The organism is Arthrobacter sp. P1_B11, from assembly GCF_056406715.1.
This window is the reverse complement of the sequence record NZ_JBFTZQ010000023.1, coordinates 1-55,173: the sequence shown is the minus strand read 5'-3', so window position 1 is coordinate 55,173 and position 55,173 is coordinate 1. Positions and strand designations below refer to the sequence as shown.

General features: G+C 64.5%; 55 protein-coding genes and 1 pseudogene (1 of these 56 only partly in view). 21 read left to right on the top strand and 35 right to left on the bottom strand.

Translation table 11 applies throughout. From position 1 onward, the window contains the following. From hpaH to AC1D14_RS16915, 5 genes are all read right to left on the bottom strand, one after another. On the bottom strand, nt 1-511 hold the 5' portion of the coding sequence (gene hpaH / locus AC1D14_RS16935) for a 2-oxo-hept-4-ene-1,7-dioate hydratase (RefSeq protein WP_476968855.1). The gene continues 275 nt to the left of window position 1, outside the view; only the first 511 of its 786 coding nucleotides appear in the window; it begins with the start codon at nt 509-511; its stop codon lies beyond the left edge, outside the window. Nucleotides 512-599: 88 nt separating this feature from the next. Then, entirely contained in the window at nt 600-1,694 is a 1,095-nt protein-coding gene (gene hpaD, locus AC1D14_RS16930; protein WP_476968854.1) for a 3,4-dihydroxyphenylacetate 2,3-dioxygenase, read from the bottom strand. A gap of 49 nt (nt 1,695-1,743) precedes the next feature. Further along, entirely contained in the window at nt 1,744-3,258 is a 1,515-nt protein-coding gene (gene hpaE, locus AC1D14_RS16925) for a 5-carboxymethyl-2-hydroxymuconate semialdehyde dehydrogenase (protein ID WP_230117744.1), read from the bottom strand. Nucleotides 3,259-3,269: 11 nt separating this feature from the next. After that, the gene (locus AC1D14_RS16920) at nt 3,270-3,992 is read right to left on the bottom strand and encodes a GntR family transcriptional regulator (RefSeq protein ID WP_476968853.1); all 723 of its coding nucleotides are present in this window, start codon (nt 3,990-3,992) and stop codon (nt 3,270-3,272) included. Then, nucleotides 3,989-5,473, bottom strand: a complete 1,485-nt coding sequence (locus AC1D14_RS16915; RefSeq protein WP_476968852.1) for a fumarylacetoacetate hydrolase family protein — start codon at nt 5,471-5,473, stop codon at nt 3,989-3,991. Before AC1D14_RS16915 ends, AC1D14_RS16920 begins: the two co-directional genes overlap by 4 nt. A 224-nt stretch (nt 5,474-5,697) precedes the next feature. On the opposite strand from AC1D14_RS16915, the gene AC1D14_RS16910 reads away from it, so the two are divergent. Continuing rightward, nucleotides 5,698-7,608 (top strand): FAD-binding monooxygenase, encoded by a 1,911-nt coding sequence (locus AC1D14_RS16910; protein ID WP_476968851.1) that lies wholly within the window; start codon nt 5,698-5,700, stop codon nt 7,606-7,608. Between the two features lie 117 nt (nt 7,609-7,725). On the opposite strand, the gene AC1D14_RS16905 is transcribed toward AC1D14_RS16910, so the two are convergent. After that, nucleotides 7,726-8,208: a hypothetical protein gene (locus AC1D14_RS16905; protein ID WP_230117740.1), complete on the bottom strand. Its 483-nt coding sequence runs from the start codon at nt 8,206-8,208 to the stop codon at nt 7,726-7,728. Between the two features lie 435 nt (nt 8,209-8,643). On the opposite strand from AC1D14_RS16905, the pseudogene AC1D14_RS16900 reads away from it, so the two are divergent. The 3 genes and pseudogenes from AC1D14_RS16900 (at nt 8,644) to AC1D14_RS16890 (ending at nt 10,024) form a co-directional block, all read left to right on the top strand. Then, nucleotides 8,644-9,107 (top strand): annotated as a pseudogene (locus tag AC1D14_RS16900) (phosphatase PAP2 family protein). A gap of 100 nt (nt 9,108-9,207) precedes the next feature. Then, the gene (locus AC1D14_RS16895; RefSeq protein ID WP_230117738.1) at nt 9,208-9,579 is read left to right on the top strand and encodes an ArsR/SmtB family transcription factor; all 372 of its coding nucleotides are present in this window, start codon (nt 9,208-9,210) and stop codon (nt 9,577-9,579) included. Further along, nucleotides 9,554-10,024, top strand: coding sequence for an SRPBCC family protein (locus AC1D14_RS16890; protein ID WP_476881579.1), 471 nt, complete (start codon nt 9,554-9,556; stop codon nt 10,022-10,024). Before AC1D14_RS16895 ends, AC1D14_RS16890 begins: the two co-directional genes overlap by 26 nt. A 102-nt stretch (nt 10,025-10,126) precedes the next feature. Here the strand turns inward: AC1D14_RS16890 and AC1D14_RS16885 are convergent, their stop codons facing one another. The 6 genes from AC1D14_RS16885 to AC1D14_RS16860 all read right to left on the bottom strand — a co-directional run bounded on the left by AC1D14_RS16885 (nt 10,127) and on the right by AC1D14_RS16860 (nt 17,115). Next, entirely contained in the window at nt 10,127-11,212 is a 1,086-nt protein-coding gene (locus AC1D14_RS16885) for a glycoside hydrolase family 16 protein (protein WP_230117736.1), read from the bottom strand. Between the two features lie 395 nt (nt 11,213-11,607). After that, complete coding sequence (locus tag AC1D14_RS16880) at nt 11,608-13,017, bottom strand: aldehyde dehydrogenase family protein (protein WP_476968850.1); 1,410 nt, start codon at nt 13,015-13,017, stop codon at nt 11,608-11,610. Nucleotides 13,018-13,086: 69 nt separating this feature from the next. Beyond that, nucleotides 13,087-14,406, bottom strand: a complete 1,320-nt coding sequence (locus AC1D14_RS16875; RefSeq protein ID WP_230120085.1) for a flavin monoamine oxidase family protein — start codon at nt 14,404-14,406, stop codon at nt 13,087-13,089. A gap of 13 nt (nt 14,407-14,419) precedes the next feature. Next, nucleotides 14,420-14,752, bottom strand: coding sequence for a cupin domain-containing protein (locus AC1D14_RS16870; protein WP_230120086.1), 333 nt, complete (start codon nt 14,750-14,752; stop codon nt 14,420-14,422). 55 nt (nt 14,753-14,807) lie between these two features. Further along, a complete protein-coding gene (locus AC1D14_RS16865; RefSeq protein WP_230120087.1) occupies nt 14,808-15,599 on the bottom strand; it encodes a MoaF C-terminal domain-containing protein in 792 nt (263 codons plus the stop codon). Nucleotides 15,600-15,660: 61 nt separating this feature from the next. Beyond that, on the bottom strand, nt 15,661-17,115 hold the full coding sequence (locus AC1D14_RS16860) for an APC family permease (RefSeq protein WP_230120088.1): 1,455 nt from the start codon (nt 17,113-17,115) through the stop codon (nt 15,661-15,663). Between the two features lie 211 nt (nt 17,116-17,326). Between AC1D14_RS16860 and AC1D14_RS16855 the strand changes: the two genes are divergently transcribed. Beyond that, nucleotides 17,327-17,941, top strand: a complete 615-nt coding sequence (locus tag AC1D14_RS16855; protein ID WP_230120089.1) for a TetR/AcrR family transcriptional regulator — start codon at nt 17,327-17,329, stop codon at nt 17,939-17,941. 152 nt (nt 17,942-18,093) lie between these two features. Here the strand turns inward: AC1D14_RS16855 and AC1D14_RS16850 are convergent, their stop codons facing one another. Both AC1D14_RS16850 and AC1D14_RS16845 read right to left on the bottom strand, forming a co-directional pair. After that, the gene (locus AC1D14_RS16850; protein WP_476882400.1) at nt 18,094-19,335 is read right to left on the bottom strand and encodes an NAD(P)/FAD-dependent oxidoreductase; all 1,242 of its coding nucleotides are present in this window, start codon (nt 19,333-19,335) and stop codon (nt 18,094-18,096) included. Nucleotides 19,336-19,978: 643 nt separating this feature from the next. Further along, nucleotides 19,979-20,602, bottom strand: a complete 624-nt coding sequence (locus tag AC1D14_RS16845) for a TetR/AcrR family transcriptional regulator (protein ID WP_230120091.1) — start codon at nt 20,600-20,602, stop codon at nt 19,979-19,981. A 183-nt stretch (nt 20,603-20,785) separates the two neighbouring features. Here AC1D14_RS16845 and AC1D14_RS16840 point away from each other — a divergent pair, with 183 nt between their 5' ends. From AC1D14_RS16840 to AC1D14_RS16830, 3 genes are all read left to right on the top strand, one after another. After that, nucleotides 20,786-21,826 carry an aldo/keto reductase gene (locus tag AC1D14_RS16840; RefSeq protein ID WP_230120092.1) on the top strand — a complete coding sequence of 347 codons (1,041 nt, stop codon included), beginning with the start codon at nt 20,786-20,788 and terminating at the stop codon, nt 21,824-21,826. Nucleotides 21,827-21,927: 101 nt separating this feature from the next. Continuing rightward, nucleotides 21,928-22,314: a nuclear transport factor 2 family protein gene (locus AC1D14_RS16835; protein WP_230120093.1), complete on the top strand. Its 387-nt coding sequence runs from the start codon at nt 21,928-21,930 to the stop codon at nt 22,312-22,314. Nucleotides 22,315-22,336: 22 nt separating this feature from the next. Continuing rightward, nucleotides 22,337-23,107: an SDR family NAD(P)-dependent oxidoreductase gene (locus AC1D14_RS16830; protein ID WP_476882398.1), complete on the top strand. Its 771-nt coding sequence runs from the start codon at nt 22,337-22,339 to the stop codon at nt 23,105-23,107. A gap of 657 nt (nt 23,108-23,764) precedes the next feature. On the opposite strand, the gene AC1D14_RS16825 is transcribed toward AC1D14_RS16830, so the two are convergent. Continuing rightward, complete coding sequence (locus AC1D14_RS16825; RefSeq protein ID WP_230120095.1) at nt 23,765-24,037, bottom strand: DNA gyrase subunit A; 273 nt, start codon at nt 24,035-24,037, stop codon at nt 23,765-23,767. A gap of 226 nt (nt 24,038-24,263) precedes the next feature. Between AC1D14_RS16825 and AC1D14_RS16820 the strand changes: the two genes are divergently transcribed. Further along, a complete protein-coding gene (locus AC1D14_RS16820; protein ID WP_230120096.1) occupies nt 24,264-24,827 on the top strand; it encodes a dihydrofolate reductase family protein in 564 nt (187 codons plus the stop codon). Between the two features lie 354 nt (nt 24,828-25,181). On the opposite strand, the gene AC1D14_RS16815 is transcribed toward AC1D14_RS16820, so the two are convergent. Further along, nucleotides 25,182-25,703: a hypothetical protein gene (locus AC1D14_RS16815; RefSeq protein ID WP_476968849.1), complete on the bottom strand. Its 522-nt coding sequence runs from the start codon at nt 25,701-25,703 to the stop codon at nt 25,182-25,184. A 55-nt stretch (nt 25,704-25,758) separates the two neighbouring features. Further along, nucleotides 25,759-26,154 (bottom strand): hypothetical protein, encoded by a 396-nt coding sequence (locus tag AC1D14_RS16810; RefSeq protein WP_230120098.1) that lies wholly within the window; start codon nt 26,152-26,154, stop codon nt 25,759-25,761. Between the two features lie 820 nt (nt 26,155-26,974). Between AC1D14_RS16810 and AC1D14_RS16805 the strand changes: the two genes are divergently transcribed. After that, complete coding sequence (locus tag AC1D14_RS16805; protein WP_230120099.1) at nt 26,975-27,361, top strand: hypothetical protein; 387 nt, start codon at nt 26,975-26,977, stop codon at nt 27,359-27,361. Between the two features lie 169 nt (nt 27,362-27,530). On the opposite strand, the gene AC1D14_RS16800 is transcribed toward AC1D14_RS16805, so the two are convergent. The 3 genes from AC1D14_RS16800 to AC1D14_RS16790 all read right to left on the bottom strand — a co-directional run bounded on the left by AC1D14_RS16800 (nt 27,531) and on the right by AC1D14_RS16790 (nt 29,852). Then, on the bottom strand, nt 27,531-27,752 hold the full coding sequence (locus tag AC1D14_RS16800; RefSeq protein ID WP_230120100.1) for a hypothetical protein: 222 nt from the start codon (nt 27,750-27,752) through the stop codon (nt 27,531-27,533). A gap of 526 nt (nt 27,753-28,278) precedes the next feature. Beyond that, nucleotides 28,279-28,656, bottom strand: coding sequence for a hypothetical protein (locus tag AC1D14_RS16795; RefSeq protein ID WP_028275079.1), 378 nt, complete (start codon nt 28,654-28,656; stop codon nt 28,279-28,281). Between the two features lie 281 nt (nt 28,657-28,937). Continuing rightward, complete coding sequence (locus AC1D14_RS16790) at nt 28,938-29,852, bottom strand: helix-turn-helix domain-containing protein (protein ID WP_476968848.1); 915 nt, start codon at nt 29,850-29,852, stop codon at nt 28,938-28,940. A gap of 243 nt (nt 29,853-30,095) precedes the next feature. On the opposite strand from AC1D14_RS16790, the gene AC1D14_RS16785 reads away from it, so the two are divergent. Beyond that, the gene (locus tag AC1D14_RS16785) at nt 30,096-31,454 is read left to right on the top strand and encodes an MFS transporter (protein ID WP_476968847.1); all 1,359 of its coding nucleotides are present in this window, start codon (nt 30,096-30,098) and stop codon (nt 31,452-31,454) included. Nucleotides 31,455-31,950: 496 nt separating this feature from the next. On the opposite strand, the gene AC1D14_RS16780 is transcribed toward AC1D14_RS16785, so the two are convergent. The 7 genes from AC1D14_RS16780 to AC1D14_RS16750 all read right to left on the bottom strand — a co-directional run bounded on the left by AC1D14_RS16780 (nt 31,951) and on the right by AC1D14_RS16750 (nt 37,784). Further along, nucleotides 31,951-32,679, bottom strand: a complete 729-nt coding sequence (locus tag AC1D14_RS16780; protein ID WP_476968846.1) for an MFS transporter — start codon at nt 32,677-32,679, stop codon at nt 31,951-31,953. Then, the gene (locus AC1D14_RS16775; RefSeq protein WP_476968845.1) at nt 32,622-33,167 is read right to left on the bottom strand and encodes an MFS transporter; all 546 of its coding nucleotides are present in this window, start codon (nt 33,165-33,167) and stop codon (nt 32,622-32,624) included. The genes AC1D14_RS16780 and AC1D14_RS16775 overlap by 58 nt, the downstream gene beginning before the upstream one ends. Before the next feature lie 15 nt (nt 33,168-33,182). Beyond that, nucleotides 33,183-34,169 carry an aldo/keto reductase gene (locus AC1D14_RS16770; RefSeq protein WP_230120104.1) on the bottom strand — a complete coding sequence of 329 codons (987 nt, stop codon included), beginning with the start codon at nt 34,167-34,169 and terminating at the stop codon, nt 33,183-33,185. A gap of 74 nt (nt 34,170-34,243) precedes the next feature. Continuing rightward, a complete protein-coding gene (locus AC1D14_RS16765; RefSeq protein ID WP_230120105.1) occupies nt 34,244-34,651 on the bottom strand; it encodes a (R)-mandelonitrile lyase in 408 nt (135 codons plus the stop codon). Between the two features lie 185 nt (nt 34,652-34,836). After that, nucleotides 34,837-36,753, bottom strand: coding sequence for a glycoside hydrolase family 15 protein (locus AC1D14_RS16760; protein ID WP_476968844.1), 1,917 nt, complete (start codon nt 36,751-36,753; stop codon nt 34,837-34,839). A 32-nt stretch (nt 36,754-36,785) separates the two neighbouring features. Continuing rightward, nucleotides 36,786-37,262 carry a hypothetical protein gene (locus AC1D14_RS16755; RefSeq protein ID WP_230120107.1) on the bottom strand — a complete coding sequence of 159 codons (477 nt, stop codon included), beginning with the start codon at nt 37,260-37,262 and terminating at the stop codon, nt 36,786-36,788. Between the two features lie 135 nt (nt 37,263-37,397). Continuing rightward, a complete protein-coding gene (locus AC1D14_RS16750) occupies nt 37,398-37,784 on the bottom strand; it encodes a TfoX/Sxy family protein (RefSeq protein ID WP_230120123.1) in 387 nt (128 codons plus the stop codon). Nucleotides 37,785-38,127: 343 nt separating this feature from the next. On the opposite strand from AC1D14_RS16750, the gene AC1D14_RS16745 reads away from it, so the two are divergent. Next, nucleotides 38,128-38,331: a cold-shock protein gene (locus tag AC1D14_RS16745; RefSeq protein WP_024365339.1), complete on the top strand. Its 204-nt coding sequence runs from the start codon at nt 38,128-38,130 to the stop codon at nt 38,329-38,331. A 160-nt stretch (nt 38,332-38,491) separates the two neighbouring features. Here the strand turns inward: AC1D14_RS16745 and AC1D14_RS16740 are convergent, their stop codons facing one another. Next, a complete protein-coding gene (locus AC1D14_RS16740) occupies nt 38,492-40,303 on the bottom strand; it encodes an AfsR/SARP family transcriptional regulator (RefSeq protein WP_476968843.1) in 1,812 nt (603 codons plus the stop codon). A 110-nt stretch (nt 40,304-40,413) separates the two neighbouring features. Here AC1D14_RS16740 and AC1D14_RS16735 point away from each other — a divergent pair, with 110 nt between their 5' ends. Continuing rightward, nucleotides 40,414-40,572 (top strand): hypothetical protein, encoded by a 159-nt coding sequence (locus AC1D14_RS16735; RefSeq protein ID WP_230120109.1) that lies wholly within the window; start codon nt 40,414-40,416, stop codon nt 40,570-40,572. A 280-nt stretch (nt 40,573-40,852) separates the two neighbouring features. Continuing rightward, a complete protein-coding gene (locus AC1D14_RS16730; protein WP_476968842.1) occupies nt 40,853-41,617 on the top strand; it encodes a hypothetical protein in 765 nt (254 codons plus the stop codon). Between the two features lie 46 nt (nt 41,618-41,663). Here the strand turns inward: AC1D14_RS16730 and AC1D14_RS16725 are convergent, their stop codons facing one another. Further along, a complete protein-coding gene (locus AC1D14_RS16725; RefSeq protein WP_230120111.1) occupies nt 41,664-43,175 on the bottom strand; it encodes a diguanylate cyclase domain-containing protein in 1,512 nt (503 codons plus the stop codon). Between the two features lie 143 nt (nt 43,176-43,318). On the opposite strand from AC1D14_RS16725, the gene AC1D14_RS16720 reads away from it, so the two are divergent. Continuing rightward, nucleotides 43,319-43,579 carry a hypothetical protein gene (locus tag AC1D14_RS16720; RefSeq protein WP_230120112.1) on the top strand — a complete coding sequence of 87 codons (261 nt, stop codon included), beginning with the start codon at nt 43,319-43,321 and terminating at the stop codon, nt 43,577-43,579. A gap of 288 nt (nt 43,580-43,867) precedes the next feature. Here AC1D14_RS16720 and AC1D14_RS16715 read toward each other — a convergent pair whose 3' ends face one another. Further along, on the bottom strand, nt 43,868-45,151 hold the full coding sequence (locus AC1D14_RS16715; protein ID WP_476968841.1) for a class I SAM-dependent methyltransferase: 1,284 nt from the start codon (nt 45,149-45,151) through the stop codon (nt 43,868-43,870). A gap of 238 nt (nt 45,152-45,389) precedes the next feature. On the opposite strand from AC1D14_RS16715, the gene AC1D14_RS16710 reads away from it, so the two are divergent. Then, entirely contained in the window at nt 45,390-45,857 is a 468-nt protein-coding gene (locus tag AC1D14_RS16710; protein ID WP_230120114.1) for a hypothetical protein, read from the top strand. Between the two features lie 208 nt (nt 45,858-46,065). Then, nucleotides 46,066-46,533 carry a hypothetical protein gene (locus AC1D14_RS16705; protein ID WP_476968840.1) on the top strand — a complete coding sequence of 156 codons (468 nt, stop codon included), beginning with the start codon at nt 46,066-46,068 and terminating at the stop codon, nt 46,531-46,533. Between the two features lie 94 nt (nt 46,534-46,627). On the opposite strand, the gene AC1D14_RS16700 is transcribed toward AC1D14_RS16705, so the two are convergent. After that, on the bottom strand, nt 46,628-47,197 hold the full coding sequence (locus AC1D14_RS16700; protein WP_230120116.1) for a hypothetical protein: 570 nt from the start codon (nt 47,195-47,197) through the stop codon (nt 46,628-46,630). Nucleotides 47,198-47,473: 276 nt separating this feature from the next. Here AC1D14_RS16700 and AC1D14_RS16695 point away from each other — a divergent pair, with 276 nt between their 5' ends. Next, nucleotides 47,474-49,093: an alkaline phosphatase D family protein gene (locus tag AC1D14_RS16695; protein WP_230120117.1), complete on the top strand. Its 1,620-nt coding sequence runs from the start codon at nt 47,474-47,476 to the stop codon at nt 49,091-49,093. Nucleotides 49,094-49,367: 274 nt separating this feature from the next. On the opposite strand, the gene AC1D14_RS16690 is transcribed toward AC1D14_RS16695, so the two are convergent. Beyond that, entirely contained in the window at nt 49,368-49,664 is a 297-nt protein-coding gene (locus AC1D14_RS16690) for a hypothetical protein (RefSeq protein WP_230120118.1), read from the bottom strand. Between the two features lie 243 nt (nt 49,665-49,907). Between AC1D14_RS16690 and AC1D14_RS16685 the strand changes: the two genes are divergently transcribed. From AC1D14_RS16685 to AC1D14_RS16675, 3 genes are all read left to right on the top strand, one after another. Next, the gene (locus AC1D14_RS16685) at nt 49,908-50,339 is read left to right on the top strand and encodes an SRPBCC family protein (protein ID WP_230120119.1); all 432 of its coding nucleotides are present in this window, start codon (nt 49,908-49,910) and stop codon (nt 50,337-50,339) included. 146 nt (nt 50,340-50,485) lie between these two features. Beyond that, the gene (locus tag AC1D14_RS16680) at nt 50,486-51,070 is read left to right on the top strand and encodes a 3'-5' exonuclease family protein (RefSeq protein ID WP_476882386.1); all 585 of its coding nucleotides are present in this window, start codon (nt 50,486-50,488) and stop codon (nt 51,068-51,070) included. 205 nt (nt 51,071-51,275) lie between these two features. Next, complete coding sequence (locus AC1D14_RS16675) at nt 51,276-52,031, top strand: ZIP family metal transporter (protein WP_476968839.1); 756 nt, start codon at nt 51,276-51,278, stop codon at nt 52,029-52,031. 61 nt (nt 52,032-52,092) lie between these two features. On the opposite strand, the gene AC1D14_RS16670 is transcribed toward AC1D14_RS16675, so the two are convergent. The 3 genes from AC1D14_RS16670 to AC1D14_RS16660 form a co-directional block, all read right to left on the bottom strand. After that, complete coding sequence (locus AC1D14_RS16670) at nt 52,093-52,275, bottom strand: PspC domain-containing protein (RefSeq protein WP_476968838.1); 183 nt, start codon at nt 52,273-52,275, stop codon at nt 52,093-52,095. A gap of 556 nt (nt 52,276-52,831) precedes the next feature. Beyond that, entirely contained in the window at nt 52,832-54,202 is a 1,371-nt protein-coding gene (locus AC1D14_RS16665; protein WP_230121524.1) for a GAF domain-containing serine/threonine-protein kinase, read from the bottom strand. A 180-nt stretch (nt 54,203-54,382) separates the two neighbouring features. Continuing rightward, a complete protein-coding gene (locus AC1D14_RS16660; RefSeq protein ID WP_230121523.1) occupies nt 54,383-54,640 on the bottom strand; it encodes a hypothetical protein in 258 nt (85 codons plus the stop codon). Nucleotides 54,641-55,173: the final 533 nt, after the last annotated feature.

Below are 55,173 nucleotides of genomic sequence, written 5' to 3'. Positions count from 1 at the left end.
GATTGCCGCCCACCACCATGGCGCCCATGGCCGCGTTGTCCGCGATGGTGTCCACGATGGTCCGGCCCTCCATCTCGATCCGGGAGTCCAGGATTTCGAGCGCCGGGACCACGTAGTCGGTGGCGTTGAGGACGTCGAAGATGGTGCAGCCGGGGCCGGAGAGGTCCTGCTTGAGCACGAACGCGAGCTCCACCTCGACCCGCGGGTGTGTGTACCTGTCCCACTGAACGGAGCAGCCGGTTTCGAGGACCATGTCGTCGAAAATCGCGCCGTAGTCGGGTTCGGTGATGCCCGTGGCCGCCTGCATCGCCTTGGACGTGAGGCCGATCTTGCGGCCCACGAGCTTCCGGCCGGCTTCCTCGTTCCGCCGCCGCCACAGCTGCTGCACGGCGTAGGAATCCTCCACCGTCATGTCCGGGTAGCGGGCGGTCAGGCGCGGCACCGGCGTCCGGCTGCGGCCGGCCTCCACGAGTTCGTCGGCGATCGCCTCGATTGTTTTCGGGTCAAGCATTCATGCGCTCCTCAATGGTGGGCAGGTCAGTCCGTAGGACGGCTGCCGGCCCCGCACGCCATGGCGCGGGGCCGGCAGCGCTGTCTGGCTAGACCTGCGCCCCGAGTTTGAACCCCTCGGCGTCGGCTCCGTCTTTGCGCGTGTAGGAGAAACCGTCGGCGCCCACGGTGACGGCCATCTCCGAGGCGTCGGTGCGCTCGATGACGGGCTGAGGATTGCCGTCCAGGTCAAGGACCAGGGACGCCTCGGTGTACCAGGACGGGACGACGGGGTTGCCCCACCAGTCGCGGCGCTGGTTGTCGTGGACGTCCCAGGTCACCACGGGGTTGTCGGGGTCGCCGGTGTAGTAGTCCTGGGTGTAGATCTCGATGCGGTGGCCGTCCGGGTCCAGGATGTAGAGGTAGAACGCGTTGGAGACGCCGTGCCGGCCGGGGCCGCGCTCGATCCGGTCGCTGATGCGCAGGGCGCCCATCTTGTCGCAGATCTGGATGATGTTGTGCTTCTCATGCGTGGCGAATGCGACGTGGTGCATGCGCGGGCCGTTGCCGCCCGTCAGTGCGGTGTCGTGCACGGTCTGCTTGCGGTGCATCCACACGGCATAGGTGACGCCGTCTGAGTCCTGGATGTCCTCGGAGACGCGGAAGCCAAGATCCTCGAGGTATTTGCGGCCGCGCGGAACGTCGGGGGTGACCTGGTTGAAGTGGTCCAGCCGGACCAGTTCCCCGGCGGAGTAGAGGTCGTAGCGCTGGGTGAGGCGCTCCACGTGCTCGGTCTCGTAAAAGAACTCATAGGGGAAGCCCAGCGGGTCCTCCACGCGGACGGAGTCGCCGATGCCCTTGGTGAAGCCATCCTTGCGGCGTTCGGTGCGGCAGCCCAGTTCCTTGTAGTAGGCCTCGGCGGCGTCCACCTCGGCGGGGGACTTCACCCGGTAGGCAAAGGCGGCGACGGCGGCGATCGGCCCCTTGCGCAGGACCAGGTTGTGGTGGATGAACTCCTCGAGGGAGCGCAGGTAGATGGTGCTCTCGTCTTCCTCGGTGACGTGCAGGCCGAGGACGTCCACGTAGAACTCGCGGGACTTGGCGAGGTCGGTGACCACGATTTCCATGTAGGCGCAGCGGACGATGTCAGGCGCCGGTACGGAAGGTTTGGGGATGATGTTGTCCTGTGAAATTTGGTGGTTCATGGGATTCTCTCTTCTTTGAAAGGGGTCTGGTTGGGCGCCGACGAAAGACTTAGGCGCCGAATTTCGGGGTGTGAACGGTGCCGAGCGTGATGTGCACGGCCTGCTGGTCGGTGTAGAAGTCGATGGAGCGGTAGCCGCCCTCGTGGCCCAGCCCGGAGGCCTTGACGCCGCCGAACGGGGTGCGCAGGTCGCGGACGTTGTGGCTGTTCAGCCACACCATCCCGGCTTCCACGTTCTGGGAGAAGTTGTGGGCCCGGGTGAGGTTCTGGGTCCAGATGTAGGCCGCCAGGCCGTAACGGGTGTTGTTCGCCAAAGCCAGCGCTTCGTCGTCGTTCTCGAACGGCGTGATGGCGACGACGGGGCCGAAGATCTCCTCCTGGAAGATCCGGGCGTCCGGGGCGACGTCGGCGAACACGGTGGGGGCGATGTAGTTGCCCTCGGGCAGGTGCTCCGGGCGTCCGCCGCCGGCCAGGAGCCGGCCTTCTGACTTGCCGATCTCCACGTAGGAGGCCACTTTGTCGTAGTGCTCGGGATGGACCAGGGCACCGACCTGGGTCTTGGGATCGTGCGGATCGCCGACCACGATTTTCTTTGCGCGGGCCGCGTACTTTTCGCAGAACTCGTCGTAGATGGCTCGTTCGACGAGGATGCGGGAGCCGGCGGTGCAGCGCTCCCCGTTGAGGGAGAACACGCCGAACAGCGCGGAGTCGATCGCGGCGTCGAGGTCGGCGTCGGCGAACACGACGCACGGGGACTTGCCGCCAAGTTCCATGGACAGGCCCTTGAGGTTGGCCGCGGCGTTGCGGAAGATCGTCTGCCCCGTGGTGGTCTCGCCGGTGAAGGAGATCAGCGGGACGTCCGGGTGCTTGACCAGCGCGTCGCCTGCCTCCTCACCGAGGCCGTTGACCAGGTTGAAGACGCCGTCCGGCAGGCCCGCGTCCTTGAAGATCTGTGCCCAGAGCGAGGCCGAGAGCGGGGTGAACTCGGCCGGCTTGAGGACCACGGTGTTGCCGGTCGCCAGTGCAGGGGCGAGCTTCCAGGACTCCAGCATGAACGGCGTGTTCCACGGCGTGATGAGGCCGGCGACGCCGATCGGCTTGCGGTTCACGTAGTTGATCTGCGAGCCGGGGACCTTCATGGCGTCGTCGAACTGGGCCACGATCAGGTCCGCGAAGAAGCGGAAGTTCTCGGCTGCACGGAGGGCCTGGCCCTTCGCCTGGGTGATGGGCAGGCCGGTGTCGAAGGTCTCCAGTTCTGCGAGCCGTTCCTCCTGGGCCTCGACGGCGTCCGCGATCCGGTTCAGGACGCGCGCGCGCTCGCGGGGCTTCATCTTAGGCCACGGGCCGTTGGTGAAGGCTTCGCGGGCGGCGGCAACAGCGAGCTCGATGTCCTCTTTCTGGCCCGCGGCGGCGGTGGCGTAGTTGGTGTTGGAGACCGGGTCCAGGACGTCGAAGGTTTTGCCGCCCACGGAATCGACAAATTCGCCGTTGATGTAGTGCTGGATGTGGGTGGGAAGATCCTGCGGAACGTAGTGGGCCGTGGTTTCTGCGGCAGTGAACGTCATTGTTACTTTCCTTACTGCTGGGAGGTCTGCGGGGTCGGGTGGTCGGCTGCAGCGGCCTGCACTGCTGCCGGGGTTTGGGCCAGGTAGGCGTCCAGTGTGGCGCTGCGGTGCAGGCGGGCCGCCTTTTCTATGTCGTCGGCACTGGCGCCGGTTTCGACGAGCCGGAGCAGGGCTTCGTGTTCGGCCACTGAGTCATGAGCGCGGCCGGGGACGAAGCGGAACGTGGAGGACCGCAGGGACGCGAGCCGGTTCCAGCCCCGGTGGACAAGGTCCAGGATGTGCGGGTTGGGGCAGTGCTCGAACAGGACGCTGTGGAAGTCCTGGTTCAGCCGGGTGAACCGGACGGGGTCGAAGTGTTCCAGGCATTCGCGCATCTCGGCGTTCACTGCCCGGGCACGGGCAATGTCAGCCTCCCCGATCAGCGGGGCGGACAGTGCGGTGGCGGCGCCCTCGACGATGCTCAGGGTCTGCATCGTGTAGAGGTACTCGGTGGGGTCGATCCCGGACACGGTGGCGCCGACGTTCCGTTCGAACTTGACCAGCCCTTCGGCTTCGAGCCGGCGGATGGCTTCGCGGACCGGAACCACGCTGACCCCGAGGTCCTCGGCGATCTTGGCGAGAACCAGCCGGTAGCCGGGGGAGTAGGTCCCGTCCACGATCCGGGCCTTGACGGCCGCGTAGGCCTGTTCTGATTTGCTGCCTGTGCGCATGCCTGCAGTGGCTGTTTCAGTCATTTGGTGCCCGCTTCCCATTCCTCGTAGCGTGCCCGCCATTCGGCGTTGAGCGGGTAGAGGCCGTCCACGCTGTGGCCCTGCTGCACCATTTCGGCGATGAAGACTTCCTCGCGTTCCTGGGCGATCGAATCGTCCGCGAGCTCTACGGCCAGGGCCGGCGGGATGACCAGGATGCCATCAGAGTCAGCCACGATGATGTCTCCGGGCTGCACGGTGGTGCCGCCGCAGGCGATGGTGATGTCCGTGTCCCAGGGAATGTGCCGGCGGCCCAGGACGGCCGGGTGCGGGTTGGAATAGTAGGTGGGCATGTTCATGGCGGCCACCGCGGAGAAGTCACGGACCCCGCCGTCGGTGATGATGGCTGCGGCACCGCGGACCTGGGCGCGGAGGGCTAGGATGTCGCCGATGGTGCCGGTGCCCTTCTCGCCGCGGGCTTCCATGACGAGGATCTCGCCCTCGTTGACCGAATCGATCGCCTTCTTCTGCGCGTTGAAGCCGCCGCCGTGGGTCTTGAAGAGGTCCTCGCGGTTGGGCACGTAGCGCAGGGTCCGGGCGAGGCCCACGATCCGCCTTTCCGGCCGGGTGGAGCTGAGGCCGTCGATGCTGACGTTGTTCAGGCCCCGCTTGCGCAGCTGGGAGGACAGCGTGGCGGTGCAGACGCTCTCTAGCTTGGCCTTCAGCTCCGGCGTCAGTACCGACACCGTCGCCGCCCCGGTTGCCAGACCGGCGGCTTCCCGGGAGCCGTAGGCTTCCTCCCGCTGGAGATCATCCGTCTTGGGCCGTGCACCAAAATCGGCGAACGGCGTCGTACCTTCCTCCACCCGGGTGACCAGACGGCCGGTGGCGAGGCCGGCGCCGCCGGTTCCCGCCGTCGTCGTACTGACTTCAACCTCGACGACGTCGCCTGGCTTGGCAACGGAGGCGCCGGCCGGCGTGCCGGTAAGGATGATGTCGCCCTCTTCGAGCGTGAGCAGCTGCGAAAGATCAGCGACGAGCCGGGCGAAAGGAAACAACAGGTCTTCGGTGGTGTCGTCCTGGACCAGCTCGCCGTTGTGCCAGGTACGGATGCGCAAGCCGGCCGGGTCGACGGCGTCCGCGGCGATGAGTCCGGGGCCGACGGGAGTGAAGCCGTCGCCGCCCTTGGACCGGACGTTGGAGCCCTTATCCGCATAACGGAGGTCGTAGACGCCGAGGTCGTTGCTCGCCGTGACCCATTCGACGTGGCTCCAGGCGTCCTCCACTCCTATACGACGGGCAGGCTTGCCGATAATCAGGGCGATCTCGCCTTCGTAGCCGAGGAGTTCGCAGCCGGCAGGGCGTTCCACCGTTGAGCCGCTGAGGGCCAGGGAGGAGGATGGCTTCAGGAAGTAAGACGGCTGTTCCGGAGTGCGGCCGCGCTGGGCTGCCCGGCTGGGGTAGTTGATGTGCACCGCGATGACCTTGCGGGCCGCGGCCAGGATGTGGTCGGTGACCTGTTCCAAGAGTTACTCCTCATCGAGTACGAAATCGTATACAATCACTATTGCCTAGGAGCCACCGAACGTCAACCCCTGATTTCTCGGGCGTTTTCAAGGGCACTTGTAACGCAGGTCATATCTGCGTACAGTTTTGAATCATCCAAAGATTTCTATTATAGAACGATTAGTTCTGATATCGAACACAATTGACTGCCCTAAACAGCCACACAACGAAGTGAGGAATCCCCGTGCATTTCCACCATCACGGTTACGTATCCGGTGACCCGCGATTCCAGCCGGCCGCCGGTGTCGGCATCAACCGGCCCACGGAGCTTCCCGACGAGGTCGACGTGCTGATCGTGGGCACCGGGCCAGCAGGCATGCTCACGGCCGCGCAGCTGTCCCAGTTCCCCGGCATCACCACCCGCATCGTGGAGCGCCGCGGCGGGAGGCTCGAGATCGGTCAGGCCGACGGCATCCAGGCCCGGAGCGTCGAAACCTTCCAGGCCTTCGGCTTTGCGGAGCGGATCATCGCCGAGGCCTACCGGATCACCGAAATGGCGTTCTGGAAGCCGGACCCCCAGAACCCCTCAAACATCGTCCGGGCCGCCCGCACGCTCGACGACCCGGCCGGGATCAGCGAATTCCCGCATCTCATCGTCAACCAGGCCCGTGTGCTGGACTACTTCGCCGATGTCATGGCGAAAGCCCCAACGCGCATGTCGCCGGACTACGGCTACGAGTTCCGCGGGCTGGAAGTCGGCGAGGGGGAGTACCCGGTCACAGTGACGCTTGCTCACACGTCCGGCCCCGACGAGGGCAAGGAGCGTGTGGTCCGGGCCAAGTACGTTGTGGGCGCGGATGGTGCGCGGAGCAAGGTGCGGGAGTCGATCGGCTGCACCATGGCAGGAGACCAGGCCAACCACGCCTGGGGGGTTATGGACGTGCTCGCCACCACGGACTTCCCCGATATCCGCCTCAAGTGCGCCATCCAGTCCCATGACGGCGGCAGCATCCTGCTGATCCCGCGCGAGGGTGGCCATCTCTTCCGCATGTACGTCGACCTCGGCGAGGTGGCTGCGGACGACCGTGGGGCCGTCCGCAAGACCACCATCGAGCAGATCATCGCCAAGGCCAACGCGATCGTCCATCCCTACACCGTCGACGTCCGCAATGTGGCGTGGCACAGCGTCTATGAGGTGGGTCACCGCCTTACCGACAGGTTCGACGACGTCCTCCCGGACCAGCGCGGCACCCGCACGCCGCGGGTGTTCATTACCGGTGATGCCTGCCACACGCACAGCGCCAAGGCCGGCCAGGGAATGAACGTCTCCATGCAGGATGGCTTCAACCTGGGGTGGAAGCTCGGCCACGTCATCGAGGGCCGCAGTCCGGAGAGCCTGCTGTCCACGTACTCGGCCGAGCGCCAGGTCGTCGCGAAGAACCTTATCGACTTCGACAAGGAGTGGTCCACACTCATGGCGAAGAAGCCGGAGGAATTCGACAACCCCTCCGAGCTCGAGGACTTCTACGTCAGCACCGCCGAATTCCCGGCAGGGTTCATGACCCAGTATTCCCCCTCAATGCTCATCGCCGAGTCCGCACACCAAGACCTGGCCACCGGCTTCACCATCGGGAAGCGCTTCAAGTCCGCGCCCGTCGTGCGTGTCTGCGACACAAACCCGCTGCAGCTCGGGCACCAAGCCACTGCCGACGGCCGGTGGCGCATCTACGTCTTTGCCGACCCGGCCGCGGCCGGCGCCCCGTCGCCCGTGGCCGACTTTGCCGAGTGGATCGCGAACTCACCCGACTCGCCGCTGTCCGCAACGCCGTCGGGAGCCGACCGTGACGCATGGTTCGACGTGAAGGTGATCTACCAGCAGGACCACACGAACATCGACATCGGCACCGTCCCGGCGGTGTTCAAGCCGGAGGTCGGTCCGTTCCAGCTCACCTATCTCGAGAAGGTCTACGCCACCGATCCGGCGGCGGACATCTTCGAACTGCGCGGCATCGACCGCGGCGGGGTCGTCGTGGTGGTGCGCCCGGACCAGTACGTAGCGAACGTCCTGCCCTTGACGGCGACGGCGGAACTCGCCGCTTTCTTCGCGCCCCTCCTGCGAGCAGGCAAGCGCGTCCCCGAATTCCTGGACCACTGAGTAAACCGGCTCCTTATCCACTTATGAACTGCAGGCTGCGCCCATTCGGGTGCAGCCTGCAGTGTCGGTGGCCGGAGCCGGCCGGGGACGCAGGGCGGGACATCCAGCGCCGGGCGTCTAACCTGCTGATGGCTCCGGGTCCAGTGCCCGCAGCGCGGCCGCCGCGGTGATCCCGTAGGCCAGATGCGGGAAGATATCGCTTAGCCAGTCCGTACGGGACCACGTGCGGGGGTCGGTCACTCCGAGCGCGGTCATGGGGCCATTGCCGACGACGAGCGCCCCGGCCGTGGCGGCCAGACAAGTACCGAGAGGACCGGGCCGGTATCCGGCCCCGCGGACCAGCCCGAGAACGGCACCGACGCTGATTCCCGCCATGAGGCCCATCAATGGCCCCAATCCGGCTATGCGGTTCGTGCGTTCGTCCTCGGTGCCCGGGATCGGAATGCCAGTGACGTCCGCAAGCTTCTTCACGGTGGCTTCGGGAGTGCTGCTGGCGGCGCGGGCCCGCCAGACCATGTCCAGGTACGCGACGGTGTTCAGGGCGGTAGTGCCTGCGGCTCCCGCCAGAGCCCCGGCGGCAAGAGCTCCTTTGATGGTCATGATTTCGGCTCGTGGGCCGCGCTGTTGTCCCGGATCATGGATCCTCCCTCGCTGGTCACGGGGACGATGTCTTAGGGGCCGTCCCTGTCGTCATTTGTCATGGTGCTCCCCGAAGCGCTCGGGGGCAAGAGGCGACGGTTCGGCTGGCGCGTCCCGTCCGGCCGCAGCTACGGATTAATCCCGGGCAGGCAACAACCGCTTCGGCGTCAGTGCGCTGACCCCCCCATGTTAGTGGCCTCCGGCAACCTTTTCTTGAGGGCTGCCCCAACTTTTTCCAAGCCGGGGCTGTCATTGTGGCAGTGCCCCGGACGCTGCTGCCTGGCTCGGCGACCGCTTTGGGCCTGATTTGCTTCTTCGTCTGGGTGTCCGGGTCGGTGGACTCCCGCGCTGGATGTCCTGGTCACTGCCTACGCCTTCTTCGGTGACACGGTTGGGATGCCAGTTCTTGTCGTGACTGCCGCAGGGATACTGGCCATCAGGTGGAAGTCCTGGATCCCGGCAACCCACATAGTCACTGCATCGGCCGGTTCGCTGCTGATGACGATCGTCGGCAAGCGGCTCGTGGTCCGCATCCGCCCACCTCTGCTCGAGGCTGTACCGCCCTATGATTTCTCCGCCTCGTTTCCCAGCGGGCATGCGTTGAACTGGGTTGTCATCGCTGGCATGATCGCCTACTTGATCACGCTGCGCGTGGATAGGACGCGGAGCCGTGTGCTCGCCGCCTCCGTTGCGGTCCTGTTCGCCGTGACCATGGGCCTCAGCGGGTCTACCTCGGCCACCACTGGCTCACTGATGTCCTGGCGGGTTGGGCGCTGGGTGGGGCTTGGCTCGTAATCGTCATTACTGCCTACCGTGTGTACAAACGAGGTGGCGGGCAGGCCATCGAGCAGGTTCAGTAGGCAAGGCGTCCTGCGGAACCCTTGACAGCGGGACCCACGGAGCACATATTTAACGTATTAGTTAATTAGCAAAAGCGTTAAGTATAAAAGGCGCCCTCTGATGTCATCCGACCGGCTCAGCCTCATCTTCTCGGCGCTCGCCGACTCCACTCGCAGGGCGATCCTGGCCCGGCTGGCGGAGGGCGAAGCCACCGTCAATCAGCTGGCCGAGCCCTTCGACATCAGCCTTCCGGCGATCTCCCGCCACCTTAAGGTGCTCGAAACCGCCGGTCTGATCACCCGGAGCCGGAATGCGCAATGGCGCTCCTCGAAGCTCGAGGCCGCACCGCTGCGCGAGGCCGCCGAATACATGGACAGGTACAGGCGCTTTTGGGACGACAGCTTCAGCCGTCTCGATGCGCATTTGCGAAAGATCCAACAAGATCCGAAGAATCAGGAGTCAGGCAATGAACACCCAAGAGAACACCACTGAGTCCCACACCCTCACCATGACCAGGGAGTTTGATGCTCCCCGCGAACTGGTCTTCAAAGCCTTCACTGATCCGGACCAGCTCGCCGCATGGTTCGGCCCGGAGGGAGTGGACTCGCCCCGGGAGCGGATCGTCGTCGAACCCCGTGTCGGCGGAGCCTGGCAGCTGGTCATGGCCTGGGACGAGGACGGCGTCGCCAAGGAGGGGCCCATCGACGCCGTGATCTCCGCCTACGACCCGCCGTCGCTGCTGGTGGCCACGCAGAGGGCAGAGCCCGACACCGGCACCACCCGCCAAGTCGAAATGCGACTTGAGTTCGAGGACCTCGGAGGAGGCCGGACCCGGCTGCACCTTACGCAGGGCCCGTTCGACAGTACCGAATGGGTGGACATGACGCGCGAGGGCTGGGGTACCTCGTTTACCAAGCTCGACAAGGTGCTGGCCTAGACCCTGCCACGGCAGGGGCGGCTCGCAGCCGGCCACAAAGAAAGGATGCCGGCACCCTCGCGGGCGCCGGCATCCTGCCTGGCTGATTTTGTCGGTGCTGGCCTACTTGTAGACGCGCACCCAGTCGACCTGCATCTGCGACGGTGACGTGGCGGAGCCGTCAGGGAACCAGTCGAGCTGAAGTGTCTGGTGCATGCCGACGGAGGGCTGGTGCGCCGGGTTCGTGTCGGTGAACGTCTTCACGCCGTCGATGTACCCGGTGATGCCGGCGGGGGTCCACTCCACCGCGTAGTTATGCCACTGCGTGCTATCCACCGGCTTCGCCATCGTGGTCTGGGCGCCGCCGCCGCAGGCATAGTGCAGGAAGAACTTCATCAGAGCGGTGTCCGAGGTGCTCTCGGCGTAATCGATCTCGGCGCAGTTCGGGGAAGCGTTGTTATTGGGCCAAAGGATAAGGACCGGATGGTATTCAGAGTCCCGGACGTTGGTCTTCATGCGCGTTTCCCAACGGCCGTACTTCTGCTGAGCGAACTTGGCTGACATGCCGCCCGTGGTTCCGGCGGAGTTGCCGCTCACGGTGGCCACACCGTTGCCGACCGACCAGGCCTGGGGGCTGCGGACGCCCTTGCCCGCGTGGCCTGAACCGTTGTAGACACCCCACTTCGTGCGGTCCGGAGCGCCGGCGTAGGAGAACTCATCGCCGGTAACAACCGGACCCCACCCGTGGGTGGTGGCAGCTTGGGTGCCGTTGCCCGCGGTGGCGACGGGTGCGGGGGCTGCCGGCGCCGGCTTGGCCGGTGCGACGGGTGCGGGAGCCGCAGGTGCCGGCTTTGACGGCGCGGGTGGAGCTGCCTTGACAGGGGCGGCTGCCTCCGCGGCCTTCGCCGCCACTGCCGTAGCGGGGGCAGCAGCAACGGGCGCTACCTGGCGCGCAGCAGTCTTGGCCACGGGCGCGGGGGCTGCTGCGGCGGGGACCTTCTCTGCCGCGCGCTTAGCGGTTGCCGCGGCGTGGGCGGTTTTTGCCTTGTTCGCGGCGGCGGACGCCGGCGCCTTGGCAGCAGCTGAGACTCCGGCCGTCGGGGCCGTCGCAGCCGCGGCGGAGACAGCCGGGGCCGCGGAACCGGGCGCTGATGCCTGGTGGGTCGTTGCAGCGCCGCATCCGGTCAGGGACACGGCACCAATGGTCATTGCAATGGCTAGTTTTCTATTGAACAAAAGACCCTCCGGGGCATAGACAGGCGCACACGTATGTAACCACAACGAGGTGATGACCGCGTGGGGGAAGCTCTTTTCGGCCCCCCCTTGGCAGGGGGTCGTAGCGGCTGTATCGCCACTCGACGCTCCGGGCCCAGCATTCGGGCATCCGGGGCCCCTCTGGGGCCAGGTCCTCTGGACCAGTCGCCAACGTTACCGGTTCGTGACCATTGACTGCAAACCGAAACTGGTTGTTGTGACTCGGGGAGTAGCGTTAGCCGGCGTTCCCCGGCGGGTCTGGTTCCCGGCTGAAAATGGTTCGCGAGGACGAAGAAGAGCCGCCGTCGCATGGAGCGACGTCGGCTCTTCTGCCGAGGGTAGGTGACCCGTTAGCCGTTGATGACCTGGGGGATGCCGAGGGCTTTGAGGCCTTCGACGCCGAATTCCAGGCCGTACCCGGATTGTTTGGCGCCGCCGAAGGGGACGCGGGGGTCAACTGCGCCGTGCTTGTTGATCCACACGGTGCCGGCCTCGATGCGGGCTGCGACCGCACGTGCGCGGGCCGGATCGGAGGACCAGACCGAGGCGCCAAGCCCGACGTCGAGTCCGTTCGCTTTGGCGACGGCCTCGTCCACGGTGCGGTAGCGGATGATGGGCAGGGCCGGGCCGAACTGTTCCTCGGCCACGAGGGGGTTGTCGTTGTCGATGTCGGCGACCAGCGTSGTGGGGTAGAAGTAGCCCGGCTGRTCCATGGCCGGGTTGCCGCCGAGCAGCACGCGCGCGCCGGAATCCYTGGCKGCTTCMACGAGCCCTGCCACGATGTCGAACTGCTGCTTGTTCTGCAGCGGGCCCAGGACGTTGTTCTCGTCCAGCCCCACGCCCATGGGCATGGCGGCGGCGACGGCAGTGAGGGCCTCGCAGACGGCGTCGTAGATGTCGTCGTGGACGTAGAGGCGCTTGAGGGCCGCGCAGGTCTGGCCGGTGTTGATGAAGGCGCCCCAGAACAGGCCCTCTGCGATGGCCTGGGGGTCGGCATCGGGGAGGACGATGCCGGCGTCGTTGCCGCCAAGTTCCAGGGTGAGGCGCTTGACGGTGTCGGCGGAGGATTTGATGATTGCCTTGCCGGTGGCGGTGGAGCCGGTGAACATGACTTTGCCGATGGCGGGGTGTTCGGCCAGGCGGGCACCGACGTCGCGGCCGCCGGAGACGACCGTGAGGAGGCCTTCGGGGAGTTCCTCGTTGAGGACCTTGGCCAGGGCCAGGACGGACAGCGGGGTGTATTCGGACGGTTTGACCACCACGGCGTTGCCCATCCGCAGGGCGGGGGCGATCTGCCAGATGGTGATCATCATGGGCCAGTTCCACGGGCCGATSGCRCCGACGACGCCGATGGGCCGGTAGTGCAGTTCGGCGCGGGTTTCGCCGTCGTCCACGACGGTTTCCGCCTCCAGCGGCGTTCCGGCGGCGGCGCGCAGCCAGGCGGCGCAGGCGCCGACTTCGAAGCGGGCGTTGGGGCCGTTGAGCGGTTTTCCCTGCTCGCGGGAGAGCAGGCGGGCGAGTTCCTCGGCGGAGCGTTCGACGGCGTCGGCTGCCTTGAGCAGCGCGGAGCTCCGGGCGTCGTGGCCCAGCGCCGCCCACGCCGGCTGGGCGGCCGATGCGGCGGCTATGGCCTGCTCCAGGTCCTGGACGCTGTGGACCGGCGCCTCACCGACTGCTTCTCCGGTGGCGGGGTCAAGGATGGTCCGGGTTTCGCCGGACTCCGGGGTGATCGAGGCCAGCAGGGCATCGTAGGTTTCCATGGGGTACTCCACTAGTAGTCAAGCGATGGTCCTGCTCAGGTGGGCGGGACTGGGATTGGGTAGCGTATTTCAGCTGGCGCCGATGGGGGCGCGGGACTCTACGGCCAGTTGGTCCGCTACGGCTCTGGCTGCGTCGAGGCCGCTTTCGATCGCGCCGTCGATGAATCCTCCCCAGCCGTTGGCGAAGTCGGATCCGGCGAGGCGGACCCGGCCTTCTGGTCTTTGGAGTTCGGCCAGCGAACGGGTGAGGTACCAGGTGTAGTGCATTGGCCAGGTGGATCTGGAGTGTTCGTCGTCGATCCAGTTGTGACCGGCTATTTCGAGGACTTCCAGTCCTGGGACGAGGGAGTCGAGGTGACTTTGGGCAGCTACAGGGTCGTCGACATCGATGGCGGCGGCGTCAGGTCCAAAGCAGACGAGGGTGGTGCTGTCATGGTCAATGTATTCGGCCTGAGCGAAGTTGAGCGCCCCGTTTTCAGGGCCGAGGGCAACGAACCGCTCTTGGCGGCCTTTGACTTTGATCCACAGTTTGGCTCCCTGCCCGGCTTGGCCCTTGGCTGCCGCTGCCAGTTTGGCGGGAGAAAGAGCGGGCTGGATGTCCACGTCGTTCAGCACGCTCAGGGGCAGGGCAAGGACGATTTGCCGGGCCGCGTACTGTTGGCCGTCGGCGGTGTGGACGATGACGCCGGCGTTGTCCTGGGCGATGGAAACAACGTGCTGGTTCAGCCGCAGCTCCGCCGTGGAATCGGCAAGGATGGCCTCAGCGAGGCGGCGGGTGCCGCCGTCGATCTTGAAGCTGGCGCAGGCCTCGAACATGATCTGCCATGAGCCGGTCGCGACCGCGCACCAGCGCAGGGCCTGGGTGTAGGCGGCCTGGTCGAGCTTGCCGTTGAAGTTCAGTGTCCAGAAGGAGCGGAGGAGCTGGCGCTGCTCGTCGGGCAGGTCCAGCCGGTCGATGGCCTCGGAAAGGGTAATGCCGTCGATGTCCGCGACTCCTGGGCTGGACAGTGGCGACCAAGGAAGCGGGAAATAGTGGCGCGAGTCAGCCAGGAGGGCCTGGTTCGGGGCGTCGAGCAGTTCAAGCAGACTGTCCGCGCTGCCTTCGCGTAGCTGGCCGTTGGCGGTCCAGAAGGCCTTGGTGAACTCCGGCCCGGGGACGGGGTTGATCCCGTAGCGTCCCATTTCCGCCCAGACGTAAGGCTGGGTCCAGTGCACCCAGGTGCCGCCAAGTTCGAGGTTGCGGCCCAGCCGTTCGTCGAGGTGGGTGCGGCCTGCGATGCGGTCCCGGGCTTCGAGCAGGGTGGTGGTGTGGCCGCGACGCGAGAGTTCACGGGCGGCGGTGAGGCCGGCAAACCCGGCGCCCACAATGATGACATCGGAGGTTTCCACGGAGATTCTCCCCTTAGCTGTAGACGAAGAATTCGATGGTGGGTTCCAGGACGGTCCAGCGGGTCATCGCACCCTTGGAGAGGGAGGCCATGGACCCGGCTGTGAGGTCGAAGGTGTCGGCGCCCTTGACGTCGATGCGCAGGTGTCCGGAGACGATGTAGATGGTTTCGTCCTGGTCGATGGGCAGGTCGAAGGGTTCGGGCGCCTCCTCGGGCGTGACCTTCCAGATGCCGGAGCTCAGCGCGTCGTTGCCATTGTCGCCGGGGCGGAGAAGCCATTGCACATTCCCGAGTTCGAAGGGTTCGAAGGCTGCGTCGGTGTGCTGGGTGTGGAAGACCTGGGACATGATGTTGCTCCTTGAGTTTGTTGGCCGGACCGGCTGGCCGGGCATCGGTTTGCGGTTAGTGTTTGCGGGTGTCCTGCGGGTACTCGGTGGTGTTTAGCACGCTGAGCCGTGAGTTGAACGGCAGGATGACAGGCTCGGCGGCGGGGTCGTCCCAGCCGAACATCCGCCCGATCGAGCGCTGTTCACGGAGATCCACGAGCAGCACGGCTTCAACTGTCATGACTTTCTCGGTCCAGAAGAAGATGTAAAGGTCTTCGGCGACGGCCCAGGTCATGCAACGGTCCGTATCCGCGAGTCCGGCCTCTCCGCCGCGGACGCAGTTCCAGGTGAACGTTCCCGCATTCAGGTAGATGTGCTCGTAACTCTCCACATCGCTGTAGCGGTAGAAGATCCGCTTCCCGACCAGGCCGGAGGATCGCTCGTGCAGGGATGACGAACCGTCGGCGTTCGAGTGCGTGAATTCTGTGGTGCTCCGGATCCTGCCGTCCACGGTGACGAAGGCGGAGACGCCGCTGGTGACGGCGCCGGTGTTGCGGTCGAAGATGATGGTGACGTTTTCGGCGTCGATGCCTTCACTGCGGACGAAGTCGATGATGAAGACGCCAGGACGGGCTTCGATTGCTTTGTAGGTTGCTGTTCCGCTTCCTGAGGGGCCGGACCAGCCTAGGGAGGACGCGTCCTTGAAGGCGTATTCGGTGATGGAGCCCGCAGGTGCCGGTATGGTCAGGGCCGTGTTGGACAAGGCGGAAGTGGCAGGCAGTGTCTGGTCGCCGAAGCCGTCCAGCATGGCTGACACGGGGGGCCATTCGTCTTCGGGGATGTAGTCCTGGATCTCTGTGGACGTCATTGGATGGTTCCTTTCATCGGGCACGGGGGTGCCCTGGGGATGGGCGTATCGGAAGTGGATGTCAGAGGATTTCTGCGGCGTAATTGATCGCGGGCTTTTGCCTGCCCCGTACCAGTCCGGCTGCGAAGAAGAGCGGGATGCCGATGAGGAGCCAGCGTGCCACGCCGCCAGCGCCGCCAAGCAGGACGTCGTAGTTGTCCAGCGTCAGGTAACCGACAATTACGAAGGCAAGGAAGGACAGTGCGGGAGCGATCACGGTCACCCAGAGGTTGTCGCGGACGCCCGTTCTGGCGAAATAGACGAGGATCGCGGCCGAGGTCACCAACAGGATTGCGATGAACCCGGCCGTACCCAAGGCTACGAACCACGCGAACACGGTGGTAATGGGGTCCGCCCCGGTCAGGAGGAAGGTGCTGATGATGGCCAGAACAACGAGCCCATTCACAAGGCCTGCAAAAGACGGGGCGCCGGTCTTGGAGACCGAGGCGAGCTTGGCGGGGAGTGCGCCGGCCCGTCCGAGCGCAAACAGGTAGCGCGAGAACATGTTGGACAGTCCCAGGAGCATCGCGATGAAGCTGGTGACGACGAGTACTTGCATGGCGACGCTGAGCCATGAACCGGCGCTGGCTTCTGCCAAGTCGAAGATCATTCCCGAGGGGTTTTCCGTGGACGCCGCCTGAATTTTGTCGATTCCGATGGCGCCGCTGATGGCCCAGGTGGAAAGTGCGTAGAAAACGCCGATGAACGCGATGACGAGGTAGGCGGCGCGCGGAATTGTGCGTCGAGGATTCTTCGCCTCCTCGGCGAAGACAACGGTTGCTTCGAAGCTGGTGAAGCATGCGAAGGCGAAAAGCAAGGAAATTCCTAAACCGGGTCCGAAGATGTTCGAGCTGGTGAAGCCTTCGAAGGTGAAGATTCCCAGGCCGTTTTGGGCCACGAGAGATACAACCAACGCAGCTATGACCAGCGTTTCGCCAAGGATGAGAACTCCCAGCACTTTCAGGCTTGCGTCGACGCCCCGCATCGTCAGCCCGGTAGTTACCGCCAGAATGACCACGATCCAGACGTAGACAGGAAGTCCGATGCCGGTGAGGCTTTCAATCAGCTGCTGGGCAAACACGCCGAACTGTGCCCATAGGCCGATCTGAAGGCTGAGATAGGTCAGTATCGCGATTCCCGCGCCACCCGTGGCCCACTTGTTGCCCAGGCCTTTGGCGATGTAGGCCACAAAGCCGCCGGCGTTGGTGATGTGCTGACTCATCCGCAGGTAGCCGACCGAAAAGAGAGCAACCAACAGTGCGGCGATGGCGTAGATCACTGGCGTTCCGGGACCGCTGGCGGAAAAGAGGACGGGGCTGGCACCCACGACCGCAGCCATCGGCGCGGCCGCCGCGATGGCAAAAAAGGCAATGGCGACAACACCGAGCCTGTTCGCTCTCAACCGGACCGAAGTCGCCGTGGAGAGGGGATCTTCTACTTCAAGATGTGCGGTGGTCTGACTGGATTCTTGATTCATGGGTGGGTCCTTCAGGAGTGCATTGTCGACGCCGATGCGGAGGGTAGGAAGCCTGCTGTAGCGCGCCGGTGCGCGGCAGCAAAAGGCCAGAAGCTGTTCCTGGGAGGGGCAGATCGTCGGGTGATCTGAGCCACAATTGAAACTATACGTTTGTATAGTTTGAACTGTCAACGGGCGACTTTGCGACGCGTAACGCGGCTAGACTCGCTGTATGAGCCAGGAAACTCGCAAGTTGCCGTACGGAGATGGCCGCGAGGCGCTGCTAGCGGCCGTCATCGACGTGGTCGCAGAAAAGGGCCTCCGAGGAGTGACGTATCGGTCCGTGGCAGCGCGTGCGGGCGTCAACCACGCCTTGGTGACGCACCACTTCGGGTCCTTGGAAGGGCTGCTGGCCGCCACGATGGAGTGGGCGGTACAGAGGTCCATCCGGGAAACGGGCCTGGCCGGGATCGCGGACTTTGACGATGACTTTGCCGACTCTCTTATTGCATCGGTCTCAGCTGAACCCGAACTGCAACTGTTCCAGTTCGAAATGATCCTAGAGTCGAGGCGCAATCCGCAGATCCGTTCCATGGTGGAGCGTCTCTACGAGAACTACGTAAGCACTGTTGAAGAAGCCTTGAGCAAACGGGGACTGGACACCAGCGGTGAGGCCTCCTTGGCCATTTTCGCCGCACTTGACGGCCTCATGCTGCAATTCCTCACGATCAGCAACCCGACCAAGATCAGGTCAGCAGTGGCCCAAGTAGGCCAGCTGGTGGCCGGACTTCGGGAGTCCAGCAACGGCAATGACGATCCCCGGCACCAGGTGACCGCGACGAGCTAGCGTGCCGCTGCCCTGCCGCTGAGCGCCTCGACCAAGCGACCGGGGCGCTGCAGTTCTCGTTCTCACAGACGAAGGATTTCAAGAACGGGTTGATTCGGGAATCGCGGTGCTGGTGGCGAGCTACCGCATGCGACGCGCCTACCTCATATCGGCTAGTCCGGTTTGCCGACAATCACCTGCGACGGACTGTGCGTGACGTAGCCATTAGCCCAGGAAAAGAGGGCCTGGAGCTTCTGCTGGAAACCGGGCAGCAAGGCGAGGTGAACTCCCAGCCAGGAGACGAACGCCAGCGGGCCTTGCAGTTGGATACGCTTGCGGCCGAGTTCGGCGACTGCGGCTCCGCGGCCGACCATTGCCATGTAGCCCTTGTCCCAATAGACGAACGGCTGGCGCATTTGGCCGGTGAGGTCAGCGTAGATGTTGCGGGCGGCCCATTTGCCGGACTGCTGGGCGACCGAACCGAGCTGGGGAAGTTTGGCGCCCCTGGCATCGGTGATGTTGGCTGCATCGCCCAGCACGTAGACGCCCTCGGCCCCGGCCGCGGTCAGATCGGTCAGCACGTCGATGCGTCCGCCTTTCCCCTGCGGCAGGCCGGACTCGGCGATGATTTTTCCGGCCTGCAGGCCCCCGGCCCACACAACGATCTTGGCTCGAATGACGGTGCCGTCCGCGAGCGTGACGCCGTCGGGACGGACGTCTGTCACGCCTTGGCCCATGTGTAGTTGTACCCCGAGTTTCACCAGACGGTCACGGGTATACGTCTGTGATTTGGCGGAGAACGCCATCAGCACGTTCGGCACCATATCCACGAGATGGACTCGACACCGGCCCGCAAGGCCGGGCGAAAAATACTTCGGCACAATGTACTTGACGTTCTCTGCCAGCGCACCGGCGGTCTCCACTCCGGTGGGGCCACCGCCGACCACAACGACGTCCACGCTGCCCGCATGTTCACGGTCCGCCTCATCCAGGACGCGGGTGAGGGAAGCGCTCAGCCGCGTGGCGTCAGCCACTGAATACAGCGGATAGGCGTGTTCTTCGGCGCCCGGAGTGTTGAAGAAGTTCGGGACGGCACCTGTGGCAATTACGAGGATCCGTGCCTGGTGACGGGAACCGTCGGCCGTGGTGACGGTTCGGGTGACGGAATCGATCGCCGTCACCTCCGCCGTGAGGACGCGCACACCATTTATGCCGCGGAACACGGAACGAAGAGGCCGAGCCACCGCCGACACGCCGATCTGCGACGCCGCCACCTGGTACAGAAGGGGCTGGAACTGATGGTAGTTGTTCACGTCGATCAGGAGTACCCGAATGCCCTTGCGGCCGAGCTCCTCGGCCGCGGTCATGCCGGCAAACCCACCGCCAACCACGATGACCTGATATGTATCGTCCATTCGAGCAACATACCGTGCGGGTCAGCTGCGCAACAGGGCACGTTTGTGGCTCCGGGAAGCTCCGGCTTCCCCGGCCCGCCGGTAAGAGGGTATGGGGTTACTGAGGGCCTCCGCGGGCCGTGAAGATGTCAGATACCTCCACTAAGCCCCGGGGCCTCCTCACTTCAAGGCTTATGTCACCCACGTCATGGCCTGGAAGGCGGCTTCATGCTTACTTCGCGGGCTTTCCGAAATGGCTGTATCTTCAGGTCCGATCAAAGGGTGACGAAAGCTCATCCGGATGCAGCTCGGGTCTGGCTCGGACAAGACGGAGGGGATGGCGGAACGACCGTCCCGACCAGGCTATCCACCGCCATCTCGACCTTCGTGCGGACGTTTACGCGGCCGCTGACCAGCCGTCGGCAGCAGCCGCCACCACTACAACGCCACACACTGCAGAACGAGATCGAAGAACTGCGGGCCAAGATGCAAGACCAGGAGGAAGAACTAGGTGCCGCCCGGGAGGCGAACCGTCAACTCATAGGGCAACTCAACAGGCCGGCGCCAAGTGATGGTTTGGATGGCCGCCGCGGCACGATGCAAGATGCGACCCGCCAGGACTGAAGCCCTTGGATATCCCGGGGAAGCATCGCCTATGTGGTCCTTAGTGCCGGTTACTACGCCAGGCTTCGACCGTTCGGTTGATATAGGTCTCGACGCTGGCGCTGACCTTGGTGGACGGGTCAAGCAGCCATTGCAGCCCGATTCCGTCCAACACGGCGGTGACCAGGCGAACTTCTATCTCGATTTCGGCTGAGGTGAGCGGTGCCACGTCGCCGGCGTCGACCGCTTGCCGGAGATGGAGTGCGAGAGTTTCGAGGTTGTCCGTATAGCGGCGTTGAATGAAGACGTGAGCCGGATGGGCCGGGCTGGATGCCTCGGCCGCGATGGTGGTGAACAACTCGAGCAGCCCCCGGTTGCTCAGATGCGCAGTCATGACCTCAGGTAGTCGGCGGAAATAGTCCAGACCGAGAACACCCGTGAGGCTGGCTTCGACAGTTCGTCGGTCCCACTCCTGCAGCACTGCCGTGAGGAGTCCTTCCTTGCTGCCGAAATGCTGCAGCAGCGTGGCGTGGGAGACCCCGACCCGGTCAGCGATGGTCCGGATCGAGCCACCCGCGTAGCCGTTCTCTCCGAAGACCGCGATGGCGACAGCGACGATCTGTTCACGCCGCCGGATTCCGGTGCGGTAGGGACCCCGTGAGGTAGTCCCTGTGCTATTCGACATAGGTTCCACCTTCTCATGAATCCGTTGACCAAAACCTACCACTCGGTTACAGTTTATCTCCAGATAGGGGCGCCGTCGACAGCAGGCTCGACCACGACTCCCACGACGCAAACATCCTCCCTGACGTCCGGCACCTGCCAAGCCCGGCCGCCCGCCAACCACCATGGAAGACAAGGAACTCTGATGGAATACTCAGTCCTCGGCTCGACCGGCGTAAAAGTGTCCCGGATTTGTCTGGGCACCGCCACATTTGGCGTCGCACCGACCGCGCAGGATGCCGACCAGGTCGTTGGCGCAGCTATCAACCTGGGGATCAACTTCGTCGACACCGCCGACGTATACGGCAACATGCCGGTCTTCGACCGGCCCGGTGCCCCCGTCGCCGCTGATCGTGAACCCTCCGAGCAGATCCTCGGCCGTGCCCTCCGCGGACGTCGCGACGAGGTGGTGATCGCTACCAAGTCCAACGGAATCGTCGGGCACGACATCAACGACCGTGGCCTGTCACGTCGACACATCATCCGTCAGGTCGAGGCGAGCCTACGCCGCCTGGAAACTGACTACATAGACCTCTACTACGCCCACGATCCCGACCCGGACACGCCGTTGGAGCAGACCCTGGCGGCATACGACGATCTCATCCGGCAGGGCAAGATCCGCTACGTTGGCTTGTCCAACCATCCTGCCTGGCAGGTTACACAAGCCCTGTGGATCGCGGATGATCGGCGTCAGCAGGCGCCCGTCGCCGCCCAGGTAAAGTACAACCTCATCGATCGGGCCGCCCAACGTGAGCTGGTGCCCGCCTGCCAGCGGTTCGGGCTGTCGATCGTTCCCTACGCGCCGCTGCACGGCGGCCTGCTTGCCGACCTTCGCGTTCTGGACCGGGACGTCTCGGGTGACCAGCGTTTCGCCGGAGCAGGGTTCAGCGACGCCGAGATTGCCGTTGCTCGGCAGGTCGAGCGTCTCAGCCGTACATGGGGACTGGCGCCGTACCAGGTTTCGCTGGCCTGGCTGTTGTCCCGCCCGGCCGTCGCTTCCGCCATCGTCGGCGCCGAAACCCCCGACGAGCTCCACGCCAACGCCACAGCGGCCGACGTCAAGCTCGAACAGTCGCAGCTGGACACACTCACGGCGTTGGCCAGCGAACCGGCAGCCTTCCATCACCGCGCCGGCACCGGACCGGAACGGCCACCCGTCACGACCGCCATGCCATCAACCGACTGAGTGGCTCAACCTCGCCACTGAGCAGGTCTTGCGCCGGCACCAACCGCAGCCGGTCCCTCGCTCGACTGCGTACCCCAGCCCTTCATCACAAAGGAACAATCATGCCTCAAGCCGACCAGGACACCATCGGCCTCCTGACCGCCTACTTCGACGCCATGGAGGCCAAAGATCACGAACGGCTGGGTTCCTACTACGCCGACAACATCACCCTGACCTTCGCCAACGCACCGACCATCGCCGGGCGCGACGCCATGCTGGGCCAGATGATTACCCTGCTCGGCAAGGTCAAGTCGCTGGCCCACCCGCTGATCAACGTCTGGCAGGAAGACGGTGGGGTGGTCATCGTCGAGGTCACCAGCATCTGGCGCCTCCACGACGACAGCGAAGTGAACATCAACGCCTGTTCGATCTTCACCCTCATCGACGGCAAGTTCACCGACCAACGCATCTACGTCGACAACGCCCCCGTCGAACGCTTCCTCAGTTGACCAGCGTACGAAAGGACCGCTCGTGGCTCGCATCCTGATCACCGGTTCCGCCCAAGGGCTCGGTCGAGCCGCCGCCACCACCCTGCTCGACGAAGGGCACCAGATTGTCGTTCACGCCCGCGACACCAACCGCGCGGCCGCGTTGACCGACTTGGTCGATCGCGGTGCGGCCCTGGTCGTTGGCGATCTTGCCAGCGTTCAGCAGACCCGCCACCTCGCTGACCAGGTCAACCAGCTCGGCCCGATGGACGCCGTCATTCATAACGCGGGAGTCTACGGCGACCGCGATCGTAACCCCAGCCCTGAGGGGCACCCGCGGGTGCTGGCGGTCAATACCCTCGCCCCCTACCTACTGACCGGGCTGATTCAGAAGCCAGACCGGCTGATCTACCTCACCAGCGACATGCACGTCAGCGGCGACGGCAACCTCAGCGACCTCGACTGGAACACCCGCCGGTGGAACGGCACCCAGGCCTACTGCGACAGCAAGCTCTTCGTCACCGCACTCGCTCTCGCCATCGCCCGCCGTTGGCCAGACGTCATGAGCCACGCGGTCGACCCCGGCTGGGTACCCACGCGCATGGGCGGCCCTTCCGCCCCCGACGATCTTGATCAAGGCCACCTCACTCAAGCCTGGCTCGCGGTCAGTGGCAGCCGAGATGCCACCCGCAGCGGCCAAGTCTGGCACCACCGCCGACCAGTCTCCATCGCCGCCGAAGCTCGCGACAGCAGCTTCCAAGACCGACTCCTCAAGCAGTTGGCCGAGATAACGGGGATTGAGCTCGAAGGGTAGTTGCGCGCAAGACACCAAACCGTCTAGAGGCCAGCCCACGGAGAACAAGTGAGCGACACTTATCGCGCACGAACAACTGCACTCTCACGAGGCCAAACGTCAGAATGGCGCCACTGACGCCAATAGAATACCGGGTCAGGTCCTTACCCTGGCGCGACCACGGACTGGCCCGATTCCGATCCCTAAAAATCAGAACACGATAACCACCAAACTTGGGCTCGAAAAGCATCTGGTCAGGCAAGGCAGAAGCCGGCGGGATGCCCTTCACCCCCTTCGCCAGCGCAACCTCCAGCGGCGGGCGAACCCCCGGCGATTCCCCCGGGCGAAGCGCCGGGGGAATCGTGTCACCGAACTGCGACATGCCCTCAGAATAGGCCTCTTTAGGCGGCCGCGATCTGTTCAATGGGTGGCCTGATGAACCGCTGCACGGGTCCTGAGTGCCCTTCCTTCAATCGCCCCTGATGGCCGCATGGCCCTGCCCGTTAAGCTTGCCCTCGAACGAGCCGAATCTACCAAAGCGCAGGCGCGTCTCGGAACCCTAGCAATACGAGACGGGAAGGTTTCTAGACACCGAGTTAGCTGGGCACAACGGTGAGCAGCTGCTTCCTGGTAGCGTCGCGCTGAGGGAACAAGTAGTCGACGGAGAACACGAAGTCCTCAGCGGCCATCAGGCAACTTTGATCTAAGTTCTTCTGCATGGGAAGCGATGGCCTGACGCTGGTCTCGGGTGAATCTTCTAGCCTGCAGGTCGAGGACTGCCCGGCTGCACAGCTCTCCTACACCCAACAGCTGACCCACCCGACGGATTGCTTCGTCCCCGTCCTCTGAATCCTCAATCATCTGGAAGACCTCGTCACGCCGATCCATCGCCTGTACCAGGGCATCGACGACCATCAATTGTTCCCTTGTCTGCCGCTCATCCTCATCCATGCGGCGATTCTTGCACGACGGAAGTCATTGGGGCATTGCGTCCAGTTGGGGATCCTTCACCAGATAGCTCAGTTGAAATGAGGACCGAAGGCTATGGCATCCAGATCATGGGCAGTTACTGTGGCTCCATGAGGGACAGGATGCTGCTGATCATGTGCGGGACGACAGAGGTTCCTGCTCCGTGCTGGTCTATAAGCTGGAGACCGACTGACGGAAGGCTGGCGCCGTGCGGAAACTGATCTACGGCATGAACCTGACCCTGGACGGCTACATCGCCGCGGCCGGCGACGACATCGGCTGGAGCGGGCCGAGCGACGAACTGTTCCAGTGGTGGCTCGACCAGGAGGTGGCTAGCAGCCTGTCGCTGTACGGCCGCAAGCTCTGGGAGACCATGAGCTCCTACTGGCCGACCGGCGACCAGCAGCCCAACGCCACCCCGGCGGAGATCGAGTTCGCGCGGAACTGGCGGGACACGCCGAAGGTGGTGTTCTCCTCGAAGATCGACAAGGTCGATTGGAACACGCGCCTGGTCACCGGCGACGCGATCGCCGAGATCACCCGGCTCAAGGCCGAGGACGGAGGCCCGATGAGCGTCGGCGGCGCAACGCTCGCCGGGGCGGCCATGCGGGCCGGTCTGATCGACGAGTACGCGCTGGCCACCCATCCGGTCCTGGTGGGCGGCGGCACGCCGTTCTTCACTGCGCTGGACAGCTGGGTGAACCTGGACCTGGTCGAGACGCGGACGTTTCCCGGCGGCGTGGTCCTAACCAGGTACGAGACGAGGCGCTGAGCGCGTTCCTCCGAGCGGTGGAGGAATCGATCCACCACCCGCGGCCCCACGTCGGGTGGCCAGCAGATGGAAGTCCGACTCACATCTACCGCTGGGCCACGCCCTGCTGAGGATCGCTTCTTACTCTCAACAGTTAGGTGTTCTTCAACACGATGTTGTCTCCAATGCCGAAGACACAGACACTCCCGGCAGGTTGGGTTGGACCTACGCAGTTTGCCAGTAGGATCCCTGACTGCGGCGCGTTGACCACGCACGGCTGAGCAGCCGTGGATGGTTCTGCTCTGACTGGATTAGTCCTTTAGTTATCCAAAAGGAACCTGTCGATCAGGTATTGGATTCCTGCCAGGGCGGAGACTAGGACGAGCATGCGGCACCCCAATCGCCCAAACGTGTGGCCAATCGAGAATGAAACTGCGATTCAAGGACCAACCCCGAACGAGGCAGTTGGAGAGGACTAATCCACGCGATGAGCCGCCAGCCCTCATCTGAAGAGATTCGTAGATCACGCGTGGCCGCCCGGCGAATGGTTATGAGCTTTGAGGGCGATCCGTCTATCGGCCTGTGACGCCGTCCGTGACGCTGCTTACCGCGAATCTTGCGCAGGACTTTTGGGGATAGTTTGTCGCCCTGCTGCGCAGCCTTCTTCAGTAACGCCCTGCCCTCCCGCACCTGGCCAGAATTCCAAAGCGCAAAGCCCAAGTTATGAAGTGCGCTGGGTTCACCCTCTGCGACGCTGCGTCTGAGGAGTTCAATTTCCGTCTGTGGGTTGCCCACCTTCGAATAAAGATCCGCCAGCACGATCAAAACCTCTACCTTGCCGTTTTCCAGATGTTTTCCCGTAGATTGATCGTCATCTGTGGTGTGGATGAGTTCCACGGCGGCCTCAGGGCTCGTTTCGCATCCTTCGCGTAGGACCTCCACGGCGGACAGTTCATCGCCTACTGCTCTGTACGATCTGGCCAAGCGGAGCGGCACGAGAGGATTTTCGCCAGCGAGGCGCAGCCATTTTATGGCCTGAAGATGTTTGCCCATCTCCAGGGAGGTTTCTCCCAGATAAATAGGCCGCCTGAGGATCCCCTATTTCCAACGTCTTCTGGAATTGAGCTATTGCTTCCTTGGGCCGGTTGATGCCGCGAAGGAACCAGCCATAGTTCAGGTAGGCTTCCTTCACTCCGTGCTCGATGGCAAGAAGGTACGAGACTTCTATCGCTGCATACTTGGGAATCTGAGTGAGGTCGTTTGCAGCGTTGAAGAGCCCGTCCTGATCTTTGAACAGGATCAGTTCTACGGATGAACGAAAGTCCACGGGTTCTGGATTCGAGCTCATATCCTGCCTGTCTTGGAGGCTCCGACGCCAAACGTAGCGCAACCTTATCGTCCGCCAGGCGCGTCTGTTGATATGCCACGTGTGTCGATTACTGTCTTGCCTGGGTTCCATTTGCGGGAACCTCTGCCGGCCCTCCGCTGCAGCATTACATACGCTGACGTTTCCTGGCCCGAACGAAGCCCATAACTCCGACTAGAGCGAGCAGGCCCCCTAATGTTTTGACCACTCCGCCGGCGACCTAAATTGCGAGGGCGATCCCGCACAATCTCTTCAGCTTTCACGGGCTCCTCCAGTCGATTGGGTTCAAAATCCTTGCCCTGTTCGGAGCCTACAATCTTTCGCTCAAGTTGCCGGATACAAAGACAAAGCAAAGGGTCCCTCTGTCGAGTTGACCTTGTACCGCCAAGTCCACGCTAACGTCCCGAAAGCGGGTGGCTCACTTACGTCCCGCAAGCCGGTCGATGGAAGGGCACACCCCTTGATTTCTCGAACGTGTGAGGGGCAGACATCGGGATGCCCCGTATGCCCTGCCCGGTTTACCGCCCCGGTGAACGTCCCCGAAGTGGAGCATGGAAAGTCTTATAACCCTAGGGATACGAGGCACGAGGTTTCAAGACACCGAATCGATTAGGAGAAGGGTGTCGGGCTCCCTCAGAAGGAACGTAAACCGGACGCCCCCTGATCAGTAACCTTTACAGGGGCCTGTGGGCCTCATTTTCCCTAGGACGGGCGCTACTGGAACGCGCCAACCCCGGCGCTAGATATTTCGGTTGGTAGATTGGGATCATCTCCAGAACCAGAGGTAATGAGGTGGCCAGTCATGACGACGGCAGGAAATGGCGACCGAGGAAGCCTGCTGGCGTTGCTTTCCGACAAGGAATTTTGGGAACCAAACGGCCGTGTCGGCGTGATCACCCAGGGTAAGTACACCAACAGGCTGATTCTTTTCCATCCGGAGCCAACGCCTGGTCAATGGGCGGAAGTCGTCAGCTCCTCATTGGAAGAAGGTCCCCTGGATTCCTATATTTTGGCTGATGAGTATGCCGCGAACGTCCTCGAGGAGTACGGAGTTGTGTGGCTAGCCAGAAGCAACGAGGAAGTCGCCTTGGAACAGACGGTTTTCGATTGGCGACAGGTGTTTAGACCGGCACGGCGAAGTCTGAAGCAGTCGATCAGAGAGCTATTGGGGCGAAACCAACCGGAGTGAACGGGAGGAACTTTTTGAGGGCCCCGATGGTGATGGCACAACTTATTTCGGATTCCCAAGCCAACAATTGTCGCTTGTGTGAGTAGTTTCTTGCCCCGGTTGGGAACCCCGTGCGGGATAGTCCGGCTAGCTCGGCCTGGTCTGTCTTTGAAACCTTCAAAACGATGCATTAGGTGGCGGGTAGAAGGGCGGATTCAACGGCGACAATTTTCGAGCCGTAGAGTCGGTCCATATTTTTCTGGATGGTTCCGTCGTCGTAAATGACCCTGACAAAGACATACCCGTTTTCGACCTTTGCATAAAGCAGCGCTGGATCACTGGATTGCGACAGATCGTTTCGGATCTTCCTCAGCTGATCCGGCGTGCCAACGCCTCGATGCGCTGTGTCCATTCGAGGGTCCTTTGGCCATGGCGCGGACTCATTGGGTCCGAGAGGGCGTGGAGGTGTTTGCCCAAGGGTGAAGGTTGTGCCGTCCCACGTCCCCTGCAGCAGGTAAGTTCCCCACGTAACCATCCCTGCGGTTTCCGAGCCCCTGACAGAGTTCCAGTTCCAGCCGTCAATGACTGGTCCCAAGGCTAGAGTGTCGGTGCCTTCCTCGCATAAATGCCACTTGAGGCGGAATAAGCCTCGGGGCTCCTGGTGGGGCCAGATACGTCCGTCCAGCCGGGGCCAAGAAGGATTGACATAGTCAGCGCCAATTCGCGGAACGCCGACACTGACCTTTGCACGAAACACTGCACGTGTGGAGTTGGTCGCTCTGTGGCGGCGTTTTTTGGTCGCTCCGTGTCGCAACAGTTCCCGTAAGGCGAGCACCCATTCCCAATACATCGCAGCCGCACGTGAGCAGAGGCGCATCTCATGACCGCCGACACGAAACGCCGAGGCTAGTCGACGCACCGGATCGCGTCGCAGACGTTCACGGCTGGGCGTGACGCTCCAACGCGTCCAGAGTCGTCTCGGGCGATGTGTTGAAGCAGAAGGTGATTCCGGGCGATTCCGCATTGCACACGTTGATGATCCGTTCGAAGAGCTCGGTGTACTCCGGGATCATCCTGATGCCGCCCCCGATCATCACTAGGCCGAAACGATCACGACCGAACGCCGAGCGAATCTCTGCTTCGGCCTCGTCCGGGGAGGTGCCGATCAGGCAGTTGACGGCGTCGAAGCCGGCGGCCGTAGTGGCCCCGAACCCCGCTTCGATCCGTTCGGTCATCGTGGCCTCGTCGAGGCCAGGAGGCAGCTTGCTATAGTCGAGGGCTCGCGCGTGGATGCCGATCATGAGGATTCGAGTCATGGCCTCATTGTGGCATGCACGCCTCACCAACGAATTAGCCAAACCGCACCACCAATCAGGCGGGCCCGCTGGATCCTTGCTCGACCCGCCCCGCCCCAGATGAGCTGTTCCTGTAGTGCAGAGGACTCCTGACGTTCCGTGCAGACGACTTCGGAAAATGACACCCCTAGGGCAGTCTCACTATCGGTCGTTCGCGAGATGAGGGGTTCAGTCGTTCCGGTGCCGTGTGCGAAGTCGATTCTGTTCGGTGGGGCGGCGAAAGGAGGCAACACCGAAGCGGTCTAGGCGTCGCGGGGTGTGTTGGATTTCGTGGGTGCCGGCGCCGTTTCCTGCTCTTCCTCCTGGGTCGCCGCCCAGCTCGCCAGAAGCCGAAGAGCGTCCGCCGTCGGTGTTCCCGGCTCCGCCRTGTAAATCAGGAGGCTCCATCCCTGATCGGCCATCAGCTCGCTGGCCTCAAACAGAAGGTCCAGGGTGCCGACGATCGGGTGGTGGAAGTGTTTGAGGCCGGTTGCGTGCCGCCGGACGTTGTGGGCGCCCCATTTGGTCCGGAACTCCTCGCTCCGGGTGGAAAGTTCACCGATCAGGTCCTGGAGGTCTTTGTCGTACGGATCGCGGCCGGCTTCGGTCCGGAGGATCGCGACGATCGCGTCGGCAGTGCCATCCCAGTTGGGGTAGAAGAGCTCGGCCTTCCTGCGGTCCAGGAAGGCGTGGCGGGCCAGATTGACCGGCCGTTCGGCTGAGGCGTAGGCGTCAACGTGCAGCGCTCTGCCGAGCGCGTTCGCGGCGACGATGTCCATCCGGCCGTTCCGCACCAGTGCCGGGCCGCCTGTGATCGCGTCGAGGGCGAGCTGAAGGCCGGGGCGGACCACGGGGTCCCGAGGTGAGCGGCGCTGGCGGCGGCCCGGGGAGGCCGAAGTGGCCCGTGCCAGATCGAAAAGGTGCTCGCGTTCGGCTTCGTCAAGCAGAAGTGCACCCGCGATGCTGTGAAGGACCGCGTCAGACGCTCCAGTGAGATCCCCACGCTCCAAACGGGAGTAGTACTCCACGCTCATCCCGGCCAGCAGCGCGACCTCGGTACGGCGAAGCCCGGGGACGCGCCGGTTCGGCCCGGGTGCCAGACCGACCTGGTCCGGCCGCACTTTCGCCCGCCGCGTCGTGAGAAACTCACGAACTTCGTCTCGGTTCCGCTCAGTCATGACACAACACTACGAGCGGTTTCTCTAGCGTGGGGTTCCCCGCCAGGACACCCCTCAGGAGGGAACCCCGCCCGCGCGGATGATGAGGTTCGATAGTGGAAGCGGCCCGACACCGCCTCAGGGCCAATCCCAGCCCCCAGCCATCTCCTCCAGAGGAAAACCTTGTCTCAACGCGAAACAACAAGCCCCTCCCCGGTTCCCGTTCCGGTCACGACGGATGGGCCACAGGCGCGAGTCACACTAGTGCTGGCCTCTCTCGGGTTCTTCCTCATCACTCTCGACATCCTGATCGTGAACCTCGCGCTGACCAGCATCGGCAAGGAACTCGGCGGCGGAACCGCCGGCCAGCAGTGGGTCATCGATACCTACACACTCATGTTCGCAGCGTTGCTGCTGTTCGCGGGAAACCTCTCGGACCGGATCGGCGCGAAAAGGGCCTTCGGAATCGGTATCGCCGTGTTCCTGGTGGCCTCGATCGCCTGCGCCATCGCGCCGACTGCGGGCTTGCTGATCGCCGCGCGCGCCGTCCAGGGTGGTGCAGCGTCGGTCATGCTTCCCGCCTCAATGGCATTGATCCGGCAGGCCTTCCCCGACCCGAGACGTCGCGCACACGCCCTCGGGATCTGGGCCGTCGGCGGCGCCGTCGCCGGGGCCGTGGGTCCACTTGTCGGCGGCCTGCTCACGACCATCAACTGGCGACTCGTGTTCGCGATCAACCTTCCCGTCTGCATCGCGATGCTCGTACTCCTGGCCTCCGTCGCCACCTCGCCGCGCCGGCCGGTTTCCTTCGACTGGGCCGGACAGACCACAGCGATCATCGCCCTGACCGCGTTGATGTACGGCCTCATCACCGGAGGAGCTGAGGGCTTCAGTTCGATGCCAGTCGTGCTGAGCCTGACAACCGCAGCCGCGGGCATCACGGGATTTCTCCTGATCCAGGCGCGCAGCCGGCACCCCATGATGCCCTTGGAGTTGTTCCGCTCTTCCGGAATGCGAGTGTCCCTTGCTGTCGGGTTTTCGTTCATGGCGAGCCATTTCGGTACCGTCTTCGTACTCAGCCTCTTCCTCCAACAACACCTCGGACTGACACCGCTCCAGGCCGGACTCGTCTTCCTGCCCTCCGCGGCGTTCAGCGTCGTTGGAAACATCGTCAGTGGAACTTTCGCAAACCGTTTCGGGCCCCGGACGCCAATCGTTCTCGGATTGACGATTATGATCCTTGGGCTCACCGCCATGATTATCACCGCACCGATGGGGTCCCCGCTCCTGGTGGGAGCCTTCCTGATCCTCACCGGGTCCGGCGGATCAGTTGCGATGCCGCAAGTCACCTCCGTTGTCCTCGCGAGCGCGCCAAGTGAGAAGGCGGGCACCGCAAGTGCCGTGTTCAACACCTTTCGGCAGGTCGGCGGCGCTGTCGCCATCGCTGTCTTCGGCGCCCTTATCGCCGACCGCTCCAACTTCGTCCACGGGATGCAGGTCAGCTTCATCATCGCCGCATCCCTGCTCTCGCTCACCGCCCTCGCAGCCCTTTCCGTCCTCCGGCCGGCCACCGACACTCAAACGTCTCCCTCACACCGCACGCCTCTAAAAAAGGTCCCATAAGAAACCGACCCCGCGAAGAAGGCCCCTCAGCACAGCAGGCTTACCTCGCGGCGTCCCAAATGCTGTTTCCTAACGGGACGGCCGGGGGATGCGAGCACGCCAAATAGTGCCGCGAAAAACGGGCCATATAGTCCTGCGATTCACACCGCGAGGGTGCCTTATCTGCGATCTCGTAGGCGTCTCACAACCCTTGAGATACGACACGTCTCACCGACTGAACGACCGCGGCGACGGCAGTGCCTTAGTTTTCGTGGAATCGTTGGAGTTCGTCCGCGGCTCGTAACTACGTCTCACAGCCTTCTGGTTGAATCGCTGTATCCACCGTTAGTTACGAGACACATCTCTGATTTCGCAGTTCCAAATGGGGGATTGTGGTCATGACTGCCTGCGTAGCATTCGGATCTACGCTGCCGCTTTTGAGCCCCGTCGCTTGCGAAAGAACTGGACTAACTGCCGACGGCGGTTGCCTCAGGACCCGCCGTCGGGCATTCCGGCATCAAAGCCCGGCCGGCGCGGGCGGGTTCCGGGCGGCGATGAGGGTGGTGATCCAGACAATGGCGGCGAGCACGGCGTAGCCGGCGGTGATGGCGGGGAGGCTCAGGACCCGGCTGGCCTGTCCGGCGATGAGGCTGGGGACGGCGGACCCGGTGTACGAGATAGCGTAGATCACGGCAAGCAGGCCGGCGCGCTCCCGGGGGAGCGCCTCGGGCAGGAGAGTGTTCATGCTGCCGGAGGTGGCGATCCCCATCCCGATGCCGCCGACGACGCCCGCACCGATATACAAGCCAAGGATGCCGGCGCTGCTGGCGAACGCGAGGCCGATGCTTGCGGCGGCGACGAGCGTCATCCCCGTGCGCTGCGCGGCCGCGGGTGTGAAACGCCCGGCGATGAACCCGCCGAGAAAGCTCGGCGCCATGTAGGAGGCGAATACGGCGGCCGCGACGAGCGGACTGTGCGAGCCGAGATCCTCGGCCGCGATGGAGGGGCCGAACGAGGTGAAGTAGCCACCGAACGCCCAGGTGGCGACAAAGACGCCGGAGGCGAGGGGCAGGTAGGGGCGGGACGCGTTGGGAACGACGAGCCGTGGGATCAGTGAGGACCAGGCGCCGGCGGTGCGGGTGACGGTCTCGGGGCGGGTGGCGAGGGCGATCGCGCAGCCGAGCAGGATCACGGCGAACACGCAGAAGGTGAGCTCGCGCGGGGCCGGCGCGAACTGGACGAGCACCCGGAGAGGAAGACGCCAAGGGCGAGGCCGACGGTGGCGCCGGCAGTGGTGACGGCCGCGACAAGCCACCTGGAGCGCCGGGGTGCGGTGTCGACGATGTAGGCGCCGATGGCGCTGGAGGCCAGGCCGGCGGCAAGTCCTTGAAGGGCCCGGCCGAGCAGGAGCGGGAGGGAGCTGTGGACCCACAGCAGGGTGAGGCACCCGGCGATGGCGATCAGGAGCGCGGCAATCGAGACCGGACGGCGCCCGTGGTGGTTGGAGAGCCGGCCGAGGACGAGCAGGGCGAACACGGCGCAGACGAAGTAGGTTACGGCGGCCAGCGAGAACTGGTCATTGGTAAGGCCGTCGGCACTCCGGTAGGTGTCGTAGAGGGGAATGGCTGCGGCTCCGGCGGCGAACACCGAGACGAACGAGACGGTGGCCGCGACGAAGCCGCGCCCTTCGGCGGGGGCGGCGACATGGCCTGGGCTGGGATGTGTTTGGGTCATGTGCTTCCTTAGGCGTCAGCGGTTGACGAATCCCAGATGCTGGTCGTTGTAGCGGGCGCCCTGCACACCGATCCGCCGCGCGAGCGCGGCGAGATCTGCGGCCTCGTCCGCGGACAGGGCCACGGCCGTGGCGCCGGCGTTCTCTTCGATTCGGGGGGTGCTGCGCGTGCCCGGAATGGGCACGATCCATGGCTGCTGCGCGAGCAGCCACGCCAACGCGATCTGCGCAGGGGTGGTGCCCTTGCTGCGGGCGAGGCCGGTGACGTGCTCGACGAGCGCGGCGTTCGCGGACCTGTTCTCCTGGGTGAAGCGGGGGATCGTGGCGCGGACGTCGCCCTCAGCGAAGGTGGTGGCCGTGTCGACGGTGCCGGTGAGGAAGCCCTTGCCGAGCGGACTGAACGGCACGAAGCCGATGCCCAGCTCAGCGAGCGCCGGAAGCACCTCCGCCTCGGGGTCGCGGGTCCACAGGGAGTACTCGCTCTGGACCGCCGTCACCGGCTGCACCTCGTGCGCACGACGGATGGTCTGGGCCGATGCTTCCGACAGTCCGAAGTGCCGGACCTTGCCTTCTGCAATCAGCTCGCCGACGGTGCCGGCGACATCCTCGATGGGAACGCTGGGATCGACGCGGTGCTGGTAGAACAGGTCGATTACATCGGTCCGGAGACGCTTCAGTGAGGCGTCAGCGACGCGGCGGATCTGCTCGGGCCGGCTGTCCAGGCCGATGCTCTTACCGCCCTCGATGCGCCACCCGAACTTGGTGGCGACCTGTACCTGGTGGCGGATCGGCTCCAAAGCCTCACCGACCAGCTCCTCGTTCAGATACGGTCCATACACCTCGGCGGTGTCGAAGAAGGTCACCCCGAGGTCGTATGCGGAGCGGATCACAGCGATCATGTCCTCGCGGCTGCCAGGGTTGGGCCCGTAGCTTTGCGACATGCCCATGCAGCCCAAGCCGACCGCAGAGACGGTCAGGCCTTGTCCGAGAGTACGTGTGTGCATGGTTTAGTCTCCGTTGTGGTCGGTGGTCTGTTCGTGGTGCTTCCCGCGTCGATGGGACTCGAGCGAGGGGTCAGTCAGGACTGGGTGCCGTTGTACTCGTTGTCGGTGATGTGTTCGAGCCAGGTGGTGGTCGTGGCCGGGTCATCACCGTTCTCCAGCATGGCGATGTGCTCCATGAAGCAGCCGGGTGCGGCGGCGTGCCAGTGTTCTTCGCCGGGCGGGGTGTACAGGGTCTGGCCGGGGTGGACCTCGATGATGCTGCCGTCGCGGCCGCCGAACCGGGCGACGCCCTGGGTAACCCGGAGGTACTGTCCGCGGGCGTGGGAGTGCCAGGCGGTGCGGGCGCCGGGGGCGAATCGCACGGTCGCGACGATCATGCGCTGATCGCTTTCGTGGGGAAGCGCGATGGGGTCCAGCCACACATCGCCGACAAACTGCTCGGGCGGATTCTTGCCGGTGGGGTTGGTGGGTTCGACGTTCATGCGTGCTCCTTGCTGGCGGTGGAAGTCGATTCGGTCGCCGCCCAGCTGAGCTTCGCACGCCGGGCGGCGGGGAACTCACAAATCGCGGTGCGGTTGTCCATGCCGACCACGCTACAAACTCATCCGGTCCTGAGGGAGTCCCTGTCAGTACCACGCTTCGCCAGCCCACCTATCGGCAGGGTCTCCTACACCGCGGAGCCCGGGTCCACGTCCGAAGAGGCCTTGTGCCTGCTGGCATCCTGGGCGGCCACCGAGTTCCCCCGCACGCCCAAGCCCCGGTCGCCCGAGCTCCAGCCAAAAGCCGAAGCCTGACCAGCGTCACGGAGGGCCAGGGCCGCCTGAATCAGCGCGGCGTGCGTCAGTGCCTGGGGGTAGTTGCCGAGATAAGCCCCTGTGGCAGGGTCGATTTCCTCACTGAAAAGGCCCTGCGGATTGGCGATCGCCAGAAGAGCCTCGAACAACTCCGTGGCCTCAGCTGCCCTTCCCGTCAGGGCAAGGGCCTGCACGAGCCAGAACGAGCAGGGCAGGAAGGCGCCCTCATCCCCGGGCAGTCCGTCCTGGCCTGGCGGGTAGCGGTAGAGGAACGGGTAGCCGGCCGACAGCTCCGTCCACACAGCGTCCACCGTGCCCCGCAGGCCTTCAGAGTCCGGCGACTCGAAGCCGGTCACAGGCAGGATCAGCAGAGCCGAGTCGAGATCGCCGGACCCGTACGAGCGGGTGTACGAGTTCCGGGCAGTGTCGAATCCGCGGGTCCTGATCTCGGCGGCCAGATCGTTTCTCGCTGTTTCCCACCGGCCCCGCCGCCTGGCGCTGACTTGATGCGAGCGGGCAATTCGCAGTGCCCGGTCCAGGGCGAGCCAGCCCATCACCTTGGAGTGCACGTGCTGTGCCGCATCGCCTCGGATTTCCCAGATGCCGGCATCCGGTTCCGGCCAGCGCCGCGCCACGAGATCGGTGAAGCCGCGCAGCGCCCGCCACGTCTCCGAATTCAGCCTGTGCCCCTGCCGGACGAGGTTCCACGCGGCGTCCAGGACCCAGCCGTAGCCGTCGAGCTGGTGCTGGTGGGTGGCTCCGTTGCCCACCCTCACAGGAGCGCTGCCCAGGTACCCGGGCCAGTTCTGAAGGGTGCGCTCGCGGGGGACGTGTCCTCCGGTCAGAGTGAACAGGGCAGGGAGCCGGGGCCGCTGCAGCCTGCTGGCGTGCAGGAGCCAGTTCAGGAAGTTCAGGGCCTCGCCGTCCTTGCCCAGCCCGAGGAAGGCGGCGATGCCGATGCTGGCGTCCCGGGGCCAGGCGTACCTGTAATCCCAGTTCCGAATGCCGCCGGGGTCCTCGGGCAAGGACGTCGTGGGTGCAGCCACGGGCGCGCCCGAGGGGGAGTAGGTCAGAAGTTTCAGCGTCAGCAGGCTCCGCAGGACCGGTTCGCGGAACGGGACATCCTGGCTGATGCCTGACGCCCATTCCCGCCAGCGGCTTTCGTCGGCTTCCACAAGGTCCCAGGCGGTCTCGGGATCGACGAAGATCAGTGGTTCCGCGTAGGCCAGGGCGAGCACCATCACGACCGGACGGCCGGGCACAACGGTGATTTCCGTCGTCGTACCGGGTTCCACCCTTAGCCCGCCGCTGCAGCCGAGCGACATGGCCAGGGCGCCCCATTCGCAGGCCAGGTGCTGTCCCTGCCGGACCCGGGGGCGGAGATGGCGCTCGCCGAAGCGCGGGTCAAAGTCGACGGCGGCCGCTGCCGGTGCGCCCTCGGCGGTCAGCCGCCGGATGAGAAGAGTCGTGGGTAACAGCCCGCCGGATACCTCCGCCACCATCGCTTCGGTGAGTGACAGGGTGCCGCCGTCGGTGGCCCAAACCGTCTCGAGCGTGGCGGTGTGCGGCCGGTAGCGGCGGACAAGGCGCTTGGCGGGCAGGACGGGGCCGGCGCGGAAGCTGCCGGCCTCGGGGCCGCCGAGCAGGGCGCCGAACACGGGATCGCCGTCGAAGGTTGGCGCGCAGAGCCAGTCGATGCCGCCGTCGGCCGAGACCAGAGCCGCCGTGCGCGTATCGCCGAGCAGCCCGTAATCCGAAAGGGCAGGGGAGTTCATGTTGCCGGCTTCCATTTTGCGTCCACCTTCTCTCGAGCTGACAGGCGTCAATGGACCGTGAGGAGCAGTCCCAGCATGGAGCCGTAGATCACGTGGGCTGCCATGGCTACGGCCGGCGTCTGAATCCCGTAGTTCAAAGCCAACAGGCCCGGCGGCTCCAGCACCGCCCGGCTCGCCGGACCGGCTCTGGTGGTGGCCATTCGGGGATGAACCCCGGGCAGCAGGGGCAGGATGACCGTCAGCGCCACCGCAACGTGCAGGAGCCCCAGCAGTGCGCCGATCCACCATGTGGCCCTGCCCAACAGCGCGAAGACCGCCGCGTATCCGAGTGCGAAGGCCTGCCCCGCGGCCAGGTGGATGAAGAACCCTGCAACGCGCGCCTTGTCCGGGTCCGGGGTGACAAGGGTGCCGAGGACCAGAGGCAGATCGAGCCGGGTCCATCCGGCCATCTGGGAGGCAATCATCACCACGGTCAGGGCTGCGGTGGCGAGCAGACCGAACAGGGCCCAGCCTTGCCAGTCCATTTCAATCCCCGCCTCCCTGTTGCCTGCGCGTGGGTGACACGGGTTGCGCTTGCGCCGTTCCCATGATCTTTCTAAAACTAGATTCTTTAACTTTAGAGGGGGGATGGGCGGCAAATCAAGGGCCGACGGCGGCGGCTACTTTTTGGTCGGGCGCGGCGTGGAAGCCTTCGGCTCCTTGGGTGGCAGCCCGGCGACGTAGGAGTAGGCCTTTGCCACCCAGGCTTTAGCCCGTGCGTCATCGCCGTCGCCCTCGGCGTTCCATACTTCCGGCAGTCCCGTGTAACCGCCCATTGGCCGCTCCGCAGGCCCGAAGGGAACGGTGCGCTCGGTGCCTTCGAGTTCCTCTCTGTCCGCGTCTCCGAGTTTCACCCCGATGGTGGAGCCGAAGAGGCCCGCGAACATGTTCCCGTTGACGAAGGCGCCAAGGTTGCCGAACATCGGCTTGATCACGACCTCGGGGTCCGAGGGCATGACAGTGCGGAAGTGATCCTTGTCTGCCTCTGACGGCTTGGGCATCTGCATGGCTTCTTCTTCCGGTTTGCGCGGGAGCCCAATGGGCTGGTTTGTGTGAAGCATATTGCGTTCCGAGGGCGCGGGCGAGGTGTTTGTGGTCCGGGGGAGCTGGGTTGTTCAAGCGGTCCCAGGGTCATCCTCGATCCTGCGCTGACGTGCCCCATTTGGCTTTTGGTCAACGCGGTCCGAAAACCCGTGTACAGTAGACATCGTTGTTGTGTTTGTATTTGGTAGTTCAGGCAGTACGCGCGGTCGAAAGTCCGCGTTCTTCTGAAGTAGCGGTTTTGAACACCCCACACCGGAGGACCCGAAAGTCGGGACTTTTCCTCCACCTTCACGAAGGACAAAAATAATGGCTACTGGTACCGTCAAATGGTTTAACGCTGAAAAGGGCTTCGGCTTCATTTCCCCCGATGACTCTTCACAGGATGTCTTCGCACACTACTCTGCGATCGCTTCCTCCGGTTTCCGCTCACTCGAAGAGAACCAGAAGGTCTCCTTCGAAACCGAGCAGGGCCCCAAGGGTCCCCAGGCCGTAAACATCCAGGCTCTCTAAGACTTAGCTTTCAGCTAACTCTTCTGAGTCCGGAACCTTACAGGTTTCGAGCAGGGTCCGTCTTTGACGGGCCCTGCTTTTGTTTAACGCGGGTGTGCTGGTTTCGACGGGCTCAACCAGCGGGGTTTCGACAAGCTCAACCAGCGGGGTTTCGACTGGTTCAACCGCGCTGGCGCCCGGCCAGGAACGCCGTCAGCGCAGGGTTGTCGATCTCCTTCGCCAGCCAGGGCACGGTCTCCGCTGCGGCCTCATCGCCGAGAACGGCCCGATGCGACTGCGCCCGCACCATGAATTCCCGCATCCCGCTGCGGCTCGCCAGCTCGCCCAGCCGCCCCACGAATTCTGAAGCCCGCGGAGACCGGGCGGCGATGGCGACTTCGGCCGCCGTGTCCAGCAGCCGGGCCGAATACCAGAGGTACCACGGCTTGGGTTCAAGGCCGCGGCTGACCCAGTGTTCCGCGGCCGCCAGATCGCCGTGCGCCAGGAACAGGCGTGCCTCGGCGCCTGCGGCCAACGCCATGTAGCAGTGGTCGCCGGCCAAGTCGGCCATCACCCAGGACCTGTCAATCAGTTCGGCAGCTTCCTCCAGCCGGCCGGCGGCGAGATATGTTTCTCCCCGGACCCCGTCGACAAACGGTTCGAACGCCGTCCAGTGCTCCGCCGCTATCCAGTCCAGCGCCCGGTCCAAACAGGCCGCCGCCGCTTCCAACTCGCCTTGGAGCAGACGCACCCGGCCCAGCAGAGCCTCGCTGAACGCCTGCTGCCGGCGGTTCCCGACGGCCTTGGCGAGCCTTCCGGACTCGGTCAGCGCCGTCACGGCGTCCGCGTACCGGGCAGTGTCCGAGGCCAGCATGCCCTGAATGGCCAGGATCCTTGACTGTTCGTCGGGGAATCCATTGGCTGCCACCATCGCCCGGTCAAGCCACCCGGCCGCGCGGTCGGGGACACCGCGTTGCACGGACAGGTAACCCAGCTCGCGGTAGGCGGCGGCAGCAGTGCGGGAGGCGCCGTCGGGCCCTTCGGCCGACAACGCCTGGTGCAGGAAGTCCGCCACCTCGGCGCCGCGGCCGCCCGCCTGGTGGATCAGCGCGCCGGACAGCGTCACGAGGGACTCGGCGAGCAGGTGGCGGTCGCTGGTGCGCTGGGCGAGTACGACGGCGAGCCGCAGCTGATCCAGCCCCCGGTCCACGGCGCCCGCCGAGAGTGAGGCGCCTCCGGCGTCGAGATAGGACCGGACCGTCGCCGCGGTGGCCGGCATGCCGGGGTCCGCTGCCGGAGCTGCATCGGACAGTGCCCGCCGGACTTCCGCGGGCAGCGGCAGGCCGAGCTCCTGGCGGTAGAGCTCTCCGCATCTGGTCACATGCTCCCGGGCGCGGCGGTGCTCGCCCAGGGCCACGAACGCCTTGACCAGCACGACGTTGCAGTCCGTGTGGAAGGGATCCCTGTGCAGCGCGAGCGATGCCAGCTCCACTGCCTCGCCGGGAGCCCCCGTAGCGAGGGCAGCAAGGGAGGCCTCGTAGAGCATGGACTGAACGACGTTTTCCAGCCGGTAGCGCTGGTCCGCCAGCCACGAGTCGAAGACGGGGCAGTCGGCGAAGGACAGTCCCTCCAGCAGCTGGCCGTCGAGCCGGCGGGGGTCAAGGCCCGGGCTGCTTCCCGAGTCAATCACCTCGGCGGCATCGCAGCGCCACGGAGGCTGCACCACCATCCGCAGGGGATCGCCCGCCATCGCAATGCCGTCGAGGGTCCGCCGCAGCTCGGACAGGTTCCAGCGCAGCGCCCCGAGGGGATCCGCGGCATCCGGAAACAACAGCGAGGCGGTCCGGGAGCGGCCGGTGTCGTCCGCCTGCAGCGCGAGGTAGGCGAGCACCGCCCAGGCCTTGCGGCCTCTGGGCTGCGGGGGAATTGCGCCAGGGGACTCGATCCGGGGCGGACCGAGGAGCCGGATCCAGGTCTCGGCCATACGGCTCATGTTACCGCCGCGCTTCTTCGGCGTCTGCGTAGCATCACACGCTTGCTCACACGCCGCCTGGGGACACTGAAATCACCCAATCCACACTCAATCACCCGAGGTGCACCGCAATGGTACTGCTCATCCTGCTTGTCGGACTCTGGGTTGTCTCGGCCACGGTCCGCTCCGTCGTTCATGACGGACGGGGCCACACTCCCAGTGTGCGCTCCACCGAACCGTGGAAAGCCGGCAACCTTCCCAGCGTGCCGTTTTCGGAGGCGCGGCTTTAGCCGGGTTTCGACAGGTCTACCGCAAAACTACGATGGCGGGAGGCCGGGAGCGTGTCCCGGCCTCCCGCCGTCGTGGCTCCGAAGAGGTGATCAGCCCGCGATGTCCACGGAGCGCGACTCGGCATCGCTGAGCCGGGCGGCGTCCAGCCCTGAACGGAAAGCTGGCGGCACGGCCCGGCGCCGCCTGACGGCTAGGGCCGCAGCTGATCGGATGTGCGGCGGCCGGGAGTAGGCTCGATATATGGCCAGGTGTCTTCCGGGCGGCGACAAAGTTGAGCCGATGGGGAACGAATCCACGATGTCCGTCCGGCTGGATCCGCTGCACTATCCGTGGGATCCGCCAGAAGCCTCGGGTGTCGTCCTCGGCGAGGATTTCCTGCCTCTGGGGCTGGCAGCCGACCTAAACGCGGTCCTCTCCGGGGCCGACGCGGCACCGCTGGGCGCCCGGTCGCTGGTAGTTTCGATCGGCTCGAACTCCAGCCCTGATGTCATGAGGAGAAAATTCGCAAACTACGGCCAGCCGGTCAGCAGGATTCTGCCGATGGTCCGTGGCCGGCTACACAACATTGGCGTTGGCCATTCCGCCCACGTGAGCACTGCCGGCTACATTGCGGCCGCCCCGTACTCCCGGACGGGGAAGTGCACCACGGTCTGGGTGTCGTGGCTTGATGAGGGCCAGTTGCTGGCGCTGGACGCAACGGAGCACAACTACCGGCGGTTGGAGCTCAACGGGAAGGACTGTGGGCTCGTATTGGACAACGGCGAACGTCCGGCGACCTTTTCGCTCTATGCGTCGAGCTGGGGTGTGCTCAACGATGGCCACGGTGCGGAGCTTCCCCTGATGGATCAGCCGGCCCTCTTCCGGCTTCTCGCTGGCAGCGTGACTAGGCGGGACCTGGAGGATGAGAAATCAGTCTTCGAAGGACCACCTGAACGGGTTGTTGAGCAGCTGGCGTTGCCGGCGGTCCAGGCAGGGGCCAAGGATTGGTTCCGTTCGGCCGGGTTGGTCACACAGGTGGACTTCGACTCTGTCCGTGAGGGCTAACCGCGGTTCTCAAAGCCAGTGGTTTTGACAAGCTCAACCAGCGGGTTCACCACCCGGCGGTGTCTGAGCCTTGCTTTGACCGCACCGGATGCACGTGCCGTTTCGGTTGGTTCCCCTCGGCGTTGTAGACCTCGTAGCGCGCCTTGCCGCCGAGTTTCGCCGCGTACATGGCGGAATCCGCCTGCCGCAGCAGCTCAGCGGCGTCGGCCGTTTCGGCGCTTCTCTGGGCCACGCCCATGCTCACGGAGACGGTCAGGGGATGATCGCCGATGAGGAACGGCTCGCTCAGCGTCTCGTAGATCCGTTCGGCGACGGGCCCCGTGGCGGGACTGCCGTCGTCGTTGTCCAGAACGACGACGGCGAACTCGTCACCGCCCAGCCTGGCCACCATGTCGTGGCTGCGGACGCTGGCCCGGAGCCGGGCCGCCAGCTGGATGAGCAGGTCGTCGCCGCCCTCGTGGCCGAAGGAGTCGTTGACGTCCTTGAAGTCGTCAATGTCGATGAACAGGAGGCCCTCGTGCCGCGTCCTGAGGTCGCTGCCGGTTTCAAATGACGCCGCCAGGCGCTCGGTCAGGGCAGCGCGGTTGGCTAGTCCGGTGAGGGTGTCGTGGGTCGCCCGGTGTGTCAGCGTGCGGTGGCTGTCCTGGAGGGCGGCGGCCATTCCGTTGAACGCGGTGGCCAACTCGCCCAGCTCGTCCCGCCTGGCGATGTCGATGCGGTGGCTGTAGTCCCCGGCCTGCAGCTTGTGGACGCCGCGGCGCAGGCTGTTGACGGGACGCATCAGGTCCTTGACCATGCGGCGGCGGAAGTACAGGGTGGCGCCGACGGCCAGGATCAACAGTCCCGTCCTGGCGATCAGGAGCAGCTGTTCGAGGTCGCCGGTGTCAACGAGGCCCCGGTCCAACGTCGCCAGCGACGAACGCTGGATGCCTGCCAGCTGATCGCGCACACCCTTGCTGGCTGCCGCGAAGGCGGGGGTCTCAGCCACGTGGTTCCCGTCCAGTTCGAGCACCTGGTCTCCCCAGAGGCCGCGTGCCGCCAGCGCCGCCTGCCAGTCCTGGCGCGCGCCGAGGAGCGCGGACTGGATGCCGCTGTCCTCGGGATCCGCGAGGACCTCGGCGGCCTTATCGAACTTGTCCGAGATGTCCTTTTGCTGCAGCATGAACGCCTGACGGTTCACCGGCGCATCGGCCAGCAGCTGATGCCCCAGTTGTTCGTGGTCGTCAACCGCCGCGGCCACCTGCGCGACCTTCCCCGACTCGAGCTGGAGCCGGCCGGCCGTCGTTTCCATCTGGTGCACCACGGCCCGTACGCCCACAATCGTGACGATCGCGCCCAAGACCAGTGCCAAGAGCATGAAGATGAAGGCCCTGGACCACTCGCGCTGCAGGCTCCACGTGCGGGCCGGACCTGTTGGGTCCGCCGTCGAAGTGGGGCTTGTCAGATCCGTTGGCGCATCGGCGGCTTCGGCGGGAGCTGCGCTGGAAAAATCGGCGGGCGTCTTCTCTGGGGCCGTCCCGCGAGGATCGGTTGACCCTACCCCCGGTCCGGTTGTCATACGAGGAGGCTAGCAGGAGCGGCATTCCCGGTGCCGTTGGAACGGACACATTTCGTCCGCGGGTTGTCGTGTGATGACGGCGCCGCACCGCGCGGCCCGAAAGTGGGGGAGACTGGAAGCCACTGAAACGAAGGCGGAAGACATTGATTACTCTCCAGCAGGATGCCGAAGGCTTTATCCGGATGAACCGGCACTTTCCCGAAAGCGTCCTGATCTCCATCACTTTTGCCGACGGCACAGTAGAAGAGATCGCCGGTGGCCGGCTCAACAAGGCCTACGACGACGCCCTGGCCGAATACCGAGCACAAAACCACCTTGACGCGAAGGGATTCTCGCGTTCCCCGCAAAAGAAAACCAGCCCCGGAAACAAGATCGACTTCGTAAAGGTCCATCCGGGCATGTGACTGAGCCGAGCCGGGCGCCGCTGATCGAGCTTGCCCCGCTGATCGAGCTTGTCCCCGCTGATCGAGCTTGTCGAGATCCGAGTTCTGCGCACCCGGTTTCGACAGGCTCAACCGGCGTTCCCCGCTGATCGAGCTTGTCCCCGCTGATCGAGCTCGTCGAGATCCGAGTTCTGCGCACCCGGTTTCGACAGGCTCAACCGGCGTTCCCCGCTGATCGAGCTTGTCGAGATCCGAGTTCTGCGCACCTGGTTTCGACAGGCTCGATCAGCGACAACCCCAGTCAGCGGATCAGATCCAATCCTTCCGGCGCAGGGGCGGCTCTGCCCCGCCCTTCCGCTGCACCAGCACCTGGTTCACACCCGTCAGCCCGTCCTCGAAACCCAGTGCGCTCGCGGCCATGTAGAGGCGCCAGATCCGGGCCCGGCCCGCGCCGGCGAGCCGCACTGCCTCATCCCAGTGCTCCTCCAGATTTCTCACCCAGGCCCGCAGCGTCAGGGCGTAGTGCCGGCGCAAGGCTTCGACGTCGAGCACCTCGAAGCCGCCGCCGTCCAGCGCCACAACCATGTCTGAAAGGCTCAGCATCTCGCCGTCGGGGAAGACGTAGCGGGGGATGAAGGAGTCGGGGTCATCCTCTGTGGGCCCGGCGTTCCACGATATTGCGTGGTTGAGCAGCCGGCCGCCGGGGCGCAGCAGCCCGTGGAGCTGAGAAGCGTAGTGGCCGATCTGTTCGCGGCCCACGTGCTCTGACATGCCGATGGAGCTGATCGAGTCGAACGGCCCGTCGTCGATATCGCGGTAGTCCTGAACCCGGATGTCCACCCGCTCCGTCAGCCCGGCTTCCGCCACCCTCTTGCGCGCCAGTTCCGCCTGTTCGGTGGATAGCGTCACGCCGACGACGTTGACCCCGTAGTGCTCAGCGGCATGCAGCGCAAAGCTGCCCCAGCCGCAGCCCACGTCCAGGACCCGCATTCCCGGCTTCAGCCCCAGCTTCCGGCAGACCAGATCGAGCTTCGCTTGCTGGGCTGCCTCAAGCGAGATGCCTTCACTGTCAAACACCGCGCAGGAGTAGACCATCGACGGGCCGAGGACCAGACGGTAGAAGTCGTTGCCGACGTCGTAGTGGTGCGAGATCGCCGCGGCGTCCCGTTTCTTTGAGTGCCGGTGCCCGTGCTTTTCGACCTTCGCTTCTTCGGGCGGCGGCGCGGGGTTCGGTCCGACCGCGCCCAAACTGACGGCAGTGGTGAGCAGCGTCCCCAGCTCACGCGCCGTTGGCTTCTTGAAGGGGCCGGGCTCGGCGAACTTGCCGGCGGAGCTCAGCGCCGCGAAGGTTGCAAAGATGTCGCCGTGAGGATCGATTTCCCCGGCCACGTACGCCCGGCTCAGGCCAAGCTGCCCGGGTGACCACAGGATCCGGCGCAATGCCCGCCGCGACGTGAATTCGATAAGCGGTGCGTTTGCCGGGCCTGCTTCCGATCCGTCCCACGCCCGCAGCCGGACGGGGATCTCCTCCGTGCCCAAAACAATCGCCAGCGCTTTGGCCAGCCGTGGTGCCACACCCGATGTCTTTGCCATGTTCGTCGCCTCTCGTCCGGTGCCTGCCTCAGGCTAGGTCCTACTTCATTGCAGTCCCGTCGCTAGAACCTAAACGTACACAAACCGCGGCGTTCCGGGACAGAGAGACAAACCTGTCCGGTCTTCGTGTCGGTTGGCTGCCGCTCGCGGCGTTTGTTGTTATGAACTCTGGACCGGGCATTGGGGCGGTGGGATCCTGATCGCACACACTCTCGAAGAGGGAAGCTGGTGGCAGATCATGGAGGATTCGCCGGAGACACGTCAGAGGTTGTCCGACCGCATCGACCAGAAACAGCAGGACATCCGGTCCTATCTGGGACGGCAACTGCCCCGCCGGCACAAACTCACCGAATTCAGCGTCGTCGGGAGTGTGCTGGCGGCTATGTTCACGGCAGGTCCGGCGTTCGGTGGCACAGGGTTCACCGCCGCCGTCCAGGACACCCTTTCCCTTGGGGACCCTTCGGTGGTGTGGCGGGTTCTTTGTTTGGGAGCGGTAATTCTTTCCGTCGGGGCGGGGCTCGCCACGAACTTCGCCAACTCCCAGGCTCTGGCCGAGAAGGTCAGCGCAGCGGAGACGGCCATCGCACAGTTGGAAGGGCTGCAACTGTCCCTGGGCTTCGGCCACATAGCGATCGACGAAGCGGCGATGCTCTATAAGCAATATGTCTCCCACGTGGCGTTCATGGATGTTGCACGCGCACGCTAACGGGTGACCGCGGCCGTTGGGCCGCGGCTGCCGCCAAGCACATTCGCAGTGTCAGGCGTTTCATTCCCTCTGCCTAACTTGGGCTCCAGCCTTACTCCTCTGCGGCCCGTGGGACTGCCCGCGCTGGAGCAGTCGAGTCTGGACCGCGCATCGGGGCGGTGGGATCCTGATCGCAGATACCGTCCGACAGGGAGGCTGGTAGCAGATCATGGACGAATCACCGGAAACGCGTCAAAGGCTGTCCGACCGCATCCAACAGAAGCAAGAGACCATCCGCTCCTACCTGGGGCGGGAACGACCCCGGCGGAACAGGCTCTCAAACATCAGCATCGTGGGCAGCGCACTAGCCGCCATGGTCACCGCCGGACCGGCGGCTGGGGGCACCGGGTTCACCGAAGCAGTACAGGGCATATTCTCGCTCGGCGACGATTCCGTGGTGTGGCGATTCCTGTGCCTGGCAGCCGTAATTCTGTCCGTCGCGGCGGCCCTGGCCACCAACTTCGCCAATTCACATGCGCTGACCGACAGGGTCAGCGCAGCGGAAACAACGAACGCCCAACTGGAAGGGCTGCAGGACACGTTGGATTTTGGCCACATTCCCATTGACGACGCACTGAAGCTGTACCAGCAATACGTCGCCCAAATCCCATTCGTGGACCAACTGCCGTCGCGCTGACGTTTCGGCCAAAATAGGAATGCCCGACGGCGGGTGGCCGGCAGAGATGCCGGCCACCGGGTACGACGGCACTAGGGATGGTGAAATGACGAATTTAGGCGAGCAACTCGCAGATATTCGTCACTTGGGCATCGCCCTCGAACGGGCTAACTTGCCTTCCCCTGCTGTCGAGCACATACGTTACGCTGCCCACGGTCAAGTAGACTCCTTTCCTGTCGCCTACCGGAATGGTCAACACATTGCGCCCCGTTGCTGTAATGGTCTGGTTGCCCGATGCCGAGGTTGTAATATGCGAGGATCCCGTGATCACATAGGTAACGCTTTCGCGGGTCTTCACATTTGTCAGAGTCACTTCCTGGCCGGGAGACGTGAGCAATGCTCCGCCGGGTAGCTCAATGAAGTTCGACTTACCTGTGAGCACACCCTCGATTCGGAAGCCGCACTCTTTGAGAGTAAAGGTGAATGTGCCGATCGGCTCGGGTGCCGCGGTGGCCACGGCTCCCGTTCCTCCGAGCAGGCCCGCTAGAAGGCACAACAAAACAGGCATTCTTTTCATGACAAAACTCCATCCAAGCTTGGTTGGGAAGCGCTCGACAAAAGACGCGTCGAAGGTTTGCGAATGAAAGATTCTATGGGCGGTGGGTATTCGCAGATTAATATCCAATAGGGCAGCTCCCGGTGGAGAGTGCTGCTAACGAGTCGCCGCGGAGAAGGCGCAAAGCACCGATTCCCACTCATTATTTCTTACTCGAAAGTAAGGGTCCGCTCCCGGCATTATCTTCTTTGCTTAATGCCTAGGTGCAGGATATTAGTCCCTGCCGCGCGTGCTTGGGAAGACAATTTCGCTAAATCCCCAATTGAAATAAACAGTTGTCAGCTCTCACTCAAGTGTTCACCCCCACGTCTCCAACGGTTCACAAGCGCCGTCAACGATGGCACCATGACTGCTTTCACTCGCCGAAACGTCCTCAAAGGTGCCATCGCCGCTGCCGGTGCTGCCGCCGTCGCACCCTCACTCATTGTGCCCGCGCACGCCGCCCGCCCATCCGGCGTCCCGCTGGTCCGCAACCGCCTCACCCTCCCGTCCGGCATCTCCACCGGAGACGTCACCACCAACTCCGGCGTGCTCTGGTCCCGAGCCTCCGGTCCCGGCCGGCTCGTGGCCAACCTGCTGGCCGTGGACGAGTACGGAACCCCGCTCCGGGGCGGACGCGCCTTCCAGCGCGTGCTCCGCGGGACCACGGCCAGCGAGGCCACCGACTTCACCTCCAAGATCAACGCCCAGCACCTCCCGGCTGGCACCCGCTTCGCGCTCACCATGCACTTCGAGGATACCGAGGGCCACGCCGGCGAGACTGCGCACGGCTCGTTCAGCACGGCACCCGGTACCGGCACATTCCGCAGCGGCCGCACAGCCCGCCGGCAGAGCTTCGTCTGGACCGGCGACACCGCCGGCCAGGGCTGGGGCATCAACGAAGAGATCGGCGGCATGCGCGGCTACGCGGGCATGCACGCCACCAAGCCGGACTTCTTCATCCACTCCGGCGACACCATCTACGCTGACGGCCCCATCACCGCCGAGGTCACCGAGCCGGACGGCCAGGTTTGGCGCAACCTGGTCACCGAGGAAGTGTCCAAGGTGGCCGAGACCCTCAACGAGTTCCGCGGCAGGCACCGCTACAACATGATGGACAAGAACATCCGCGCCCTCTACGCCGACGTGCCGGTGATCGCCCAATGGGACGACCACGAAACCCACAACAACTGGTACCCCGGGCAGATCATCACCGACGCCCGTTACACCGAACGCCGCGCAGACGTGCTCGCCGCCCGCGGCCGCCAGGCCTGGCAGGAGTACCAGCCGATCGCGCAGCTGAGCGACGGCAGCACCGGCTTCGAGCCCGCCCGCATCTACCGCAAGATCTCCCGCGGCCCGCAGCTGGATGTCTTCTGCCTGGACATGCGCACCTTCAAGGACCCCAACACGGACGGCAAGGAAACGAGCCTCACCCACATCCTCGGCGAGGAGCAGGCGCGCTGGCTCATCCGTGAAGTGAGCAAGTCCAAGGCGACCTGGAAGGTCATCTCCGCCGACCTCCCGCTCGGCATCATCGTGCCGGACGGCACCGTGAACGAGGAATCCCTCTCAAACCGCGACGCCGGAGCCCCGTTGGGCAAGGAACTCGAGATCGCCGGGGTGCTGTCCGCGTTCAAGCGCAACCGGGTTAAAAACGTGGTCTGGCTCACGGCCGACGTCCACTACTGCGCCGCACACCACTACTCGCCGGAGCGCGCGGCCTTCCGCGACTTCGACCCCTTCTGGGAATTCGTGGCCGGCCCCATCAACGCCGGAACGTTCGGCCCCAGCCAGATGGACGGCACCTTCGGCCCCGAGGTCGCATTCTTCAAGGCCGGTGCCTACGCCAACCAGTCCCCGCGCAACGGCGAGAGCCAGTTCTTCGGCCACGTGGACCTCGGCGAGGACGACGTCTTCTCCGTCAGCCTCCGCAACGCCAACGGCGCCGTGCTCTGGAGCAAGGACCTGCATCCCGAGCGCTGAGCGCGAAGGCACTGAACCCGGTTTTGACAGGCTCAACCAGCGGGATCGGTGTCGACGGACCCAACCAGGGCAAAGTTCGACGGCGGGTGACCGGCAGCAATGCCGGCCACCCGCCGTCGGGGTTTCCAATGCTTTTTGGTCCGTCTGCAGGCGGGCCGGCTATTCGAAGGACTCAATCCTCGGGTTGCCCTCGACGCTGCCCCTTTGCTTGGCGTCTTTCAGGTCGGGATTGGCGAAGAAGGCCCTGGCGGCGTCCACCATGTAGGTGAGTGGCTTACGCCTTCGGGCCTGCGGTCAGGTAGTTGTGGACGTCGAAGAAGGTGATCTCCGGCGGGCCAGGGATGCCGACCTCGGCGACGGTGGGAAGGGTCTTCGCTTGTGTGAAGGTGTCGAAGGCCTCCCGGCTCTCCCACGTGTCCACTACGCGGATCCCGGTGTCCGTGGCTGCCACCCAGTGGGTGAGGCCGCCCGGGGCACCGGGTCCGCCGGGCGTGAAGCCCAATTTCTCGACGACTTGGTCGTACTGTTCGAGGGTTCCGCCGGGGAAATCCAGGATGACGGCGATGGGCATAGCGCGCTCCTAAAGGCTTTCAGAACAAACCAGAGACGGCCCGGGATTGGACCGTCTAAGCCCCGTGGTACTCCGCACCCGGCGGGGTGTCAACGGGTAGTTGCTTGGGCTGCGGACTGCAGCCGGCCGAGTGCCCAGACCGCGGCCCTAAGCGTAAACTGAGAGCCACAAATCGGCTCATCGCCGCACGTCCTCGACGTCCGGCGGTTGGTTTGGTTCAGGTGGCGGGCGCGAGGAGGATCCGTGGTCAGATCGGCTGAAAGTGTGGTCATCAGGCGGACCCCGGAAGACGTCTTCGCCTACGTTGCGGATCTTCGCAACGAGCCCAACTGGCACGTCGACATTGACTCGGTGGACGCGGCCACCGATCCCGTGCCCTCCGTCGGCAAGACCTATCCCCTCCGGTTCAAACCGTTCATGGGCAAGACCGACGGACAGTTCACTGCACTGGACGTGACGCCGGGGGAGCAGTTGGTGTACCGAGGGGACTTCGCCGGGCTCCAGCCCCTGATCACCTACAAGGTAGAACCCGCACCGGAGGGCGCCAAATTTACCCGGAGCGTGGACATGAGGCCGCGCGGACTCGGCATGCTGATGGCACCGGCAATGGCCTTCATGGTGCCGCGCCGGAACAAGGTCTTTGTGCAGAATCTCAAGGCCGTCCTCGAACGCTGAGCCTGGTCTTCACCGGCTGTTCATCACCGCCGGCTTCACAATCCGCCCGGGAAAGTAATCTGGCATCCCGTCTGCGAAGATAATTTGGCTAGGGGGCAGAACGACAAGCTTTGGCCTCCGGCAACAATGCCAGGGGGAGGCAAGCAGTGCCAGGAATATGCTTTACGGCCATCGACTTCGAAACGGCCAACAGTGACCTTGCGTCGGTGTGCGGCGTGGGATTGGTGAAAGTCCGGGACGGACGCATCGTGGACACGACGTCCTGGCTGATCAAGCCGCCGGCAGGACTTAACCGGTTCGATCCCGTCCACACCGGGCGCCACGGCGTCACCGAACAGGACGTCTCCACAGCCGCCGGCTGGGAAATGGCCGTTGAAGGGATCCTGCACTTCACCTGCGAAGATCCCCTGGTTGCCTTCGACGCCCCCCATGACGCCGATGTCATGCGCAAGGCGAGCGGGCACCTGAAGCTGGATCTCCCCGCGAAGGACTTCTACTGCGCCCTGCAGCTGGCACGGAGCCAGCTGGATCTGCCGACGTACAGCCTCGACGCCGTCCTTTCCGCGCTCAGTCTGCCGCCCGCCGAGGCCGGCCCGGGTGCTGACGCCAGGGCCAGTGTGAATGTGGTTCGGGCCATCGCCGGCCTCCGCGGGGCATCCAGCCTCGCCGGGCTCTGGGATGCGCCGACGGCGAGCATCGGCAGCAAGCCGCAAGGGCGGCGCCGCCTCTAGCTTTCCACGCCCAGTGGTGCGTCCCGGAGGGCGCGGTCCGTCTCGAGTGCCTCTGTCCGCATTTGATCAGCATGCTGACGGCACGCCGCCGCTGGCCCCGTCCTCCTGTCTGCGAGAATGCTCGTGGTTTCGGGACCGGCGCCTGCCTGCAGCAGATGGCGGTTCCAAGCGAACGATCAGGCCTGGCGGCCGCGGAAGGGGATACATGCCGATGTGGGCGCAGGCCATGTTCTGGGGAACACTTGCCGGAGGCGCGCTGGTGCTCGGCTCGTGGCTGTCCTGGAAATGGACGGTCCCGCCGAAGCTGGTCTCCTCCATCATGGCCTTCGGCGCCGGTGTACTGATCTCGGCGCTCGCGTTTGAGCTCGTTGACGAAGCCGTGCAGGGTGGCGGCCTCTGGCCCACCGCCGCAGGATTCATGGCCGGATCCCTGATCTACGTCAGCGCCAATACCATGCTGTCGAAATCCGGGGCCAAGCACCGCAAACGCTCCACGGAACTGCAGCCCTCCGAAAAGGACACCCCGGGAAGCGGCACTGCCATCGCCATCGGAGCGCTCCTGGACGGCATCCCTGAATCAGTGGTTCTGGGCGTGGGCCTGATCGCCGGTGGTGCCGTCAGCCCAGCCATGCTCGCGGCCGTGTTCATCTCCAACGTCCCGGAAGGGCTGTCCAGCACCGCCGGGATGAAGAAGGCGGGCCGCAGCGCCAAATATGTGTTCGGCGTCTGGGGCGGCATCGCCATCCTCAGCGGCTTGGCGTCCCTTATCGGTTTCACAGCCCTGGAGAGCGCCCCCGATGCACTCGTGGCCTTCATTACCGCAGTCGCCGCCGGCGGCATCCTGGCCATGCTCGCAGACACGATGATTCCCGAGGCGTTCGAGGAACACCACAACCTCACGGGCCTGGTGGCATCGGTGGGGTTCCTCACCGCATTCACCATCCACCACACCGGCGGCTAGGCGAGACTCCCCGCAGCCCAGCCCGAACGGACACGCCCCCGGCGCGGCAGCCGGACTGAGGCTAAGCCTCCTTGGGAATGATGACCCACAAGGCGATGTAGACGAATTCACCGATCCCGAACAGGCCGAAGAGCACGAAGCCGATGCGGACGAGGGCCTTGGGGATGCCGAAGCGGGCGGCGAGGGCCGGGCAGACGCCGGCGATCATCTTGCCGTTCCTGGGCCGAACCATTGCTGTTGCCATTTCGCCACACTAGCAGCCGGGCGCAGGGGCGTCATCGGCTTGGGGAAGCTGCTTTCGGCAGCTGCGGTGTACCTCGACGACGGGAGGGCCGGCAGCGCTGGCGACCACCCCGCCGTCGAGCCTTCTCTGCGCGGAACTCGGCGCAGAATCCTGTTAGGTAGCTGCCCCGGTCGGCGTCCGGGCGAGCGGCGGCCCTTTGACCAACCGACGGTAATCGAAGGAAACGGTGGACAACGGGGGCTGGCCCGTCATCGACGCCTGGACTGCCGGCGGACCAGTCGGGCACCGGAACAGAGGGCTCATCGAAGTGGAAGTCCAGGGGGCTCATGGCTGCCCCCGGTAGTCATCCCGGCTGGAAATCGTGCTGGCCCGAAAAGTCATGTCCCCCCCAATTGCATTTGCGGACACATCCAGCATTGCCCGGAGATGCTACGGAAAGGTTGGGCTGTGCGGGGGCTAATTGGGGGAGGGGCGGCAGCGGGGATCCAAGCCCGACGGCGGGAAGCCCGCGGCGTTTGCCGGCCTCCCGCCGTCGGGGTCTCCCTCGTTGCCCAGCTCAGGGACGGACGGGTGCCAAACTCCGGCTCTCGAGCCGGAGCTCGAGGTCATTCATGACGACGGCGGCAAGGTCACGGAGCGTTGCTGCATCTTCCGGGGCGAGGACACGGGGTTTGTAATCGAGAATGCACAGCGTGCCCAGGTTGTAGCCATCCCGTGAAGTCAGCGGCGCACCCGCATAAAAACCAAGACCGAACTCCCCGGCAACAAGCGGATTGGCCAAGGCCCGCGGGTCATTGGGGGCATTCTCCACAACCCAGAGGTCGTCCTGCAGGATCGCCGAAGCGCACAGACCTGGGTCCCGGTTGATTTCCTCCGCAGGGATTCCGTGGTGGGACTTGAACCAGATGCGGTCATGGTCCACGACGGAGACGATCGCTATGGGCACCGAGAAGACCCGGGCCGCGAGTGCCGTGATCCTGTCGAAGGAGCCGTCCGGAGGGGTATCGAGAATGCCGTAGCGGTGGACAGCCTCCATGCGCGCGTCCTCGTTGGCGGGGATGATGGCGGTGTCCACCTTGTGCTTCCCGCGGCTGTTGACGGTCTGGTCGTAGAGGGCCTGGGTTACTTCGCGCGTGGAGGGCCGGTCCTGCGGGTCCCGTGCCGTCATGGCCGCCAGCAACTGCTGCCATTCCGGGTCCAAGCCGGCAGGAATTTCAGGGTCCCTGATCAGTCGCGCCACGGCGCTCTGGAGCGGATCGCCCTTGAATACGGGCTCGCCTGCAAGGCATTCAAGCAGCACAAGTCCAAGGGAGTAGACATCGCTGGCGGGCCCCACCGGTTCGGCCATCGCCTGCTCCGGGCTGAGGTATGCCGCGGTTCCGAGAACGTCACCGGTGTCGACATGCGGTGTGTCCGCCATGAGGGCAATGCCGAAGTCGGTCAGCTTCGCGCGCATCCGGGCGGCATCGTGGTGGTAGTCGAAGACCATGATGTTGCCGGGTTTGACGTCGCGGTGGACTACGCCGCTGTCATGAATGTAGGTGAGCGCGTCCGCCAGATCGTGGCCAATCTGGGCCGTGTGCCGGGACGAGAGCGGGCCGTCCTGGAGGCGGCGGCGGAGGTCCGGGCCCTCCACGAGCTCCATCACGAGGTAGATGCGGGGGCCGGATTCGGTCCTGTCCGCTCCTGCGTCCAGGAGCGTGACCAGGTTGTGGTGGTTCAGGCGTGCGAGGACTTTCAGTTCCGCGTCGTCGTCCTGCGCATCCCTGTTGGCGGGCTTGATGACCACCTTGACGGCCACGTCCCGGCCGAGGAATTCGTCGGTAGCCCGGTAGACGTTGGCCATTGCACCGGAACCGATCTGGTCCACGACGCGGTATCGTCCGCCGAGGAACGTTCCTGCTGAAATGCCGGACAGTACGTCCATTGGATACCTTGAATTTTCCCGAGCGCGCCAAAAGGCGTGCGGTGCGTAGGTTGGTGTGGGGTGCTGGCAGGAGCGGGTTAATAACAACGCGGCTTGGAAGGCCGGCGTCCGATTGGAAGCATCGGCCTTTAACGCTGCAGGAAGAGCCGGTGCGTGTCGGCTCTTCCTGCAGCAGTGGAGCTAGATGAGGCTGGGGGCGCTGGCGAGGATATAGTCCGCCGCGGCCGGGCCAGTCATGGACAACTCATTGTGATCCGGATCGATGCCGAGTTCCTTCAGACCTGCCCGCAAGGCCTCGGGGGACTCGGGCTGTATCGTGTTGATCAGGCTCCAGCTGGTGTAGAGGCCATAGAGCTCGTCCGGAGTCAGCCCGGAGTCGGTTTCCCGGTCCGCAGTGAGGGCCTCGGCTACGAAGCGGTCAAAGTGTGTTGCAGTCATTTTTGGCTCTTTCATGGCGTGCACATTTGATACGCCGTTCTGCTTCAGCGATAACGGACCACTGCCCTTTGGGCAGAGAACGTCCTAAAAATTTATGCGAGACAGACCGTTCTGTCTAGTTACGGTTGGCTTACGGTCATGTGCAGGGTCGGAAGCTTGGCCAGGCGCCCTGTCAGGGGGTGGGTCCGGGGCACCTCCGGGGGTCGGCTTGGGGCGACGCCAGAGGGTCGGCATCGGGCGCCGGATCCGCGCCCGACGGTCGATTTGCACCGGCCGCCGGGGGTGTGTAAAGTAATTCGAGTCGCCGCCGCTGATGCGGAAAGAAAGCGACCGACCCCCTTCTGAATGGCCTGGAAAACGGCGCTTTTATGGCGTGTGGAATCCGGGTGGGGATCCTTGTTTGAGCCGTGGACCGCGGAGACGCTGGTTTGCAATGTGGTTTGGATTCGGGTAAGTTTGGGAAGTTGCTCCGGAGCGATCTGCGACTGGTTGTTTGGTTGTGGTGGTGCCGGGTGTGTCTGTTGTTTGAGAAC

Bases quoted from the DNA above. Each gene is read 5' to 3' on its own strand.
- AC1D14_RS16805 (WP_230120099.1), top strand. From the start codon at position 26,975: ATGACGACGGCAGGAAATGGCGACCGAGGAAGCCTGCTGGCGTTGCTT.
- AC1D14_RS16745 (WP_024365339.1), top strand. From the start codon at position 38,128: ATGGCTACTGGTACCGTCAAATGGTTTAACGCTGAAAAGGGCTTCGGC.
- AC1D14_RS16855 (WP_230120089.1), top strand. From the start codon at position 17,327: ATGAGCCAGGAAACTCGCAAGTTGCCGTACGGAGATGGCCGCGAGGCG.
- AC1D14_RS16670 (WP_476968838.1), bottom strand. From the start codon at position 52,275: ATGGCAACAGCAATGGTTCGGCCCAGGAACGGCAAGATGATCGCCGGC.
- AC1D14_RS16825 (WP_230120095.1), bottom strand. From the start codon at position 24,037: ATGGATGAGGATGAGCGGCAGACAAGGGAACAATTGATGGTCGTCGAT.
- AC1D14_RS16715 (WP_476968841.1), bottom strand. From the start codon at position 45,151: ATGGCAAAGACATCGGGTGTGGCACCACGGCTGGCCAAAGCGCTGGCG.
- AC1D14_RS16710 (WP_230120114.1), top strand. From the start codon at position 45,390: ATGGAGGATTCGCCGGAGACACGTCAGAGGTTGTCCGACCGCATCGAC.
- AC1D14_RS16660 (WP_230121523.1), bottom strand. From the start codon at position 54,640: ATGACTGCAACACACTTTGACCGCTTCGTAGCCGAGGCCCTCACTGCG.
- AC1D14_RS16665 (WP_230121524.1), bottom strand. From the start codon at position 54,202: ATGGACGTACTGTCCGGCATTTCAGCAGGAACGTTCCTCGGCGGACGA.
- AC1D14_RS16860 (WP_230120088.1), bottom strand. From the start codon at position 17,115: ATGAATCAAGAATCCAGTCAGACCACCGCACATCTTGAAGTAGAAGAT.
- AC1D14_RS16800 (WP_230120100.1), bottom strand. From the start codon at position 27,752: ATGGACACAGCGCATCGAGGCGTTGGCACGCCGGATCAGCTGAGGAAG.
- hpaD (WP_476968854.1), bottom strand. From the start codon at position 1,694: ATGAACCACCAAATTTCACAGGACAACATCATCCCCAAACCTTCCGTA.
- AC1D14_RS16775 (WP_476968845.1), bottom strand. From the start codon at position 33,167: ATGACCCAAACACATCCCAGCCCAGGCCATGTCGCCGCCCCCGCCGAA.
- AC1D14_RS16920 (WP_476968853.1), bottom strand. From the start codon at position 3,992: ATGACTGAAACAGCCACTGCAGGCATGCGCACAGGCAGCAAATCAGAA.
- AC1D14_RS16765 (WP_230120105.1), bottom strand. From the start codon at position 34,651: ATGAACGTCGAACCCACCAACCCCACCGGCAAGAATCCGCCCGAGCAG.
- AC1D14_RS16840 (WP_230120092.1), top strand. From the start codon at position 20,786: ATGGAATACTCAGTCCTCGGCTCGACCGGCGTAAAAGTGTCCCGGATT.
- AC1D14_RS16760 (WP_476968844.1), bottom strand. From the start codon at position 36,753: ATGGAAGCCGGCAACATGAACTCCCCTGCCCTTTCGGATTACGGGCTG.
- AC1D14_RS16905 (WP_230117740.1), bottom strand. From the start codon at position 8,208: ATGACCATCAAAGGAGCTCTTGCCGCCGGGGCTCTGGCGGGAGCCGCA.
- AC1D14_RS16850 (WP_476882400.1), bottom strand. From the start codon at position 19,335: ATGGACGATACATATCAGGTCATCGTGGTTGGCGGTGGGTTTGCCGGC.
- AC1D14_RS16750 (WP_230120123.1), bottom strand. From the start codon at position 37,784: ATGCAGATGCCCAAGCCGTCAGAGGCAGACAAGGATCACTTCCGCACT.
- AC1D14_RS16845 (WP_230120091.1), bottom strand. From the start codon at position 20,602: ATGTCGAATAGCACAGGGACTACCTCACGGGGTCCCTACCGCACCGGA.
- AC1D14_RS16695 (WP_230120117.1), top strand. From the start codon at position 47,474: ATGACTGCTTTCACTCGCCGAAACGTCCTCAAAGGTGCCATCGCCGCT.
- AC1D14_RS16755 (WP_230120107.1), bottom strand. From the start codon at position 37,262: ATGGACTGGCAAGGCTGGGCCCTGTTCGGTCTGCTCGCCACCGCAGCC.
- hpaE (WP_230117744.1), bottom strand. From the start codon at position 3,258: ATGACGTTCACTGCCGCAGAAACCACGGCCCACTACGTTCCGCAGGAT.
- AC1D14_RS16675 (WP_476968839.1), top strand. From the start codon at position 51,276: ATGCCGATGTGGGCGCAGGCCATGTTCTGGGGAACACTTGCCGGAGGC.
- AC1D14_RS16690 (WP_230120118.1), bottom strand. From the start codon at position 49,664: ATGCCCATCGCCGTCATCCTGGATTTCCCCGGCGGAACCCTCGAACAG.
- AC1D14_RS16705 (WP_476968840.1), top strand. From the start codon at position 46,066: ATGGACGAATCACCGGAAACGCGTCAAAGGCTGTCCGACCGCATCCAA.
- AC1D14_RS16870 (WP_230120086.1), bottom strand. From the start codon at position 14,752: ATGTCCCAGGTCTTCCACACCCAGCACACCGACGCAGCCTTCGAACCC.
- AC1D14_RS16885 (WP_230117736.1), bottom strand. From the start codon at position 11,212: ATGACCATTGGTGCCGTGTCCCTGACCGGATGCGGCGCTGCAACGACC.
- AC1D14_RS16810 (WP_230120098.1), bottom strand. From the start codon at position 26,154: ATGAGCTCGAATCCAGAACCCGTGGACTTTCGTTCATCCGTAGAACTG.
- AC1D14_RS16895 (WP_230117738.1), top strand. From the start codon at position 9,208: ATGTCATCCGACCGGCTCAGCCTCATCTTCTCGGCGCTCGCCGACTCC.
- AC1D14_RS16735 (WP_230120109.1), top strand. From the start codon at position 40,414: ATGGTACTGCTCATCCTGCTTGTCGGACTCTGGGTTGTCTCGGCCACG.
- AC1D14_RS16725 (WP_230120111.1), bottom strand. From the start codon at position 43,175: ATGACAACCGGACCGGGGGTAGGGTCAACCGATCCTCGCGGGACGGCC.
- AC1D14_RS16730 (WP_476968842.1), top strand. From the start codon at position 40,853: ATGGGGAACGAATCCACGATGTCCGTCCGGCTGGATCCGCTGCACTAT.
- AC1D14_RS16890 (WP_476881579.1), top strand. From the start codon at position 9,554: ATGAACACCCAAGAGAACACCACTGAGTCCCACACCCTCACCATGACC.
- AC1D14_RS16740 (WP_476968843.1), bottom strand. From the start codon at position 40,303: ATGAGCCGTATGGCCGAGACCTGGATCCGGCTCCTCGGTCCGCCCCGG.
- AC1D14_RS16770 (WP_230120104.1), bottom strand. From the start codon at position 34,169: ATGCACACACGTACTCTCGGACAAGGCCTGACCGTCTCTGCGGTCGGC.
- AC1D14_RS16795 (WP_028275079.1), bottom strand. From the start codon at position 28,656: ATGACTCGAATCCTCATGATCGGCATCCACGCGCGAGCCCTCGACTAT.
- AC1D14_RS16865 (WP_230120087.1), bottom strand. From the start codon at position 15,599: ATGACGTCCACAGAGATCCAGGACTACATCCCCGAAGACGAATGGCCC.
- AC1D14_RS16835 (WP_230120093.1), top strand. From the start codon at position 21,928: ATGCCTCAAGCCGACCAGGACACCATCGGCCTCCTGACCGCCTACTTC.